Origin of the sequence: Brevundimonas sp. Leaf363 (assembly GCF_001424025.1) — a bacterium.
Lineage (GTDB): Bacteria > Pseudomonadota > Alphaproteobacteria > Caulobacterales > Caulobacteraceae > Brevundimonas.
The window spans coordinates 1-53864 of sequence record NZ_LMPZ01000002.1; the positions used below are offsets into that span (position 1 = coordinate 1).

At 68.9% G+C, this 53864-nt stretch carries 59 protein-coding genes; 29 read left to right on the forward strand and 30 right to left on the reverse strand.

The genetic code is table 11. The features are described 5' to 3' along the window. Window positions 1–435: 435 nt before the first annotated feature. The gene (locus ASG17_RS03095; RefSeq protein ID WP_056099056.1) at window positions 436–930 is read left to right on the forward strand and encodes a hypothetical protein; all 495 of its coding nucleotides are present in this window, start codon (window positions 436–438) and stop codon (window positions 928–930) included. A gap of 10 nt (window positions 931–940) precedes the next feature. On the opposite strand, the gene ASG17_RS03100 is transcribed toward ASG17_RS03095, so the two are convergent. Together ASG17_RS03100 and ASG17_RS03105 are read right to left on the reverse strand one after the other, a co-directional pair. After that, window positions 941–1120, reverse strand: coding sequence for a hypothetical protein (locus ASG17_RS03100; RefSeq protein ID WP_056099059.1), 180 nt, complete (start codon window positions 1118–1120; stop codon window positions 941–943). 164 nt (window positions 1121–1284) lie between these two features. Then, entirely contained in the window at window positions 1285–1959 is a 675-nt protein-coding gene (locus ASG17_RS03105) for an OmpA family protein (RefSeq protein ID WP_056099061.1), read from the reverse strand. Window positions 1960–2172: 213 nt separating this feature from the next. Here ASG17_RS03105 and ASG17_RS03110 point away from each other — a divergent pair, with 213 nt between their 5' ends. Beyond that, the gene (locus tag ASG17_RS03110; protein ID WP_156367808.1) at window positions 2173–3084 is read left to right on the forward strand and encodes an isopenicillin N synthase family oxygenase; all 912 of its coding nucleotides are present in this window, start codon (window positions 2173–2175) and stop codon (window positions 3082–3084) included. Between the two features lie 139 nt (window positions 3085–3223). Here ASG17_RS03110 and ASG17_RS03115 read toward each other — a convergent pair whose 3' ends face one another. From ASG17_RS03115 to ASG17_RS03160, 10 genes are all read right to left on the reverse strand, one after another. Continuing rightward, complete coding sequence (locus ASG17_RS03115) at window positions 3224–5122, reverse strand: pilus assembly protein TadG-related protein (protein ID WP_056099067.1); 1899 nt, start codon at window positions 5120–5122, stop codon at window positions 3224–3226. A gap of 127 nt (window positions 5123–5249) precedes the next feature. Then, window positions 5250–7115, reverse strand: coding sequence for a M2 family metallopeptidase (locus tag ASG17_RS03120; protein WP_056099070.1), 1866 nt, complete (start codon window positions 7113–7115; stop codon window positions 5250–5252). A 47-nt stretch (window positions 7116–7162) separates the two neighbouring features. Further along, entirely contained in the window at window positions 7163–7984 is an 822-nt protein-coding gene (locus ASG17_RS03125; protein ID WP_056099073.1) for a hypothetical protein, read from the reverse strand. Next, entirely contained in the window at window positions 7981–8691 is a 711-nt protein-coding gene (gene mtgA / locus ASG17_RS03130; RefSeq protein WP_056099075.1) for a monofunctional biosynthetic peptidoglycan transglycosylase, read from the reverse strand. The genes ASG17_RS03125 and mtgA overlap by 4 nt, the downstream gene beginning before the upstream one ends. A gap of 45 nt (window positions 8692–8736) precedes the next feature. Then, window positions 8737–9708 carry a WD40 repeat domain-containing protein gene (locus ASG17_RS03135; protein ID WP_056099077.1) on the reverse strand — a complete coding sequence of 324 codons (972 nt, stop codon included), beginning with the start codon at window positions 9706–9708 and terminating at the stop codon, window positions 8737–8739. Window positions 9709–9750: 42 nt separating this feature from the next. Beyond that, window positions 9751–10824 carry a GTP-binding protein gene (locus tag ASG17_RS03140; protein ID WP_056103001.1) on the reverse strand — a complete coding sequence of 358 codons (1074 nt, stop codon included), beginning with the start codon at window positions 10822–10824 and terminating at the stop codon, window positions 9751–9753. Between the two features lie 38 nt (window positions 10825–10862). Further along, entirely contained in the window at window positions 10863–11828 is a 966-nt protein-coding gene (locus tag ASG17_RS03145) for a cation diffusion facilitator family transporter (protein WP_056099080.1), read from the reverse strand. Window positions 11829–11837: 9 nt separating this feature from the next. After that, window positions 11838–12509 (reverse strand): hypothetical protein, encoded by a 672-nt coding sequence (locus ASG17_RS03150; protein WP_056099082.1) that lies wholly within the window; start codon window positions 12507–12509, stop codon window positions 11838–11840. Between the two features lie 23 nt (window positions 12510–12532). Continuing rightward, window positions 12533–14119 carry a hypothetical protein gene (locus tag ASG17_RS03155; protein WP_056099085.1) on the reverse strand — a complete coding sequence of 529 codons (1587 nt, stop codon included), beginning with the start codon at window positions 14117–14119 and terminating at the stop codon, window positions 12533–12535. A 29-nt stretch (window positions 14120–14148) separates the two neighbouring features. Further along, window positions 14149–15468 (reverse strand): cyclopropane-fatty-acyl-phospholipid synthase family protein, encoded by a 1320-nt coding sequence (locus tag ASG17_RS03160; protein ID WP_056099089.1) that lies wholly within the window; start codon window positions 15466–15468, stop codon window positions 14149–14151. A 207-nt stretch (window positions 15469–15675) separates the two neighbouring features. On the opposite strand from ASG17_RS03160, the gene rplU reads away from it, so the two are divergent. The 3 genes from rplU to ASG17_RS03175 all read left to right on the forward strand — a co-directional run bounded on the left by rplU (window position 15676) and on the right by ASG17_RS03175 (window position 17311). After that, a complete protein-coding gene (gene rplU, locus ASG17_RS03165) occupies window positions 15676–16248 on the forward strand; it encodes a 50S ribosomal protein L21 (RefSeq protein WP_056099092.1) in 573 nt (190 codons plus the stop codon). Between the two features lie 65 nt (window positions 16249–16313). Next, the gene (gene rpmA / locus ASG17_RS03170; protein ID WP_056099094.1) at window positions 16314–16604 is read left to right on the forward strand and encodes a 50S ribosomal protein L27; all 291 of its coding nucleotides are present in this window, start codon (window positions 16314–16316) and stop codon (window positions 16602–16604) included. Window positions 16605–16777: 173 nt separating this feature from the next. Further along, window positions 16778–17311 (forward strand): GNAT family N-acetyltransferase, encoded by a 534-nt coding sequence (locus tag ASG17_RS03175; protein WP_056099096.1) that lies wholly within the window; start codon window positions 16778–16780, stop codon window positions 17309–17311. Window positions 17312–17315: 4 nt separating this feature from the next. On the opposite strand, the gene ASG17_RS03180 is transcribed toward ASG17_RS03175, so the two are convergent. From ASG17_RS03180 to ASG17_RS03190, 3 genes are all read right to left on the reverse strand, one after another. Then, window positions 17316–17510 (reverse strand): hypothetical protein, encoded by a 195-nt coding sequence (locus tag ASG17_RS03180; RefSeq protein WP_056099099.1) that lies wholly within the window; start codon window positions 17508–17510, stop codon window positions 17316–17318. Window positions 17511–17635: 125 nt separating this feature from the next. Then, window positions 17636–18238, reverse strand: coding sequence for a BA14K family protein (locus ASG17_RS03185; RefSeq protein WP_056099101.1), 603 nt, complete (start codon window positions 18236–18238; stop codon window positions 17636–17638). A 49-nt stretch (window positions 18239–18287) separates the two neighbouring features. Next, window positions 18288–18797, reverse strand: coding sequence for a hypothetical protein (locus ASG17_RS03190; protein WP_056099104.1), 510 nt, complete (start codon window positions 18795–18797; stop codon window positions 18288–18290). A 116-nt stretch (window positions 18798–18913) separates the two neighbouring features. Between ASG17_RS03190 and ASG17_RS03195 the strand changes: the two genes are divergently transcribed. The 7 genes from ASG17_RS03195 to ASG17_RS03225 all read left to right on the forward strand — a co-directional run bounded on the left by ASG17_RS03195 (window position 18914) and on the right by ASG17_RS03225 (window position 28350). Then, entirely contained in the window at window positions 18914–20116 is a 1203-nt protein-coding gene (locus ASG17_RS03195) for a threonine ammonia-lyase (protein ID WP_056099107.1), read from the forward strand. Continuing rightward, window positions 20097–20624 (forward strand): FKBP-type peptidyl-prolyl cis-trans isomerase, encoded by a 528-nt coding sequence (locus ASG17_RS03200; RefSeq protein WP_056099108.1) that lies wholly within the window; start codon window positions 20097–20099, stop codon window positions 20622–20624. Before ASG17_RS03195 ends, ASG17_RS03200 begins: the two co-directional genes overlap by 20 nt. 57 nt (window positions 20625–20681) lie before the next feature. Beyond that, complete coding sequence (locus ASG17_RS03205; RefSeq protein ID WP_056099111.1) at window positions 20682–21152, forward strand: hypothetical protein; 471 nt, start codon at window positions 20682–20684, stop codon at window positions 21150–21152. A gap of 123 nt (window positions 21153–21275) precedes the next feature. Next, window positions 21276–22676: a dihydrolipoyl dehydrogenase gene (lpdA, locus tag ASG17_RS03210; RefSeq protein WP_056099114.1), complete on the forward strand. Its 1401-nt coding sequence runs from the start codon at window positions 21276–21278 to the stop codon at window positions 22674–22676. An 88-nt stretch (window positions 22677–22764) separates the two neighbouring features. Beyond that, window positions 22765–23523: an ImuA family protein gene (locus ASG17_RS03215; protein ID WP_056099117.1), complete on the forward strand. Its 759-nt coding sequence runs from the start codon at window positions 22765–22767 to the stop codon at window positions 23521–23523. Further along, on the forward strand, window positions 23435–24982 hold the full coding sequence (locus ASG17_RS03220; protein WP_082496089.1) for a DNA polymerase Y family protein: 1548 nt from the start codon (window positions 23435–23437) through the stop codon (window positions 24980–24982). Before ASG17_RS03215 ends, ASG17_RS03220 begins: the two co-directional genes overlap by 89 nt. Further along, window positions 24979–28350, forward strand: a complete 3372-nt coding sequence (locus ASG17_RS03225; RefSeq protein ID WP_056099119.1) for an error-prone DNA polymerase — start codon at window positions 24979–24981, stop codon at window positions 28348–28350. The genes ASG17_RS03220 and ASG17_RS03225 overlap by 4 nt, the downstream gene beginning before the upstream one ends. A 163-nt stretch (window positions 28351–28513) precedes the next feature. On the opposite strand, the gene ASG17_RS03230 is transcribed toward ASG17_RS03225, so the two are convergent. Next, a complete protein-coding gene (locus ASG17_RS03230; RefSeq protein WP_056099121.1) occupies window positions 28514–29044 on the reverse strand; it encodes a GcrA family cell cycle regulator in 531 nt (176 codons plus the stop codon). 176 nt (window positions 29045–29220) lie between these two features. Between ASG17_RS03230 and ASG17_RS03235 the strand changes: the two genes are divergently transcribed. Together ASG17_RS03235 and ASG17_RS03240 are read left to right on the forward strand one after the other, a co-directional pair. Then, the gene (locus ASG17_RS03235) at window positions 29221–30042 is read left to right on the forward strand and encodes an ABC transporter permease (protein ID WP_056099124.1); all 822 of its coding nucleotides are present in this window, start codon (window positions 29221–29223) and stop codon (window positions 30040–30042) included. A 38-nt stretch (window positions 30043–30080) separates the two neighbouring features. After that, window positions 30081–30974 (forward strand): M28 family metallopeptidase, encoded by an 894-nt coding sequence (locus ASG17_RS03240; RefSeq protein WP_056099127.1) that lies wholly within the window; start codon window positions 30081–30083, stop codon window positions 30972–30974. Here ASG17_RS03240 and ASG17_RS03245 read toward each other — a convergent pair. From ASG17_RS03245 to ASG17_RS03270, 6 genes are all read right to left on the reverse strand, one after another. After that, window positions 30971–31657: a hypothetical protein gene (locus ASG17_RS03245; protein WP_056099130.1), complete on the reverse strand. Its 687-nt coding sequence runs from the start codon at window positions 31655–31657 to the stop codon at window positions 30971–30973. The genes ASG17_RS03240 and ASG17_RS03245 overlap by 4 nt on opposite strands. 3 nt (window positions 31658–31660) lie before the next feature. Further along, entirely contained in the window at window positions 31661–31960 is a 300-nt protein-coding gene (locus tag ASG17_RS03250; RefSeq protein WP_056099134.1) for a hypothetical protein, read from the reverse strand. After that, a complete protein-coding gene (locus ASG17_RS03255; protein ID WP_056099137.1) occupies window positions 31911–32375 on the reverse strand; it encodes a hypothetical protein in 465 nt (154 codons plus the stop codon). Before ASG17_RS03255 ends, ASG17_RS03250 begins: the two co-directional genes overlap by 50 nt. A gap of 13 nt (window positions 32376–32388) precedes the next feature. After that, window positions 32389–32760, reverse strand: coding sequence for a hypothetical protein (locus ASG17_RS03260; protein WP_056099140.1), 372 nt, complete (start codon window positions 32758–32760; stop codon window positions 32389–32391). A gap of 29 nt (window positions 32761–32789) precedes the next feature. Then, window positions 32790–33263, reverse strand: a complete 474-nt coding sequence (locus ASG17_RS03265; RefSeq protein ID WP_056099143.1) for a helix-turn-helix transcriptional regulator — start codon at window positions 33261–33263, stop codon at window positions 32790–32792. A 74-nt stretch (window positions 33264–33337) separates the two neighbouring features. Further along, window positions 33338–35320, reverse strand: a complete 1983-nt coding sequence (locus tag ASG17_RS03270) for a hypothetical protein (RefSeq protein WP_082496090.1) — start codon at window positions 35318–35320, stop codon at window positions 33338–33340. A gap of 229 nt (window positions 35321–35549) precedes the next feature. Between ASG17_RS03270 and ASG17_RS03275 the strand changes: the two genes are divergently transcribed. Beyond that, entirely contained in the window at window positions 35550–36161 is a 612-nt protein-coding gene (locus ASG17_RS03275) for a DUF6655 family protein (protein ID WP_056099146.1), read from the forward strand. On the opposite strand, the gene ASG17_RS03280 is transcribed toward ASG17_RS03275, so the two are convergent. Together ASG17_RS03280 and ASG17_RS15630 are read right to left on the reverse strand one after the other, a co-directional pair. Next, window positions 36158–37459: an RsmB/NOP family class I SAM-dependent RNA methyltransferase gene (locus tag ASG17_RS03280; RefSeq protein ID WP_056099149.1), complete on the reverse strand. Its 1302-nt coding sequence runs from the start codon at window positions 37457–37459 to the stop codon at window positions 36158–36160. The two genes, ASG17_RS03275 and ASG17_RS03280, sit on opposite strands and share 4 nt — an antisense overlap. Beyond that, window positions 37456–39444, reverse strand: a complete 1989-nt coding sequence (locus tag ASG17_RS15630; protein ID WP_056099151.1) for a potassium transporter Kup — start codon at window positions 39442–39444, stop codon at window positions 37456–37458. The genes ASG17_RS03280 and ASG17_RS15630 overlap by 4 nt, the downstream gene beginning before the upstream one ends. Window positions 39445–39602: 158 nt before the next feature. On the opposite strand from ASG17_RS15630, the gene ASG17_RS03290 reads away from it, so the two are divergent. Together ASG17_RS03290 and ASG17_RS03295 are read left to right on the forward strand one after the other, a co-directional pair. Continuing rightward, complete coding sequence (locus ASG17_RS03290; RefSeq protein ID WP_056099154.1) at window positions 39603–40073, forward strand: Rrf2 family transcriptional regulator; 471 nt, start codon at window positions 39603–39605, stop codon at window positions 40071–40073. Then, a complete protein-coding gene (locus ASG17_RS03295; RefSeq protein ID WP_056099157.1) occupies window positions 40070–40873 on the forward strand; it encodes an SDR family oxidoreductase in 804 nt (267 codons plus the stop codon). The genes ASG17_RS03290 and ASG17_RS03295 overlap by 4 nt, the downstream gene beginning before the upstream one ends. 165 nt (window positions 40874–41038) lie before the next feature. Here the strand turns inward: ASG17_RS03295 and ASG17_RS03300 are convergent, their stop codons facing one another. After that, window positions 41039–41413, reverse strand: a complete 375-nt coding sequence (locus ASG17_RS03300) for a DUF1801 domain-containing protein (protein WP_200935021.1) — start codon at window positions 41411–41413, stop codon at window positions 41039–41041. 3 nt (window positions 41414–41416) lie between these two features. After that, on the reverse strand, window positions 41417–42115 hold the full coding sequence (locus ASG17_RS03305; protein ID WP_056099161.1) for a MarC family protein: 699 nt from the start codon (window positions 42113–42115) through the stop codon (window positions 41417–41419). A gap of 73 nt (window positions 42116–42188) precedes the next feature. Here ASG17_RS03305 and pyrF point away from each other — a divergent pair, with 73 nt between their 5' ends. Beyond that, a complete protein-coding gene (gene pyrF / locus ASG17_RS03310; protein ID WP_056103014.1) occupies window positions 42189–42896 on the forward strand; it encodes an orotidine-5'-phosphate decarboxylase in 708 nt (235 codons plus the stop codon). 3 nt (window positions 42897–42899) lie between these two features. Here pyrF and ASG17_RS03315 read toward each other — a convergent pair whose 3' ends face one another. From ASG17_RS03315 to ASG17_RS03325, 3 genes are all read right to left on the reverse strand, one after another. Next, entirely contained in the window at window positions 42900–43523 is a 624-nt protein-coding gene (locus tag ASG17_RS03315) for a hypothetical protein (RefSeq protein WP_056099163.1), read from the reverse strand. 78 nt (window positions 43524–43601) lie between these two features. Then, window positions 43602–44549 (reverse strand): hypothetical protein, encoded by a 948-nt coding sequence (locus tag ASG17_RS03320; RefSeq protein WP_056099166.1) that lies wholly within the window; start codon window positions 44547–44549, stop codon window positions 43602–43604. Between the two features lie 118 nt (window positions 44550–44667). Continuing rightward, entirely contained in the window at window positions 44668–44904 is a 237-nt protein-coding gene (locus tag ASG17_RS03325) for a DUF1674 domain-containing protein (protein WP_082496091.1), read from the reverse strand. Between the two features lie 87 nt (window positions 44905–44991). Here ASG17_RS03325 and htpX point away from each other — a divergent pair, with 87 nt between their 5' ends. The 7 genes from htpX to ASG17_RS03360 all read left to right on the forward strand — a co-directional run bounded on the left by htpX (window position 44992) and on the right by ASG17_RS03360 (window position 51059). After that, a complete protein-coding gene (htpX, locus tag ASG17_RS03330; RefSeq protein WP_056099172.1) occupies window positions 44992–45936 on the forward strand; it encodes a zinc metalloprotease HtpX in 945 nt (314 codons plus the stop codon). Window positions 45937–46134: 198 nt separating this feature from the next. After that, entirely contained in the window at window positions 46135–47259 is a 1125-nt protein-coding gene (locus ASG17_RS03335) for a glycosyl hydrolase 53 family protein (protein ID WP_082496092.1), read from the forward strand. A gap of 70 nt (window positions 47260–47329) precedes the next feature. Then, window positions 47330–48556: an argininosuccinate synthase gene (locus ASG17_RS03340; protein WP_056099175.1), complete on the forward strand. Its 1227-nt coding sequence runs from the start codon at window positions 47330–47332 to the stop codon at window positions 48554–48556. A gap of 71 nt (window positions 48557–48627) precedes the next feature. Then, window positions 48628–49089 carry a hypothetical protein gene (locus ASG17_RS03345; protein WP_056099178.1) on the forward strand — a complete coding sequence of 154 codons (462 nt, stop codon included), beginning with the start codon at window positions 48628–48630 and terminating at the stop codon, window positions 49087–49089. Window positions 49090–49174: 85 nt separating this feature from the next. After that, a complete protein-coding gene (locus ASG17_RS03350; protein WP_056099181.1) occupies window positions 49175–49681 on the forward strand; it encodes a hypothetical protein in 507 nt (168 codons plus the stop codon). Between the two features lie 95 nt (window positions 49682–49776). Next, window positions 49777–50436 carry a LysE family translocator gene (locus ASG17_RS03355; RefSeq protein ID WP_056099182.1) on the forward strand — a complete coding sequence of 220 codons (660 nt, stop codon included), beginning with the start codon at window positions 49777–49779 and terminating at the stop codon, window positions 50434–50436. A 65-nt stretch (window positions 50437–50501) separates the two neighbouring features. Next, the gene (locus ASG17_RS03360) at window positions 50502–51059 is read left to right on the forward strand and encodes a hypothetical protein (protein WP_056099185.1); all 558 of its coding nucleotides are present in this window, start codon (window positions 50502–50504) and stop codon (window positions 51057–51059) included. A gap of 59 nt (window positions 51060–51118) precedes the next feature. On the opposite strand, the gene ASG17_RS03365 is transcribed toward ASG17_RS03360, so the two are convergent. After that, window positions 51119–51859, reverse strand: coding sequence for a DUF6065 family protein (locus ASG17_RS03365; protein WP_056099186.1), 741 nt, complete (start codon window positions 51857–51859; stop codon window positions 51119–51121). 49 nt (window positions 51860–51908) lie between these two features. Here ASG17_RS03365 and ASG17_RS03370 point away from each other — a divergent pair, with 49 nt between their 5' ends. The 4 genes from ASG17_RS03370 (at window position 51909) to ASG17_RS03380 (ending at window position 53859) form a co-directional block, all read left to right on the forward strand. Next, window positions 51909–52445 (forward strand): prolyl-tRNA synthetase associated domain-containing protein, encoded by a 537-nt coding sequence (locus ASG17_RS03370; RefSeq protein WP_082496094.1) that lies wholly within the window; start codon window positions 51909–51911, stop codon window positions 52443–52445. A gap of 43 nt (window positions 52446–52488) precedes the next feature. After that, the gene (locus tag ASG17_RS15380) at window positions 52489–52842 is read left to right on the forward strand and encodes a hypothetical protein (protein WP_156367715.1); all 354 of its coding nucleotides are present in this window, start codon (window positions 52489–52491) and stop codon (window positions 52840–52842) included. Between the two features lie 150 nt (window positions 52843–52992). Then, a complete protein-coding gene (locus ASG17_RS03375) occupies window positions 52993–53292 on the forward strand; it encodes a hypothetical protein (RefSeq protein ID WP_156367716.1) in 300 nt (99 codons plus the stop codon). Between the two features lie 129 nt (window positions 53293–53421). Then, entirely contained in the window at window positions 53422–53859 is a 438-nt protein-coding gene (locus ASG17_RS03380; protein WP_156367717.1) for a hypothetical protein, read from the forward strand. Window positions 53860–53864: the final 5 nt, after the last annotated feature.

The window sequence follows — 53864 nt, forward strand, 5'->3', positions numbered from 1 at the left end:
AAACCCAGCTGGCCCGTGCGACCGCCGACGGCGTGCGCGAGCCGCTGAACCGTCGCGCCACCATCGACATCAACTTCTGATCCAGCCCGGCCGGGACACCCCCGGCCGGACCTTGGAAGCGTCGATGACGCCACGATAACGATCGCCGCCGCTCCGAAAGGGGCGGCGGCTTTTGTTTGCGAGAAGGGGCGCGAAGGACGAGGCGGAAGACCTTGCTTCGTCATCCTCGGACTTGATCCGAGGATCAGGCGCTGATCGCGCTGAACGCCGGATGGCCTATTGCGCGGCGTTTCAGCCTGCCGCTATTGCGCACCGGACAACCTGACCCTCGGATCAAGTCAAGGATGACGGTGGGGCAGGGGACGCGCTCGCACTTGCTTCGCCCCTTACCCCCCTCCGACCGCTCCTGACGCACCGCGCCGCTATGCCGGTCGTATGGGCGACCCCTACCGCATCCGATCCGACGACACTTGGGCCCGGGCGCGCGCGGACTATCTCGCCGGCGTGACGGCCGAGGAGGTGTGCGGCCGCTATGATCTGGGGCTTCGCGCCCTGCGCGCCCGCGCCCAGCGCGAACAGTGGCGGCGTGTCGATGCGTCCGACCCGGAACCGCTAGACGACGATCTGGCGATGGGGTCCAAGGCGCCCGCCCTGGCCGATATGGCCGATATCTGCATGCGCCGCGTCGCTCGGGCCATCGACCGCAACCGTTCGGCCGAAGCGATGCGCTGGCTGCGCGTCCACGTCGCGCTGAGCGCCCAGGCCCGCGCTCGACCGGGCGACACGCCCGCGCCGGCGATGGACGAAATGCACGATGTGCACTCAAAAAAACCTTGCAAGCCGTCGCCGTCGCCCTCGGCGCCCATAAACCGCTCGCAGCGGCGCCGCGCGGCCGCCCGCGGCCGCGTCACCGGCGCTCAGCCGCCCTAACGGGCCCGGATCAGCCCGCGGTATGGATCAGAATGGCGTCCTGCGCGGCTTCGGCCGGCGCGGCCTGGATCTGGCGCGGCTGCAGCGCATGCCCCGCGCCGATGACCACCGAGGCGGTCAGCACGGCCGAGATCACCGCCACGGCGGCCAGCTTCACGCCGTGCAGCAGTTCTTCGCGTTCGGATCCCATGGTCGCCCCCCGGCGCAGTCCAACGTCTCGAGGACCGAGATTCCCCTAACCATATTCGGCCGGGCGAGCACAAGTCACGGAACGGTGTCGCCCGCGAAAAGGGCCATGAAAAAGGGGCGGCGCCGCAGCGCCGCCCCTCGTTCAGACGTCGTCGGGCTTTTGGATCAGCCCTGGAACGGACGGATCGTGATCTCGACGCGGCGGTTCTGCGCCTTGCCTTCCGGCGTGGCGTTGCTGGCCAGCGGCTGGCTTTCGCCGCGGCCTTCGACGTACAGGCGCGCGGCCAGCACGTTGCGGCTGACCAGATAGCTGGCCACCGACGAGGCGCGGCGGCGCGACAGGTCGAGGTTGTACTCGTCCGTGCCGTCGCTGTCGGCGTGGCCCAGGATGTCGACGGTCGACTGGTCGTACTGGTTCAGCACGGCCGCGACGTCATCCAGCACGGCGTAGAAGCCCGGCGTCACGTCCGCGCGGTTCGAGCCGAAGGTCACGTCCGACGGCATGCGCAGCACCAGGACGTCGCCCTGACGGGCCACGCCGACGCCGGTGCCGCTGAGCTCCTGCTCCAGCAGGCGCTGCTGGCGGTCCATGTAGTTGCCGACGGCCGCGCCGCCCAGGGCGCCGATGCCGGCCCCGATCAGCGCGTTCTTTCGGCCCTGCTCGGAGTTGGAGGTGTTGGTCAGATAGCCCAGCACCGCGCCGCCCAGGGCGCCGGCGATGGCGCCCGTCGCGGTGTTGTTGCGGCGCGGGCCCGAGGAGTAGGGGTCGGTGGTGGTGCAGGCGCTGGCGCCCAGCATGGCGGCGATCGAAACGCCGGCGATGAGGATTTTGCTGCGCATGGTGTCTTCCTTCTGATGGTTCGGCTCTGTGCGGCCAGAACGTCGCCACAGCTTCACGGTTCCAAGCTGTACCTTGGGTGAACGAACGCCTCCGCCCTGCCGCTTTCCCGCGTTAGGCGCTATGCATCCGCACGCCACAGACAGACGGACGCCTTCGTGACCGACACCCTCGCCCCCGCCGCCGCGACCGACCGCGCCATCCAGCCGGTCTCCATGACCCTGCACGACCGCGATTTTCAGGCGTTCAGCGACGCCCTGGGCCAGTCGTTCGAGCGCTACGGCTTCGCCGTCGTCACCGACCACGGACTGGACGCGGACCTGATCGGCGCCGCCATCGATGACGCCAAGGCCTTCTTCGCCCTGCCCGAGGATGTGAAGCGCCAATACCACCAGCCGGGCACGGGCGGCGCGCGCGGCCTGACCCCCTTCGGCGTCGAGGCGGCCAAGGACGCGGCGACCGTCGATCTGAAGGAGTTCTGGCACGTCGGCCGCGAACTGCCGGAGGGCCACCCCTATCGCCGCTACATGCGCGACAACGTCTGGCCGACGGAGATCGAGGGCTTCCGGCGTCACGTCTACGGCATGTTCGACGCCATGGACCTGCTGGGTCGCCGCATCCTGTCGGCCATCGCCCGTCACCTGGGCCTTGCGGACGACTGGTTCGACGACAAGGTCCAGCTGGGCAACAGCGTCCTGCGCCTGCTGCACTATCCGCCGGTGTCGGCCGATGCGCCGGGCGTCCGCGCCGGGGCGCACGAGGACATCAACGTCATCACGCTGCTGCTCGGCGCCGAGGAGGCCGGGTTGCAGTTGCTGGAGCGCAGCGGCGAATGGCTGGACGTCGCGCCGCCGCCGGGGGCGCTGGTGGTCAACATCGGCGACATGCTGCAGCGGCTGACCAACCACGTCCTGCCGTCGACCACCCACCGCGTCGTCAACCCGCCGCCCGAGCGCCGGGGCTTCGCCCGCTACTCGACGCCCTTCTTCCTGCACTTCAACCCGGACTTCCTGATCGAGACCCTGCCGTCCACGGTCGATGCGGACCACCCGGACCGCTACGCCGACCAGGCGATCACGGCCGAGGACTTCCTGCTGCAAAGGCTGCGGGAGATCCGCCTGCTGTGATCTTTTCCTCCCCATGCAGTGGGGAGGGGGACCGCTTGCGGTGGAGGGGCGCCTCACACACCGCGCCTGAACAGCCCCTCCGTCTCGGCCTGACGGCCGGTCCACCTCCCCATCCGCATCCGCGAATGGGGAGGAGAGACTACTTCGATATCCGCAACCGCGTGATGTCCCGCCCGATCGCCTTGAACGCGTCGGTCAGGTCCGCGCCGCTGGCGGGCAGGAAGGCGTAGTCGGCGCTGGTGGCGCAGCTGGACATCAGGTTCGCCGCGTCTCCGCCGGCCGCGACCGAGAAGCCCACCGTATAGATGATGATCCCCTGCGCCTTGATGGCGTTGCACAGCGCCAGGGTCTGCGCGAACGGATTGCCGTTGGTCGCCGCGCAGTTGATGTGGTCGGAGGCCGAACCGGAGCCCGTCGCGGCGTCCGACGCGATGACGCCGCTGCAGTATGGCGTGTTGAACTCGCCGTCCGTCATGAAGACCACGGCCTTCATGATGTCGTCGTCGTTCAGGGCGCCGGCGCTGGACGAGGGCCACATGGCGTTGAAGCTGGGCGATATCGAATACCAACCCCAGGCCATGCCGATCTGACCGGCGGTCGATCCGCCCACGGTCATCCCGTCGATCAGATTGTGCAGGCTGGACCGACTGGCGCTCAGCGGCGCGAAGGCGCTGTCCGAGCCGGGGCAGCTGTTGCTGTTCCGATCAGACGGATCGGCCGGATAGTTGAAGCCGACCTTCGCGCTGGACGTATAGGTCGAGGTGTAGGCGTTCGAGCCGGTCCGCTCGCTGACGCAGGTGGAGTTCTGCAGCCATTGCAGCGACCCGTTGGCGTTGGTGAACACTCGCCACTCACAGCCGTACTGGCCACACCAGCTGAGGCCGCCCGAGGTATAGGTTCGGGCCCCGACCGTATCGATCAGGTAGGAGTTGGTCCCGACATAGGTCGTCGTGAAGCCGTTGCCGTTCAACTGGGTCATGCCCCCGACTCCGCTGAAGTAGGCCGACCCGCCTGAGCTGAGCAGGCCATGGGCGTTGGCGGTCACCGTCGGCTTGCAGTCCGTCCGCGCGCACTTGGCGCCGTAAGCCGCCGCCCCCGCAAAGTCGCCCCAGTAGCGACTGTCGATGTTGCCGGTGTTGGCCGCGTTCTTCAGGGTGAAGGTCTTGCTCGACGGCACCGATGCCACCGTCAGAACGACGCCGTTCAGGCCGTCGAACCCGCCCTGGACATCCCAGAACGCCACCTTGTCGCCGACCGCCAGCCCGTGATTGGTCGCGGAAGTGAGCCGGACCGGATTGGCCTTGGTCCCGGCCGTGATCCTGAAGGTCGAGCCGGTGTACCAGGTGATGTTCGAGATGCTGGTGGACTGCGTCGCCGTCCCCCGCGCCGTGTTGGCGTAGCTGCCCAGATTCACCCCCATCGAATAGGGAATGACCGACATCTTGGAATAGTAGGGGGTCTGCAGGTCCTGCACGACCATGTCGACCAGGTCGTTGGCCGCGCTCTTCAGCGAGGTGATCCGGTTGCCCGACATGGAGCCGGTGATGTCCAGCACCAGGGCGACTTCCAGGTTCTTGGACGACCGGTTGACCTCCGAATGGGCCCCGACCGGCACCTTGTCGTCCATGAACTTGCCGTAGGGCGGCAGGAAGATGTTGGCGACGATGGTCTTCACATCGACCTTGGAGTTGGCCACCACGATCTGGTCGTCGTTCAGGTGGAAGGTCGTCTGATCTTCCCGCAACGTGATGTCGGGATAGGCCTGCAGATTGGCCTTCAGCGCCGTCAGACCCACCGTCGTCAGCTCGGCGTCGGTCGTATAGCTGGACCGCGCGGCGGCCAGGGCGGCGGCGTCCAGGGCGTCCTGCAGGTTCACCTGAACCGTGGCGGCCCGGTGCAGATCGACCCCGCCCAGCGTCATCATCACCAGGCCGGGCAGGGCCAGGGCGAAGATCATCGCCACATTGCCGCGCTGGGCGTCGCGCAGCCGCCGACTGAAGCGCGTCATGCGCCCGCCCAGCTCTGCGATCCCGTTCATGAGGCCCATCGTCCGCCCGCACCGATCCTGCTCGGACCGACGGGTCCGCACACTGGGGCGGGACGATGCACCCTGGCCGGTTAAGGGATGCCCTAACGGCCAGGGTTAAGCGGGTGTTACGCGGGCCTCAGGCGCTCTGGCTGGTCCAGCCGCAGTCGTGGCCGCGGTTCTGGCGGATCAGCCAGCGGTTCAGCGGCGCGAAATAGTCCGCCACCGCCGAGGCGTCGTTTCCGCGCTCGCCGGTGAAGGCCTGCATGGCTTCCGGCCACGGGCGCGACTGGCCCATCTCCAGCATGGCGTTGAAGCGCCGGCCGACCTCCTCGTTGCCGTAGATCGAGCAGCGGTGCAGCGGCCCGGTCCAGCCCGCCTGCTTGCAGGCCGCGCGCTGGAACTGGAACTGATAGATCCGCGCCAGGAAGTAGCGGGTGTAGGGCACGCCCGCCGGCACGTGATATTTGGCGCCCGGATCAAAGGCGTCGGCCGGACGCGGTCCCGGCGGGACCAGACCCTGGTACTTCAGCATGTCGGCCGTCCAGGCGGCGTTGTACTGATCCGGCGCCGTCTTCCCGGAGAAGACGTCCCAGCGCCAGCGGTCGACCATCAGGCCGAACGGCAGGAAGGCGATCTTGTCCAGCGCCATCTTCAGCAGGAAGGGAATGTCCTCCTCCTCGCCCGGCACGGTCTCCAGCAGGCCGATCTGGTTCAGATAGGTGGGCGTCAGGGCCGACAGCCCCACGAAGTCGCCGATCGCCTCGTGGAAGCCGTCATTGGCCCCGTTCCGGAACAGGAAGGGCTGCTGCGAATAGGCGCGCTGGTAGAAGTTGTGCCCCAGCTCGTGGTGGACGGTGAAGAAGTCGTCCGCATCCACGTTGGTGCACATCTTGATGCGGATGTCGTCCACGTTGTCCACGTCCCAGGCCGAGGCGTGGCAGACCACTTCGCGGTCGCGCGGGCGGGTGATCTGGCTGCGTTCCCAGAAGGTTTCGGGCAGGGGCGCCAGGCCCAGCGAGGTGTAGAAGCCCTCGCCCGTCTTCACCATGCGCGTGGCGTCGTAGCCGGCCGTCTCCAGCAGCTGCGTCAGATCATAGCTGGACTGGCCGCCCTGCGCCGGGGCGACGACATCATAGATGTTGCCCCACTCCTGCGACCACATATTGCCCAGCAGGTCGGCGCGGATCGGGCCGTGGTCCGGCTGGACCGCGTCGCCGTATTTGGCGTTCAGCCGCGCCCGCACGTAGCAGTGCAGGTTCTCGTAGAAGGGCTTCACCTGGGTCCACAGCCGGTCGGTCTCGGCGGCGAAGGCGTCCGGGCTCATGTCGTAGCCGGCCCGCCACAGGGCGCCTGTGTCCGCGAAGCCCAGGTCGCGCGAGCCCTCGTTGGCGATCTCGACCATGCGGGCGTAGTCGGTGCGCATGGTCGGCGAGACGGTGCGCCAGCCTTCGTACAGCGCCTTGGTCTCGTTCGGGTCGCGGCTGGACGCAATCAGCTGCTCGGCGTCGGTCAGGGTGATCGGACGGCCCTGGAAGTCGAACTTGCCGGTCGAATAGGTCGAATCCATCCGGGTGTTGATCTGGGCCAACTCGTCGGCGGCGCCCGCCCGGCTGGGGGCCGGCAAGACGATGCCCAGCTTCAGCAGGTTCAGCTTGCGCCGGACGTCCGCGGGGACCTCGACGTCGTTGAAGCGGGCGGCCTCGTTGGCCAGCTGGACCTGTAGCTCGGTGGCCTCGGCGTTGACCTTCGCCTCCAGCCACATGGTGTCATAGGTGATGTAGGTGGCGCGCACCCACTGGACCCGGGCGGCGTATTCGCTGACCTCGGCCAGCTTGGCCTCCGTTGCGGCGATGAAGGCGGCGGCGCCTTCGGCGGTGGCGGGGTATTCGGTGGTCGCTGCGGCCGGCGCGGCCTGGACGGCGGCCTGGCTGTTCGAGGTGGTGAAGCCGGCGGCGAAGGCCAGGCTGCAGACCGCGACGGCGGTCATGAGGGTGCGCTTCATGAAAGTCTCCCAAGGATGCGGCAGGAGAAGACGGGCGGCGCTTGAGGTCAAGCTGAGCCGTCAGAGACGCCGGCGCGCTTCAGCCGAGCCAGCAGGGCGACGGCCTGCCGATCCACCGCATCGATCTGGGCCAGGTGGATGACGGCCCAGCCCATCTGCGATTCCAGGGTCGCCCGCAACTGCGGCGAGGCGGCGACGTCCCGGATCAGCACCGCCTCGTCAACGGGTGCGAAGGCTGACAGGCCGTGCGCCTCCCCGACCTGACGCACGCCGATGATCTGGGGTCGCAGCGCGTTATTCTGAGTGGAGCCGAGCCCGTTCAGCTCCAGTCGATAGGCCTGAAGCTGGCGCACCAGGCCGGTGTCCTGGATCAGGTCCAGCCGTCCGGCGCTGGTCAGGGCATCGAAGGCGGTGGTCGAAGGTGTGGGATAGTATCCCGTGACCACGGCCGACCAGAGGGCGCGGCGATCCGCGTCGTCCGGCGGTGCGGTAACCGGCACGGGCGTGCCCGGGCCGAGCGACAGGTTGTCGATGCGCGGTCCGTTCAGCGTCGTCAGGCGGCGCCCTGTCGCCTTGTCCAGCACATAGCCGGCGGCTGCGATGCGGCGCAGAGCATTCGCCCGACCCTCGGCCAGCTCTTCGCGGTCCTGCTTCAAGTCCGAGACGATGTCGCGCAGGATGCCGGCCTCCTGCCGACGGTCCGCCAGCTCATTGTTCCAGTTGGTCGCCTGCAGGCCGATGAACACCCCCAGGACCACGACCAGGAACTCCACGGCGACGGCGGCCCAGTCCTGGCGGCGCAAGGCCACGGCGACCCGCGTCAGGACATGGCGCGGACGCCGAAGTTCGGGCTCGGGAGTCTCCGTCACGACCGCGATCCAACCACGCAGGCGTCCAGGCCCTGGTTGCGCACCGTGCCCATCGCCGCCTGCACCCGGCTGGCGCGGCGGCGGACATAGGGGCCGGGATCGGCCGCCTGATAGCGCCTGGGGCTGGGCAGGATGGCCGCCAGCCGCGCCGCCTCGGCCGCCGTCAGATCGGCCGCGCCCTTGCCGAACCAGTGGTGCGCCGCCGCCTCGGCGCCGTAGACGCCGGGCGCCCATTCGGCCACGTTCAGATAGACCTCCATGATCCGCCGCTTGCCCCAGACCGTCTCGATCATGACGGTGTAGCCGGCCTCCAGACCCTTGCGGATCCAGTCGCGGCCCGGCCACAGGAAGACGTTCTTGGCGGTCTGCTGGCTGATGGTCGAGCCGCCCTTGACCTTTCGCCCCTCGGCGTTGCTCTCCAGCGCCTTGCGGATCGCCTTCATGTCGAACCCGCGGTGCTCGCAGAACCGCGCGTCCTCCGAGGCGATGACCGCATCCACCAGCCGGGGCGAGATGTCGTCCAGCGAGCGCCAGCGATAATCCAGCCCCGATCCGCCCACCGCGCGCCCCACCATCAGCAGCGTCGTCAGCGGGGGCGCGACCGCATGGGACAACACCCCGCCGATGGGCAGCAGGGCGAAGACCACGAAAGCGATCAGGATCGGTCGCCCCCAGCCCCGCGTCTTCTTCGGCGTCCCGTCGGTCATCCCACCATCAATGGCCAAGCTCGCGGCCGTTTCAAGACTAGGTGACTAGAGCGCGACGTCCGCCACCCCGGCCTCGCCGTCCTCGTCGGCCCAGGCGACGCGTTTCGCATCGGGGCTCAGCGCCAGGGCGGTGATCGCCGCGCCCTTCTCGGCGCGGATGAAGTTCAGCCCCTGACCGGCCGGATCGGCCACCCAGACGCGGCCGTCCTCCAGCCCGGCCGCCAGCCGTCCGTGCGGGACGCTGGAGGCCACGCGCGCGACAATGGAGCTCTCGTCATAGCCGATCTCGGTCGCCTCGCGGCCCATCGGGCCGTTCGACCCGATGAAGGGCCACAACACGGCGCCCTGCGCCCCCGCCGTGGCCAGCAGCGATCCCTTCGACAGGAAGGCCAGCGACTTCACCTTGCTGGGATAGCCGCCCATGCGCAGATCCTTGGCGTCCTTCATCCGCCAGCCGTGCAACTGGTTGTCCTGCATGGCCGTGACCACGAAGGCGCCGTCCGGCGACCAGATCACTCCGATGTGCGACCCGGCCCACTTCAGGAAAGTCGGCTTCTGCTGGGCGATCCGCGCGAACCACAGGGCCGCCCCGCCATACGTCGCGGCGGCGATGCGCCGGCCCTTGGGATCGAAGGCTACGGCCGAGACGGTGCGCTCGTGCGCGAAGTCGCGTCGGAAGCCGGCGTCCGCCGCGTCGATCACGCTGACGGTCTTGCCGTGCGAGAAGGCGATCAGCTTGCTGTCGGCCGAAGCGTCCAGGCTGTCGACCCACTGGCCGTTGGCCGAGGTGGCCAGCACGCCCGCCGCCTCCTTGCGATGCCAGATCACCCGCCCGTCGTCGCCGCCGGTGATCACACCCTCGCCGGAAGGGTGGGGCGCCGCGCACAGGATCGCCCCGTCGTGCGCCTCGGACCACGATCCGTCCTCGAACCGCACCGAGCCGTCACCCAGCGCGAACGCGGCCCCGTCCCGCTCGAACACGGCGGCCGTCACCTGAGCGTCGAAAGTCTTTTGCATGGGCGCGGGTGTAGTGGCCGTTCGGGTGGCGTCAATCGCCGCCTAGGCCGCACAGGCCTCGAACCCGGCCTTCAGGGCGGCTTCGTCCAGGTCGCGGCCGATGAAGACCGCGCGGCTCCAGCGGCGTTCCGCCTCGCCCCAGGGGCGTTGCAGGTCGCCCTCCAGGATCATGTGCACGGCCTGGAAGACCAGGCGGCGGTCTTCGCCCTTCAGGTCGATGATGCCCTTGGCGCGCAGGATGTTCTGGCCCTGCTCGGCCAGCAGGCGGTCCAGCCAGGCGGTGAATTTGTCGCCGTTGATCGGTCGGTCCAGCGACAAAGCCACGCCCTTGATGTCGTCCTGGTGGGCGTGACCGCGCGGGCCGTGGTCGTGGTCGTGGTGATGATCGTGCCCATGATCGTGATCGTGGTGATCGTGGCCGCAGTCGTCGCCGTGCACATGGCCCTCGGCGCCGTGGGGCGGGTTCACCCAGTCGGGGCGGACCTCCAGGATGCGGTCCAGGTCGAAGGCGTGCACGCCCAGCACCTGATCCAGCGGCACGTTCGACCGCTCGGCCCGCACGATGGGGGCCAGGGGGTTCAGCGCACGCAGTCGCGCCTCGACCGCGTCCAGCTCCTCCGCCGACGCCAGATCGACCTTGTTCAGGATGATGCGGTCGGCGAAGGCGACCTGCTCGCGCGCCTCCTTGGAGTCGTCCAGCCGCGCCATCACGTGCTTGGCGTCGACCAGGGCCGTCACGCTGTCCAGCTGGGTCTTGGCCTTGACCTCCTCGTCGACGAAGAAGGTCTGCGCCACCGGGCCGGGGTCGGCCAGGCCGGTCGTCTCCACGATGATGGCGTCGAAGGCGGGCTTGCCCGGACGCTGGCGCTTCATCAGCCCGGCGACCACGCGGATCAGGTCGCCGCGCACCGTGCAGCAGACGCAGCCGTTGTTCATTTCGAACACGTCCTCGTCGGCGCCGACCACCAGGTCGTTGTCGATGCCGATCTCGCCGAACTCGTTGACGATGACGGCGTAGCGCTTGCCGTGGTCCTCGGTGAGGATGCGGTTCAGCAAGGTGGTCTTGCCGGCGCCGAGGTAGCCGGTGAGGACGGTGACGGGGATTTTGTCGGTCATGGCGACCATCTAGGAGGCCCGGGCGTCCGGCGGAAGGCTCAGCAGCCGGGGCAATCGTCCAGAGGCCGCGTTTCCAGCTGCAGGGTGGTGTGGCCGATGCCGAAGCGCCGGCGGATCAGGCCTTGCGCCTCGACCAGCAGGGCCTCGGTGTCGCTGCGGTCATGAACCAGGTGGGCGGTCAGGGCCGTCTCGGTGGTGGACAGGCCCCAGACGTGCAGGTCGTGGACCGCGCTGACGCCCGGCACGGTCATGAGCCCGTCCTGGATTTCGGCGACCTGCATTCCCGCAGGCGCCGCGTCGAGCGCCAGGTTCACCGAATCCTTCAGCAGCCCCCAGGTCCCGATCAGGATCACGCCCACGATGGCGACCGAAACCAGCGGGTCCAGGATGCTCCACCCCGTCAGCCAGATCACGCCGCCGGCGATGACCACGCCGATCGAGACCGCAGCGTCCGCCATCATGTGCAGATAGGCCCCGCGCGCATTCAGGTCGTGCTGGTTCTTCATGAACAGCAGGGCCGTTCCCAGATTGATGACGAAGCCCAGGCCGGCGACGGCCATGACGACGCCCGACTGGACCGGCGCCGGCTCGAACACCCTCTGGCCGGCCTCCAGGGCGATGGCCCCGCAGGCGAAGATCAGCAGCAGAGCGTTGCCCAGCGCCGCCAGCACCGTCGCCTTGCCGAAGCCATAAGTCCGCCGCCCGCCCGCCGCGCCGTGCGCACCGCGCCGCGCCAGCCAGGCCGCGCCGCCGGCCATGGCCAGCCCCAGCACGTCGGACAGATTGTGGCCGGCATCGGCCATTAGGGCGGTGGAGTGGCTGAGGAAACCGGCCCCGAACTCGGCCGCCACGAAGGCCAGATTGACGATCAATCCGACGCCGTAGCGCCAGTCGCCGGTGTCGGTCGGCCCGTGATGGTGGCCGTGGGCATGGCCGTGGCCATGTCCATGCGCCGCATGGGAATGGTCGTGCCCATGATCGTGGGCGTGCGCGTCTTGGGCCATGGGCGGACCCTAGTGCTGGTGAGCCAGCACGAGAAGACCCAGAACGATCAGGGCCCCGCCCAGCACCGCCCCTTCATAGCGCGCCCACCGCTCCAGCCGCAGGATCGATGCGCCCGCGCGCGCCAGCAGCGACAACAGCGTCATGCCCAGGATGGTCCCGGCCGCGAAAATCAGGGTCAGCAGGGCGAGGACCGTCAGGCCTTCCTGGGCCGCCGACAGATAGATGGGCAGCAGCACCTCGCCCGGCGATACGGCCAGCATGGCCACCAGACCCAGGAAGGCGGCCCTGTTCGACACCTGCGGCTCGGTCAGTTCCATGCCCGGCGCTCCGGCGGGGCCGCCGGCCGGCAGGGGCCGCCGCATGGTCGCCCGCGCCAGATAGAAGGCGCCGAAGCCCAGCAGCAGCAGGCCGGACAGGTAGGGCAGGACCCCGCCCAGCAGCGGGTCCAGCGCCAGGCCGGCCGCGACCAGCAGGCCGCCGACCACCGCCGTCGTCGCCACATGGGCCGCGCCCGCCGCCGCTACGGCAGCCAGCATCCGCCCGGCGCTCCACTTCTGCGCGCGCGAGACCAGGACGAACGGCAGCCAGTGGGTCGGCAGGGCGGCGTGCAGGAAGGCGGCCGCGAAACCCGCCGCGAGCAGCGAAGCCAGAACGGGACGTGCGAGATCGACATCGGCCATCGCCGCCCGAATAGCGTGTTACTCTATAACAGTCTAGCGGATTCCGCCTGGATGGCCAGCGCCGGGGCGTCGGCGATCGCCCAGACCTCGGGCGTCTCCAGCGGGCGGTCGCACACGGCCTCCAGGATGCGGCCGTCCCGCGTCGCGTACCGCACGGTCAGGCCCTGCGCGCAGCGGGCCTGGACGGCGTCGAACATGGCGCGGCCGGCGGTCTGTGGGTTCTGGCCTTCGACCGTGTCGATGATCGGCTCCCCGGAGAGGGCGCCGCACTCCGCGCCGTCCAGCTTCAGAGCGCCCGGATCGTCGAAGAAGCCGTAGGATGAGCGGCAGTTGCGTCCGCCGACGTGAAACAGGGCCGCGCCCATGAAGTCCTTGTCCTGCGGCTGGTTCTCGATCGTCACGCCCAGCTCGGCCAGCCGCGCCTTGATCGTCGCCCATCGCGTGGCGCCGGGGCCGTCCAGCAGCCCTGCGACGGCGCTGTCGGGTTGCAGCAGGGCGCGGAAGTCACTGACGCCATAGCCGTCGGGCGATGTGCGGGCTGCGGTCAGCATCGCGCGCCACAGGGTGAAGACGTCGCCGGTCCCCGCCTTGCGCGCCTCAAGGTCGGCCAGCCACTGGATCAGCACGCCGCAGTCATAGGGGCCATTGCCGGACCGAAGCCGCGCCGGGTCCATGTCCCGCGCGCCCAGCACGCGGCGGCAGCCGTTGACGCGGCGGATAAGATTCGTCCGGGCGGTCGCCTCGCTCATTCCGCCGGTCGAGACCGAGCCGACGACCGCGGCGTATTCCGCTCCGCCTTCGTGCAGCCAGGGCACCTGATCGCCCTCGCGCAGGCCGATCCCGTGTCCGTTCCAGAGATGGAAGGCCTCGTGCCAGACGAACGGGCCGACCAGGTCGATCTCCTCGCGCCAGGTGTCGCCATGGAAGCGGACGGAGATCAGGCCGGTGTCCGTCACATCGCCTCGGAATCCGTAGGGGCCCGGACTATCGATGCTGCCGACCAGGGTCGGACGGAACGACAGGTCGAGCCCCAGCCGATCGTGATAGAACTCGAGCGCGCCGAAGAAGGTCTGACGCAGCGTCTGGGCCAGTTCGGGCGGTACGTTCGAACCGATCGCCAGGCTGGCCGCCCCGTCCTGCGTCACGTCCGCTGCGGGCCCCACATAGCTGTAGCCGTCGATCTGGCCGCTCTGGGGCAGGCTGTCTTCGCCCGGCGCCGTTTCGACCGACAGGACCGTGCGCGTTCCCTGGATCATCAGGCCCGGACCGTAGATCACACGGCCGTCTCCGGCCGTGCTCAGGCCCATGTAGACCCGGTCCACCTCGGCCGCGTCCGGCCGGATCTGCAGATCGAAGCTGTCGAAAGGCGCGTCGCCGGCGACGGCGCCGTCCGTCAGGGTCAGGCCCGGCGTCGTGACGGTCCAGAGGTCGCGGATCGTGTCGCGGTTCGCGAAGACGGCGCGCCGCACCGGCGCCGGCAGGCGGTAGTGCACCGTCACCCCGGCCGCGTCCCGCCTCGCCACGGCTTGAGCGGTGGGGACGTCCTGCGCCGAAGCTGCGGACAGGCCGCCGAGCACCAGCAGGCAGCCGACCATCAGAGACTTCAGCATACGCGTCTCCATTATCGACAAGCCTCGGCCTAGCGGTCGTATTCGCTGCGCGGGTTCAGCGGCAGGCGCGAGCGGCCCGAGCGGCGGCGCTGGGCCACCGTCTGGTAGTTCAGGGACACGCCGCGCTCGAAGCCCTTGGCGAACAGGGCGAAATACAGGGCCCACAGGCGCGTGCGCGCCTCGCCGACCAGGCCGTAGGCTTCCTCGCGGTTGTCCCACAGACGCTTGGCCCATTCGCGGATGGTCAGGTCGTAGTGGGCGCGCATGTTCTCGACGTCCATCACCTCGAAGCCGTAGCGGCCCAGGTTGTTGACGGTCATGCCGATGGTGTCGAGTTCGCCGCCCGGGAAGATGAAGCGGGTGATGACCTTGGTCGTGGCGTTCGGGCGCGCCGCGCCGTCCGCGTCGCCGCGCCTCACCGTCGCCTGGTGGAAGTACAGGCCGCCCGGCTTCAGCAGCCGGTGCATATGGCGGAAGTGGGCCTCGTGGTTGGCGAAGCCGACGTGCTCGAACATCTCCACCTGCGCCACGGCGTGATAGAGCCCCGACCCGGCGATCTCGCGGTAGTCGCGTAGTTCGAAAGTGACGCGGTCCGCCACGCCCATCGCTTCGGCGCGGGCCCGGGCCCAGTCCAGCTGGGCCTGCGACAGGGTGACCCCATGCACGTGCACGCCGTAGCGGGCGGCGGCCCAGCACGACAGGCCGCCCCAGCCGCTGCCGATGTCCAGCAGCTTCAGGCCGGGCTTCAGACGCAGCTTCCTGCAGATCCGGTCGAACTTGGCCCCCTGCGCCTCATCAAGGGTGGCGTCCGGCGAGGGGTGCCAGCCGCTGGAGTAGGCCATCGTCTCCCCCAGGAAGAGACGGTAGAAGTCGTTGCTGACGTCGTAGTGGAAGCTGATGAAGTCCTTGTCGCGCCGCTGCTTGCGGGCGTGCCCGACGCCGTCGACGCCGGACGCATCCCAGGCCGGCGGCTGGGTCGCCTCGCCATCGCCCCGCTTCAACAGGAAGGGGACGGCCAGCCGCAGCATCAGCCCCTTGTCCAGCCGCTTGGCCAGGTTCATCGCCTTGCCGTAGTCCCAGCGGTCCACGGCCTCCAGCGGACTGCCGCCCTCGACCCGCAGCTCGCCGGTCGCGATCAGTTCGAACAGCATCATCAGGCCGGGCTTGAGGATCAGCCGGCGGATGACGTCCGGCCGGGCCACCACCACCTGGATGTCGTCCCGCGCGTTCGGACCCAGCGGCAGAACCTCGCCGGTCCACAGCCGCAGCGACAGATCGGCCTGCAGCAGGTCTGCGAAATGCGACGCCATACGGCGGGCGGCGTCGATGCGGGGATCGGGCTTGGACATGGGACTGCGATCGCTCTTGGCATGACGCGGGCGGCGCGGCTAGACCGCCGTTATCACGCGATGCGGCGCCGTCCGGGTGTGGGTCCGGTGCGGAATCTGGGGCCTTTCGCGTTGACTCCGAGGCGCCTGTCCGTATATGTCGCCGCTCTTCGCCCGCGGGGGTCTCCCGGCGGGCGCATTCTTTTTTGCGTCGACTGAGGCTCAACCATGTACGCGGTGATCAAGACCGGCGGCAAGCAATACCGGGTTCAACCGGGTGACGTGATTGTCGTCGAGAAGCTGGACGGCGACGCCGGCGCCGAGCTGAAGTTCGACAGCGTCCTGATGCTGGGCGGCGACGCCGGCGTCACCCTGGGCGCCCCGCTGATCGACGGCGCGGCCGTCGCGGCGACCCTGATCGAGACCCGCAAGGGCGAGAAGATCAAGATCTTCAAGAAGACCCGTCGCCAGGGCTATCGCCGCACGACCGGTCACCGTCAGCACGAATCGGTCCTGCGCATCACCGGCATCGACGGCGCCGGCGAGAGCGCCAAGTGGGACGGTTCGGTCTCGCTGATGACCAAGGCCGAGATGAACCTGCGCGCCCGTGGCCTGGCCACGCGTGACGCCGCGTCCGATCTGGGTTCGACTTCCACGGTCGTGACCGATCACGACGGCGCTCATGTCGACGCTGTGGTGGTCGAAAGCTCGGCGCCCGTCGAAAAGGCTCCGGCCAAGAAGGCTCCGGCCAAGAAGGCCGCCGCCAAGACTGAAACCGCCGCCTCGTCCGACGAAGCGTAAGAACACAGACCGCGCTCAATCGGGCCGCAAGGCCGGTCGCGCGCTAAGGAAGCAGGAGCGCCCAGATGGCTCACAAGAAATCCGGTGGTTCGTCGCGTAACGGTCGCGACTCCGAGTCGAAACGCCTCGGCGTGAAGAAATACGGCGGCGAGCGCGTGCTGGCCGGCAACATCATCGTGCGCCAGCGCGGCACGACCTTCCATCCCGGCGACAACATCGGCATGGGCCGCGACCACACCCTGTTCGCCCTGACGCCGGGTGCCGTGCAGTTCACGCGCAAGGGCAATGGCCGCTGTTACGTGTCGATCCTTGCGGCGAATGATGACGCCGCTGCGGCCGCCGTCGCCGCCGAGTAACACGCCCGACATCGCCGGGTCGTGTTGCTCCTCCAGAGAAGCAGCCGATCGGGGTCCAAGGGAAGTATTCCGCGGGGAGCCTGGATCACCAGGCTCCCCGTTTTCGTTTCCCCGCCTCAAGCCGCCCGAGCCCTCCGAAGGAGGCGGCGTTCGAGACCTGAGGCGCCTATTCCATGTGCGTGATCGAACCCGCCCCCGTCGTCGAGACGCGGCGTCTGGCCCTGCGCAGCCCGCAGGCCCAGGACATCAGCCGTTTGGCCAGCATGGCCAACGACCCCGACATCGCCCGCATGACCCTGCGGATGCCGCACCCCTACCGATCGCAGGACGCCGAAAGCTTCGTGCTGAACGTGGCCGTCCAGGATCCCAGGCGTGCGCGCACCTTCCTGATCGACCATGAGGACCACGGCCCGGTCGGCGTCATCGGTCTGTTCGAGGACGGCGATGTCGCGCCGGAGGTGGGCTACTGGATCGGGCGCGACTACTGGGGCCGGGGCTTCGCCACCGAGGCGCTGGACGGCGCCCTGGTCTGGGCCAGTCGCAACTGGAAGCGCCGCGCCCTGGTGGCCGGCCACTTCAGCGACAACCCGGCTTCGGGCCGGGTGCTGGAAAAGGCGGGCTTTCTCTACACCGGCGAAGTCCGCACGGGCTTCAGCCGCGCGCGGGCGGCCGAGACGCAGACCCGCCGCATGGTGTGGCTGCCGTAGAGGCCTAGCCGCCGATGGCGGGCGCGACGAATACGACCACGGCGGTGATGGCCGCCGCCGTGGCCACCGCCGCACCGGCGGCGAAGGCGATGGCGGTGCGGGCCTTGCGACGACGCAGGCCGCCGGGCTTCAGCGCCCTGATGTAGACGAAGGGCCGGCGCTCGAAAGCCTCAGAGCCGGTGATGTTGTGCTGGGACATGAACGCGCTCCCCTGAACTGGATGGGTTCAGGGACGGGTGCGCGATGGCCAAAGGATGGCGAACGCGGATCACCCACGGCTTTGTGCGTTTTGCCGCACGCCCGGCCCCCAGGCGCCCGAACGGATCAGCCGCAGAAGATCAGCCGCCCGCTGTAGCCGCGGTAGAAGCCGCTGCCCGGATCGTAGGAGCGGAAACGAGCGCGGCAGTAGCCGATGCGGCCCGGATCGCGCGGGCCGTTGTAGGTCTGGCCGTAGCTATGGCCATAACCGCCGCCGCCGGCGCCGTAGACCAGATCCGGCCGGCCGTAGGCCCCGTAGTAGGCCTGTCCGGCCGGCTGATAGCCGTAGCCGTAGCCGCCGCCATAGCCGCGCCCGTGACCGTAGTAGCCGCTCTGGCCATAGCCGTAGTTGTGGCCGTAACCGCTGTTCCAGCGGCTGGACGCGCGCCGCTGATCACGCCAGCGCGCCCCGCAGTCCGTGCGGTTGGCGTCCCAGAAGGCGTCGCAGCGATAGTCGCCGGGAACGTCGGCCTGGCCGTTGTAACTGCGGTCGTAGCCCCAGCTGCGCCGCTGCGGCGCACGATAGCCGTAGCCCGAGTTGTAGCCGCCATAGGCCGAGTAGCCCTGGCCCGAGTACCCCTGGCCGTAATAGCCCTGCGCCTGGGCGGCGCCGGGCGTAACCAGCGGGACGGCGGCGAGGGCGAGGGCGGCGAAGAGCAGGCTGCGCATGGTTAATCTCCAGGGACGCGGCCAGACCCTCGCGGGCCGGGCGAGGGGTTTAGAGGGTCAGGTTGGCGATGCGGCCGCCGCGGGTCTGGACCCGCTGCATCAGGACGATGGGCTCCCCGCCCTGGGCGCGAACGGGGACGATGACGAACCAGCTGCCGTCGGGCAGGCCGGAGAAGCTGAAGGCGTTGCCCGCGCACGTCGCCGAGCGGACGAAGTTTCGGTAGTCGGCGTTGGGATCCGCCACGTCGCGGGCGCGCACCACGGCCACCGGCACGGCGGCGCGATCCGTCGATCCGTACAGGGTCTGGAACCGGGCGCGGGTGTAGGGCGTGTCCGGCGTCAGGCCGACCGACCCGATGCAGTCGAAGGCCTTGCCGTCGGCGCGGTAGGCGACGCGGCCTTGCACGGAGTTCTGGCCGCCCCGCGCGGACCAGGCGAAGTCCTCGGCGGCGAAGCGGGCGGGTCCCGGGCCCGACATCATCGGCCCCGGCGTGGTGGCGCAGGCGGCCAGGCCCAGCATCGACAGGGCGGCGGCTGCGGCGGTGAAACGGCGGATCATGGCGTGTCCTCCCGACGGACAGTTCCGGACATCACGCCTAACGCAACGGCCAAGGTCAAGGTTGCGGGCGAGCGGACCCGGCGCCACAAGGCGCGATCACCCAGTACGAGTGTTCCGTGACGGTCTCATACGACGACATCCGCGCGGCCCAGCGCCGCATCGCCGGCCAGGTGGATCGCACCCCGGTTCGCCATTCCCGCCGCCTGTCGCGCCTGACGGGGGCGGAGGTCTGGGTGAAATACGACAACCTGCACTTCACCGGCAGCTTCAAGGAGCGCGGCGCCTTGAACCGCCTGCTGTCCTTGACCGAGGACGAACGACGCCGCGGCGTCGTGGCGGCCTCGGCCGGCAATCACGCCCAGGCCCTGGCCTATCACGGCGGCCGCCTTGGCGTGCCGGTGACCATCGTCATGCCCGAGGGGACCCCCTTCACCAAGGTCGACGGCACCCGCAGCCACGGCGCGACCGTGGTCATCAAGGGCGCCGACTTCACCGGTTCGACCACCGAGGCGCACCGCTTCCGCGACGAGGAGGGGATGGTCTTCATCTCCGCTTTCGACGACGAGGGCATCGTCACCGGCCAAGGCGTCTGCGCGCTGGAGTTCCTGGAGGACGCGCCGGACCTCGACGCCCTCATCATCCCGATCGGCGGCGGCGGCCTGATCGCCGGCTGCGCCATCGCGGCCAAGGCGATCAAGCCGGACATCCGCATCTTCGGCGTCGAGACCGAGATGTATCCGTCCTTCGCCGCCCGGCGGCGGGGCGAGACGCCCAAGTGCGGCGGGGCCACCATCGCCGAGGGCATCGCCATCAAGGCGGTGGGCGACATCACCTTCGCCCTGGCCGATCCGCTGGTCGAAGACATCCTGGTCTGCGCCGAGGAGGATTTCGAAAAGGCGGTCTCGCTCTACGCCACGCTGGAGAAGACGGTGGCGGAGGGCGCCGGCGCCGGCGGTCTGGCCGCCCTGCTGCGCTATCCGGAGCGGTTCGCCGGGATGCGGGTCGGGCTGGTGCTGTGCGGCGGCAATATCGACGCGCGGATGCTGGCCGTGGTGCTGAACCGCGAGATGGTCCGCGAGCGGCGCCTGATCGTCTATCGCATCCTCGGCGACGATCGGCCGGGCATGCTGTCGGCCATGGCGGCCGTGATCGGCGGCCTGGGCGGCAACATCATCGACGTGGTCCACAACCGCCTGGCGCTGGACGTCCCGGCCAAGGGCGCCGAGTTCGACATCATGGTCGAAACGCGCGATAGCGCCCACGCCGACGAGATCGGCAAGGCTTTGAAGGACCAAGGCTATGCGCTTCGGATGGGTTAGCGTCGCGGTGGTCGCCGTTCTGGCGACGGCGGCCTGCAAGAAGACCGAAGCGCCCGCCGGCGACGGCGCCGAGCAGGCCGCGGCCGCGCGCTTCTTCCTGGAATCGAATGGTCGCGCCGAGGGCGTGACCACCCTGCCCAGCGGCCTGCAGTACAAGGTGGTCCAGTCCGGCCCGCCCGGCGGCGAGAGCCCCGACCGCAACGATCTGGTCCGCGTCGACTACGAGGGCGCGCTGACCGACGGCCGCGTGTTCGACAGCAGCTATCAGCGCGGCGCCCCGGCCGTCTTCACGCCCGAGACTGTCGTGCCCGGCTGGACCGAGGCCCTGCAGCACATGAAGGTCGGCGACGAGTGGGTGCTCTACGTGCCGCCGGCCCTGGGCTATGGCGAAGAGGGCGCGCCGCCGACCATCCCGGGCAATGCGGTGCTGGTGTTCAAGCTGAAGCTGCTGGATCTGGCCCGCGTGCCGGGCGGCGGTTCCGCCGGCGTAGGCTCGGCCAACGGCTAAGGGTCGCCGCGCTCGTCGACCGGTGATAGGCTGACCCGAACACTGGGACGGTTCATCATGAAAATCCTTCGGTTTCTGATCGTTATCCTGATCCTTGGCTATGCCGGCTGGCTGATCTGGCCGGTGGTGTCGCCCTTCCTGGAGGGCGCGGCCCCCAGCGTCGCCGCCAACCGCGCGGGCGCCGAGGTGACCACAGACGGCATTCCCACGGCCATCCTGTGGGTCGGGGCGGGCGCGCTCTACATCATCGCGGCGCTGCTGCTGGGCTCCGGCAATCCGCGCGCGGCCTTGGCCTATCTGCTGGGCTTCGCGGCCGATGCGGCGCTGCGCCTGGCGATCGACCGCGGCGGCGCCAGTGGCCCGGCGGACATCAACGCCCGCTCGGCCGACATGGCGGCCCCGATGACGACGGGCGGGGTCGATCCGACCTGGCTGATCCTGGGGGCGTTGGTCGTGGTCGGGGTGCTGGTCTTCGTCGCCAGCCGCCGCATCCGCCGCGTCCGTACGCCGGGGCGCCTGGCCGTCTGAACGACTGGCGGCGGACGTTTCGCCGCCCCATCTAGGCCTTGGCGGTTGACCCGGGCGGGTCGGGCGCTAGTTATCGCCGCGCCTCCCGCCTTCCCGCGCCCCTCAGAGACCCCGAGCAGACCCATGGCCGAAGCCCAATATGACGTCGTCATCATCGGAGGCGGCCCCGGCGGTTACAACGCCGCGATCCGCGCGGGCCAACTGGGGCTCAAGGTCGCCTGCGTCGAGATGCGCGCCACCCTGGGCGGCACCTGCCTGAACGTCGGCTGCATGCCGTCCAAGGCGTTGCTGCACGCTTCGGAACTGTTCGACGCCGCCAACAGCGAGTTCGCCAAGATCGGCATCGAGGTCTCGCCCAAGCTGAACCTGCCCCAGATGCACAAGGCCAAGGACGACAGCGTCACGGCCCTGACCAAGGGCATCGAGTTCCTGTTCAAGAAGAACAAGGCCGACTGGATCAAGGGCAAGGGCAAGATCGTCGGCAAGGGGCAGGTCGAAGTCACCGCCGCCGACGGCTCCAAGTCGGTTCTGGCCGCCAAGAACATCGTCATCGCCACCGGCTCCGAGCCGACCCCGCTGCCGGGCGTCGCGTTCGAGGAGGGCAAGGTGATCGATAGCACCGGCGCCCTCTTCCTGCCGGCGGTGCCCAAGAAGCTGATCGTCGTCGGCGCCGGCATCATCGGTCTGGAGCTGGGCTCGGTCTGGCGTCGCCTGGGCGCCGAGGTGACGGTGGTGGAGTTCCTGGACCGCATCACGCCCGGCATGGACACCGAGGTCGCCACCACCTTCCAGCGCGTCCTGACCAAACAGGGCATGAGCTTCAAGCTGGGCGCCAAGGTCACGGCCGCCAAGTCGGGCAAGGACGGCGTGGAACTGACGGTCGAACCGGCGGCCGGCGGCGCGGCCGAGACGATCAAGGGCGACGTGGTTCTGGTCGCCATCGGCCGCCGTCCGTACACGGACGGTCTGGGTCTGGACGTGCTGGGCGTGACGCCCGACAAGCGCGGCTTCATCGACCACGACCACTTCAAGGTGGCGGATGGCGTCTGGGTGATCGGCGACGTGACCCACGGCCCGATGCTGGCGCACAAGGCCGAGGAAGACGCCGTGGCCGTGATCGACACCATCGCCGGCAAGTACGGCCACGTCGACTACGCCCTGGTCCCCAGCGTGGTCTACACTTTCCCCGAAGTCGCCTGGGTCGGCCAGACCGAGGACCAGCTGAAGGCCGCCGGCGTCCAGTACAAGAAGGGCAAGTTCCCCTTCACCGCCAACAGCCGCGCCAAGATCAACCACGAGACCGACGGCTTCGTGAAGGTGCTGGCCGACGCGACGACGGACAAGGTGCTGGGCGTCCACATCGTCGGCCCGCAGGCCGGCGAGATGATCCACGAGGCCGCCATCACCATGAGCTTCGGCGGCGCCTCGGAAGACATCGCCCGCACCTGCCACGCCCACCCGACCCGCTCCGAAGCCGTCCGCCAGGCGGCTATGGATGTCGAAGGCTGGATGATGCAGGCCTGATCCCGGCGGCGCCCTCCCCAGAAAAGGAGAGGGCGCCTTTCGGACTCCGCTTGACTCTGACCCGCTGGAAGGCGGCATATGAGAACAAATGGAGAACAAAAAGTCAGACATGGAGGCTTTGCGGCGGCGCCTGGCGACGCTGGAAAGACGCGCGCCGTGGGACGCCGGCTTGCAGGGCCGCGCGGACGCCGCGTTCGATCCGACCCAGCTGGGATCGGGCGTTCTGCATGACCTCTATGCCGAGAGCGCGGCCGATGCGGCGGCGCTGAACGCCTTCGCCCTGGGATGCGCGGTGCGGGCCGCCAGGGGGAGGACCATCGTCTGGACGCTGCAGAGCATGGCCCTGCACGAAGGCGGCGATCCCTACGGCCCAGGGCTGAATGAACTGGGCGTCGATCCGGGCCAGGTGCTGCTGGTCAGGACCACGGATGAGACGGCCTTGCTGGGCGTGGGCGAGGAGGCGCTGGCCAGTCCCGCTGTCGGGGCGGTGGTGCTCAGCGCCTGGGGCGAGGCCAAGGCCTTTTCCCTGACCGCCAGCCGGCGCCTGTCGATGGCGGCGCGCGGCGGGGGAGGGACCGTCTTCATGGCCCGCGTCTCGGCCGAGCCGGCGACCAGCGCGGCAGAGACGCGCTGGAGCCTGCGCTCGGCTCCGTCCGATCCTCTGGAGGCCGATGCACCCGGCCGCCCTCGGATCGCCGCCACCCTGACCCGGCGTCGGGGCGGCGGCGCCCTTCAAACCTGGATCATGGAGTGGGACCGTGACGCGGGGTCTTTCATCCTCCCGCAGGCACCTGGCCGTCTGGTTCCCCTTCCTGCCCACCGACCGGCTGGCGCGCGCGCGGCCTGAGGCGTCGGGCGCCCCGGTCGTGCTGGTCGAGAAGCAGCGCGGCGCGCTGCGACTGGCGGCGGTCGATCCCGAGGCGCTGGCGCTGGGCCTGCAGACCGGCATGACCCTGGCGGACGCGCGGGCGCGTGCGCCGGGTGTCGAGGCCATGCCTTATGACGCGGCCGCCGATGCGGCGTGGCTGGGCCGCCTGGTGACGGCCTTCGGGCGGTTCTCGCCCATGGCGGCGCGGGACGAACCCCACGGGCTGATGCTGGACGTGACCGGCTGCGCCCACCTGTTCGGCGGCGAAGGCGGACTGGTCGAGGCGGCGCGCGCCCTGGCGGAGCGGGCCGGACTGCAGGCGCGACTGTCCCTGGCGCGCACGCCCCAGACCGCCCGCGCGCTCAGCCGTTTCGGGCGCGGCGGCATCGTGGCTGCAGGGGAGGATCGGGCGGTCGCACGCCGTCTGCCGGTCGCGGCGCTGGAGGCGCCGGGCACCGACACGGTCGCCCTGAAGCGGGCCGGGCTCAAGACGCTGGGCGATCTGGATGACCGGCCCCGCGCATCGCTGGCTGCGCGGTTCGGCGCGGACTTCGCCCAGCGGCTGGATCGCACGCTGGGCCTGACGGATGTCCGCATCACGCCGGCGCGGTCCCCGTCCCCTATTCGCGCGGACGGCGTCTTCTTCGAGCCCATCCAGGAGACCGAGGCCCTGCAGGGCGTCATCGCCGATCTGCTGACCGAGACGGAAGGCCTGCTGGAGGCGCGCGGCCTGGGCGCCCGGCTGTTCCTGCTGACCGTCTTCCGCATCGATGGCGAGCAGCGACGGATCGGCGTGGGGGTGCGCGAGGCGCTGCGGGACGCCCGCGTGATCGAACGGCTGTTGCGCGAGCGACTGGCGTCGCTGGCCACGCCCATCGATCCCGGCTTCGGCCTGGACCAGGTCCGTATCGAGGCGGCGCGGCTGCGGGTCATGGCGCCGGACCAATCGGCGTTCGAGGTCCTGGGCCGCCCGGCCGCAGCGCTCGATCCCCTGGTGGACCAGCTGTCCGCGCGCCTGGGCGCCGGCGCCGTGCTGACCCTGACGTCCGGTGCGTCACATCTGCCGGAGCAGGCCGGTCGGATGTCGTCGGCGACCCGGACCGAACCCGCAGTGGGATCGGATTGGCCGTCGCTGCTGCCCGGCGATCCGCCTTTGCGTCCGCTGCACCTGTTCGACCCGCCCCAGCCGGTCGAGGCGGTGGCTTTGGCGCCCGACAGCCCGCCCGCCCGCTTCACCTGGCGCCGCATCCAGCACCGCATCGTGCGCGCCGAGGGGCCCGAGCGGATCGAGGAGGAATGGTGGCTGCGGCCCAAGGCGCGCCTGCGCGACTATTACCGCGTCGAGGATGCGGAAGGCCGCCGCTTCTGGCTGTTCCGCGCCGGCCGGTTCGGAGACGAGCCCGGCCCGCGCTGGTACCTGCACGGCCTGTTTCCATGAGCGACTATGCGGACCTGGTCTGCGCCAGCAACTTCTCCTTCCTGCGCGGGGCGTCGCATGCGGAAGATCTGGTTCTGACCGCCATCCTGCGCGGTCACACCGGTCTGGGACTGGCCGACCGAAACACGGTCGCGGGCGTGGTGCGGGCCTGGAGCACGCTGAAGGCCATGCGGCTGGACGGCTGCTCGCCCTTGCAGAAGGTGCGGGAGGGCGGCGGCCCCGGCGAAATCGGCTTCGTCGAGAATCCGCTGCACGCCGGCGTCGATCCCGATCTGGTGAAGGCCCGCGCCCAGTGCTTCAAGCTGGCGACCGGCGCGCGGCTGGCCTTCAACGACGGCACGCCAGACATCGTCGCCTATGCCGAGACGCGGGCGGGGTGGGGGCGGCTCACGCGGTTGCTGACCCTTGGCAATCGGCGCGCCCAGAAGGGCGATTGCCAGATCGGCCTGGGCGATCTGCTGGCCGCGCCGGAGGATCTGCTGTTGATCGTCATGCCGGGACGGCGGCTGGACGGTCTGGAGCGGCTGCTGGACCGGTTGGCCGATGCGGCGCCCGCCGCCGCCTGGCTGGGCTGCGTCATGAGCCGGGCGGGCGACGACCGCCGGCACCTGATGCGGTTGCGGGCCCTGGCCGAGCGGACGCAGACGCCGCTTTTGGCCGTCAACGACGTGCTCTACCACGACCCGGGCCAGCGAGACCTTCAGGACGTCATGACCTGCATCCGCGAGGGCGTGACCATCCACACGGCGGGCCGGCGTCTGAACGCCAACGCCGAACGCTATTTGAAGCCGGCCGAGGAAATGGCGCGCCTGTTCCGCGATGCGCCGGACGCCATCGCGGCGACGCAGGACGTGCTGGCCCGCGTCGGCTTCGACCTGTCGGAACTCAGCTACCAGTATCCTGAAGAGCCCGTCCCGCCGGGTTGGGAGGCCCAGGCCTGGCTGGAGACCCTGACCCGCCGTCATGCCGAGCAGACCTATCCCGACGGGGTGCCTGAAAAGGTCCAGCGTCTGCTGGTCAAGGAGCTGGCCTTCATCGCCAGAAAGAGGTTCGCCCATTACTTCCTGACCATCTACGACATCGTCCGCGTCGCGCGGGACATGCGCATCCTGTGCCAGGGCCGGGGGTCGGCGGCGAACTCGGCGGTCTGCTACGTGCTGGGCGTCACCTGCGTCGACCCGGCCGAAAGCGACGTGCTGTTCGAACGCTTCCTGTCCGACGACCGGGACGAACCGCCGGACATCGACGTCGATTTCGAGCACGAGCGGCGCGAGGAGATCATCCAGCATCTTTATCAGCGCTATGGCCGCCAGCGCGCGGGCATCGCCGCGACGGTCATCCGATATCGCCCGCGCAGCGCCATCCGCGAGGTCGGCAAGGCGATGGGCCTGACCGAGGACGTCACCGCCCGGCTGGCGAGCGGGCAGTGGGGCAGCTACGGCGCCTCCATCCCCGACCGCGACATCCGCCAAGCGGGCATGTCGGTGGAGAACCCGGAAATCCGCCGCACGGTCGATCTGGCGACGCGGCTGCTGGGCTTCCCGCGCCACCTGTCACAGCACGTCGGCGGCTTCGTCCTGACGCAGGATCGGCTGGACGAAATGGTCCCGATCGGCAACGCCGCCATGCCGGACCGTACCTTCATCGAGTGGGACAAGGACGACATCGACGCCCTGCGCCTGATGAAGGTGGATGTGCTGGCGCTCGGCATGCTGACCTGCATCCGCAAGGCCTTCGACCTGATGGCTGGGCACGAGGCCGTGGAGCACGAACTGGCCAGCATCCCGAACGACGACGCGGGCGTCTACGACATGCTGTGCAAGGGGGATTCCATCGGCGTCTTCCAGGTCGAGAGCCGGGCCCAGATCAACATGCTGCCGCGCCTGAAGCCGCGCGTCTTCTATGACCTGGTGATCGAGGTGGCGATCGTGCGCCCGGGCCCGATCCAGGGCGACATGGTCCATCCCTATCTGCGGCGCCGGAACGGTCAGGAAGTGGTGGAGTACGCCTCGCCTCATCCCGATCATGGACCGAAGAACGAACTGGAGCTTGTGCTGAAGAAGACGCTGGGCGTGCCCCTGTTTCAGGAGCAGGCGATGAAGGTGGCCATGGTCGCCGCCAGATTCAACGACGCCGACGCCAACGGCCTGAGGAAGGCCATGGGCACCTTCCGGGGCGACGGCAATATCCACCTCTATGAAGACAAGATGGTCGGCCGCATGACCGCGCGCGGCTATCCGCCCGCCTTCGCCCAGCGCTGTTTCGACCAGATCAAGGGCTTCGGCTCCTACGGCTTTCCCGAGAGCCATGCGGCGTCATTCGCCAAGCTGGTCTACGTTTCCTCCTGGATCAAACACCACCACCCCGCCGCCTTCTGCTGCGCCCTGCTGAACAGCCAGCCGATGGGGTTCTATGCGCCGGCGCAGCTGGTGCGGGATGCCCAGGAGCATGGGGTGGAGGTGCGGCCGGTGGATGTGAGCTTCAGCGGCTGGGACAATGCGCTGGAGGCTGCGGCCGGCTCTACGGGCGGGGTGGCGGTGCGGCTGGGGTATCGCCAGATCGACGGGTTCAAGACCGAGTGGGCGCAGAAGCTGGCGGCCTGTCCGGTGCGGCCGGGGGATGATGTCGAGAGCCTGGCGCGGCGGGCGGGCTTGCGGGCGGCGGCGATGCGCAAGCTGGCGGATGCCGACGCCTTCCGGTCGCTGGGGCTGGACCGGCGTGAGGCGCTGTGGGCGATCCGGCGGTTGCCGGACGACGACGCCCTGCCGCTGTTCGCCGCCGCCGATGCGCGCGAGCTGGGGGCGGAGGAGGATGCGCGCCTGCCGGTCATGCCGTTGGGGGAGCATGTGGCGGCGGATTATCAGACCGTGCGGCTGAGCCTGAAGGCGCACCCCATGGCCATCCTGCGGCCGGTGTTCGAGGCCGAACGGGTGATCAGCTGCGCGGCGACGGAGGCGAAGCGCGGCGGCTCGGTGGTGCGCACGGCGGGCGTGGTCCTGGTGCGACAGCGACCCGGCGGCGGCAAAGCCATCTTCGTCACCCTGGAGGACGAGACCGGCGTGACCAACGTCGTGATGTTCGAGAAGACCTTCGAGGCCTTCCGGGGCGTGGTCATGTCGGCCCGGCTGATGGAGGTCGAAGGGGTGGTCGAGAAGAGCCCGGAGGGCGTCACCCACCTGATGGCGCGGCGCATCTTCGATCGGACCGACGAACTGGGCCGACTGTCGGAGGATCACCAGACGACGGTGGAGCTGTCACGCGCCGATGTCGGGGCGCATCCGCAGTACTCGCGCCACACCCGTCCGCAGGCCGGCGGGCGGCATCCACGTGACGTGCGGATCCTGCCGGGATCGCGGGATTTTCACTGATCGGACGGGCGAAGCGGGTCGGGGCTGCGTCAACCCGGATGAACCGCAGCCCCGCCCCCGAACCCGCGGCCCTGCGGCCGACGGGGCGGATGCGGCCCTGGCCCGGCGATCCGGGCTGGGGGCGTCTGAAAAACCGGCCCGGCGACGGGGCCGGCGTCTTCGATCAGATGTAGCGACGCAGCGAGCGGGCCAGTTCGGTCGCGCCGTCCTTGCCGCCGCGGCGGACCTGGGGCTGGTAGGCGACGCGGGCGTGTTCGACGCAGTAGACGCCTTCCGAGGCGCGGCGGCCGCAGAAGCTGAACTCACGCGACGAGGGGTCGCCGATCGGCCATTTGCACATGTGGGCGCCCAGGGTCATGACCGTGGCGGTGCCGGGCAGGTCGACGATCGGCGGCGCGGGCGGCGTCGGCGGAACGGGGCCGTTCGGACGCATGGCAACGGCTTCGATGCGGCGCGGGGCCGACGGCTGGGCCATCACCGGCTGGGCCGGGCGCGGACGGGCCGTGCGGAAGGTGGCGCGCGCCGGTTGAGAGGGCGCCGCACGGCCGCTGAGGCCCAGACGGTGCACCTTGCCGATCACGGCGTTGCGGGTCACGCCGCCGCCCAGGGCCTTGGCGATCTGGCTGGCCGATTGGCCCTCAAGCCACAGCTTCCTCAGCGCGCCGACGCGATCATCAGTCCAGCCTGCGGTCATCCCACCCTCCGATATCGATTCAATATCTTGGGTCGTCGAAATCTCGACCCACCACTAATCGTAAACGACCCCTTAACAGACGCAACATCTGGGAATCACCCTGTCCACAGAAACAAGATGTTGAATCGTCCACAGGCAGGCTTGCGATAAGGCCCGCGCCGCCGCATCTGCGGCCCATGACCCTGCTGACTGACCCGACGCCCCATGCCCTGCCGCAACCGCGGCGCTACGACGGGATCAACTGGGTTGGACTGAAGACCCTGTATTTGCGGGAGGTTCGCCGCTTCTGGAAGGTCGGGGCCCAGACGGTCGCCGCGCCTGTGGTGACGACCCTGCTCTATATGCTGGTCTTCGTGGTGGCGCTGAAGGGGTCGCGCCCGCCGCTGCACGGCACCCCCTTCGCCGAATTCGTGGCGCCGGGTCTGATCATGATGGCGATCATGAACAACGCCTTCGCCAACGCCTCGTCCAGCCTGATCCAGGCCAAGATCATGGGCACCTCGACCGACTTCCTGACCCCGCCGCTCAGCCCGCTGGAGCTGACCATCGGCTTCTCGTTGGGCGCCGCCACGCGCGGGCTGGTGGTCGGGACCGTCACGGCGATCTGCGTCCTGCCCTTCGCGCGGCTGGGCGTCGCCAACCTGTTCGCCATCGTCTGGTTCGGCCTGACCGCATCGCTGGTGATGGGGATGGCGGGCGTGCTGGCCGGCCTGTGGTCCGAGAAGTTCGACCACCTTTCGGCGGTCCAGAACTTCGTGGTCATGCCGATGACCTTCCTGTCGGGCGCCTTCTACCTGGTCGACCGACTGCCGGAGCCGTTTGCGACCATCAGCCACTTCAACCCGTTCTTCTACCTGATCGACGGCTTCCGCTCGGGCTTCATCGGCCATTCGGAGAGCCAGATCTGGATCGGCATGGCGATGACCGGAGTGCTGGTCCTGACCCTGGCCGTCGCGTGCTGGCTGGTGTTCCGCTCGGGCTGGCGGCTGAAGAGCTGACCGCCTAGGCTGGCTCTCGCTTTCGAGGGGAGCCATCCATGCGCCTGTTCCACATCGCCGCCGCGCTCGCGCCGCTGCTGATCGCCGCCCAGCCCGTGATGGCCCAGGATCTGGATCTGCGCGCCCAGGTCGCCGCCCTGATCCAGCCGACCAACGCGGCCCGCACCGAGGCGGTCGTCGCCCAGTTGCGCGCCGCCGGTTTCGAGCCCGCGATCGAGACCTTCGCCGGCGGTGGCGAGGGTTCGCCGATGGAGGGCCGCAACATCGTCGCCGCCTTCGGTCCCGAGACCGGCCCCGAAATCCTGCTGGTCGCCCACTATGACGCCGTCGTGCTGCAGGACGGGACGCTGTCGCAGGGCGTGGTCGACAACGGCGGCTCGGTCGTCGCCATGATCGAGGCGGCCAAGCGGCTGAAGGACCGGCCGTTGCGGCGCCGCGTCCGCATCCTCTTCACCGACCAGGAAGAGCTGGGGCTGGTCGGCGCGAAGGCCTGGCTGGCGGCCCACGGCAAGGAAGGCCTGGCGGCCGTCATCAACTCCGATGTCGCGGCTTACGGCGACACCATGATGTACGGGCTGAACAACGGGGCGCAGTCGGCCGGCGTGGTGCGCTCGCTGCGCATGACGTGCGCGGCGCAGGCCCTGCAATGCGTCGGCTACCCGATGTATCCGCCCAGCGACGACCGCGTGTTCTCGGCGGCCGGCGTTCCGACCGTCTCGGTCGGCTTCCAGGATGAGATCGGCGCGCACCAGATGTGGCTGCTGGTCAACACGCCGGACCACGGCGGCTTTACGCCGGAGACCATGCCCAAGGTCTTCCGAGTCATCCATTCGCCCGCCGATCGGATCGAGGAAGCCGCCCCGGCCGCGCTCGCTCGCATGGCCGATGTCTATGCCGCCCTGGTCGAACAGGTCGACCGCGACCTGCCCTAGTTCGTCGCCGGTTCGCTCCAGCGGGCCAGTTCGGCCAGATAGGTCGGATCCTCGAACTTGCGCGGGCCCTTGGCGGTCCAGACCGCGCTGTCGGGGCTGAAGGTCCAGTCCATCCAGCCGGGATCCTGTCCGAAGTCGTGGATCGCGACGCGCCCGGCCAGAGCGTCCACCGTCTGCGCCAGCGCCAGTTGATCGACGTACCAGTCCCAAGTCGTCGCCGCGCCCAGCCGCCGGGCCAGGGCGTCGAAGAAGATCTCTCCGCCGGGGCCCATCAGCGCCAGGCCCGCCATCACCCGGCTGTGCTCGACCGCCTCGGGCGCGCGCCCGGTCGTGTCGCGCAGAAACAGGCCCACCGGAACGTGTGGCGGGTCCAGCCGTCGCCGCACGATGGAGTCGGCGTCCAGGATCACCAGTCGGTCGTGGGGCTGGGGCTGGGACCGATAGACCAGCGGCGCGCGCATGAAGCGGCAGGCGGCGTACCAGGCGCGGTTCACCGGCGCGCCGGCTTCCTCCGAATAGGTTACGGCCGGGTGGTCGACCCGGTGCGTGTCCGGCGCCGGATTGATCAGGTGCAGATGAACGCGATTGCCGGACGTGATCGCCGAAAGAATGAAGGCGCGTCCGAACTGGTCGTGGAAGGCCCCGTCACACGCCGCGAACAGCAGGACGCCGGAGCGGGCCACGGCCTAGCGCTCGATCAGCGACAGGCCGTCGGTTGCGACCCGCGTCGGCGAGCGGGCGATCCAGAAGCGCAGGGCGGCCAGGGCCTTGCTCTCTGACCGGTCGGTGCGGCCGCCGGAATCCATGTTGTAGAGCACCACGTCGCACATGGCGGCGGCGTGCTGGGGATCGACCACGGTGGTGCGCAGGATCACCTGTTCGCACCCCTCCATGAGCTCGGCTTGGTCGTCGTCGAGGTCGGGCTTGAAGGCCAGACTACGCCATGTCTCGATGGCCTCCTGGATCTGGGCGGGTGTCTTGAACAAGGCGCATCTCCTGCGCGAGGCGCCGGGAAAGCCAGGCTTCCAGGGCGCCGATGAAAAGAAAGGCCGTGAAGGCCAGCCACAGGGCGCGCCTGAGGCCGACCCCCGACCAGGTGTGGATGCCCGGCGTGATCCAGGGCCATGCATGGCTGACGACGGTCAGCAGCTGCGACGCCGCCGCGAAGATCAGCCACCAGCGCTCGCCACGCTCGGCCAGGGCCCAGAGGATCAGGAACAGCGCGGTGTTGGTCAGGGCCACGCCGGCCCGCCAGCCTCCGATCTGGAGGGGCGAGGCCAGCGTCTCGACCAGAACCGAGGCCACGATCGCCGCAACGGCCCACCGGTCGACCGGCCGACCGATCGCCGCCAGGACGATCAGTGGGACGGCGCCGAGACCGTAAACGACGAGATACTCCATGGCTCCGTGGGGCTTAGCCGATGACGCGGGGTTTTTCCGGCACGTTCTCGCCGGGCTTTTCATAGCCGCACGACGGGGCTTCGATCCCGATGCGGCCCGCCATCCGCTCCATGCGCGCATGCATGCCGACCACCTGGCCGCGCAGGGCGACCGCGGTGGGGATGACCTGCGCCAGATCCTCCAGCACTCCCTGGCCCAGGCCGGCGGCGATGCGGGCGTCCAGTCGGCCGCCGGTCAGGGTCTGGCCGATGGAGCTGGCGCGGATGATGGCCTCGTCGATGAGGCGTTCAAGCTGGTTGACGTCTTCGGCCAGGACGGCGCCGACGGCGGCCAGACGCGACTGGGCGCCGGCGCTGTATTCGAGGGGATGCAGGGATTTGGACAAGGGCAGGAACCTCCAATGGCGAGACACGCTCACCGGTAGGCCGCCTCCATCAGGTACAGCCCCGCCCCGAGCACCACCAGGATCACCGCCAGCAGCAGCGCGCTTAGCAGGATCAGGGTTAGTTTCGGCCCCCGCCAGGCGGCGGGGGTGCGCCAGCGTCCCATGCTGGCGTAGAGCCCGAGAAGGCCTCCGCCGGTCCGCCGGTAGCTGTCCCCGGCGAACGAACGGCCGTCGGTGACCGCTCCGATCTGCGGGGCGGCGCCGGGGTGGGGAATGGGTAATGGTTGACCTGAGTAGTCGCTACTCATGTTCGGCTGGTACTCGACGCCCAGCACGCGCGCGGCGGCGCGGCGGTCCGAAACGCCCAGCTTGCGATAGGCGGCGGCCAGATGGTTGGCGACGGTTCGCGGCGACAGGTTCAGCTCAACCGCGATCTCCTTGTCCTGAAGTCCGCGCGCGGCCATCCGCAGGCAAGCCTCTTGCGCGGGCGTCAGTTTCTCCATCCGCTTGCAACCCCTCCCTGAACGCAACCGTACGCTTGGTTAACTCAGGTAAGGTTCAGCACGAAGAGGGAAAATCAGCCTTCGGCCAGAACGATCAACCGATCTTCGGGCAGAAACTCCTGCGCCTGGCTCTTCGAGGGATTGACCACAACGCCGCCCATGTTGCGGGCGTCGGCGCCGTCTTCCTCTCGCCGGCGGCGGTAGCCGATGGCGGTCTCGCCGCGGCGGCGGGCCGCTTCCATCAGGGTATAGCCGCTGACCGGCCGGCCCAGGTCCACATAGTCCCCGATGGGACGCATGTAGATTTCCGAGCCCTCTTCATCCAGCAGGTCGCCGAAGATGTCGGACAGGTATTCGTTCTCCGAGGCCTGGGCCAGCATCAGGCTGATCAGCTTGTTCGACACCACGAAGTCGTCGGCGCGGGTCACTTCGGCCAGCTCGCGGTTGCGGATGTCGATCATTTCCGAGACCACGCTGACGCGCTGGCCCTCGCGCTCTGACAGCTTGCGCAGGTGCAGCAGAGTGATGAGCGTCCGCGTGTCGGCCGACTGGGCCTCTATCGTGTCCGAGTATCCCAGAACCATGACGCTGTCATAGCCCAGCGGGTTCAGCGCATCGATCGAGGCGGCGTGGCTGGTGTCGATGATCCGGGTCTCGACCTTCAGGTTCTTCGACCCCAGCGGCAGGGCCGCGATCTCGTCCAGCAGACCGGGCGTGTCGGCGGCGACCGTCAGCAGGGAGCCGGCCTTCACATACTTCGACAGCTCCGAGGCGATGATCGGTCCGCGTCGGTTCCAGCCCAGGATCAGCACCCGTTCGGCCGCACGGCGCGCCGCCTTGGGCTTGCGGATCTGCGTCGGATCGACCGCGTCCTCGGGCGGGGTCGTCATGCGTATGGCGGCGTCGTCCTCGGCGATGATGATGGCGCGCGCGTCCTCGGGGATGACCGTGTCCATCGGCGGATTCATCCGCGTCTGGCCGTCGGCGAACCGCAGCCCGATCAGGGCCGAGTCCTCATAGGCCGTCAGCGCCTCGCCGTAGGTCGTTCCCGCCAGTCCCTCCAGCTCGGTCGTGTAGATTTCGCAGCCGTCGAAATCGAGCAGTTCGGAATAGACGGCCGACAGGCCGGCCTGGCGGCTGGACTGCACCACGATACGGCTGATCAGGTCGTCGGCCAGCACCAGCTGCACCTCGTCGCCGCCCACGATGCGGGCCACCTCGGCGTTCTTGGCGTCGCGCAGCTCGGCGGCGATGCGATAGCGGTCGTCGCGGCGCTTGGGATCGTTGGTCAGGGCCAGGACCGTTTTGATGACCTGGCTGTCGGGATCGTCCGCGCCGTCCGGCGACACCACGACGATGGAGCGGCAGGCTTGCGGATTGACCAGCGACAGGTCGAACAGATCGGTCGGATCGCCCGAGCGGCAGATGATGCGCGTCTTGCCGGTCGGGCCGACCTTGTCGGCGATCTCGTCCTCCATCTCCACCTTGTCCTTGTCGGCCATGATGACGATGCGCGGCCGCTTGCGGCTGGCGTTGGCGATGGTCAGTTCGGAGATGATGTCGAAGATTGACGCCGACCAGTTCAGGATGACGGTGTGGTCGCTCTCCAGCACGCGCGAGCGACCCTTGCGCAGTTCGTCCAGCTTGGTGTCGATGCCGGTGGCGATGATGCCGATCAGCGCCGAGAAGACCAGGATGCCGGCCAGGGTCACGACCAGGGTGATCCCCCGGAACGCCCACCCGTCGTCCCCGCCCATGGCGCCAGCGTCCATGGTCCGCATCAACGACTGCCAGGCCGCCTCAATGACGTCGAAGCCGCCGTCCGGTCCGATGCGGGTGACGGTCAGCAGGATGGCGGCGACGACGATGACGATCAGCGAGATCAGCGCCAGCCAGCCCATCAGGGCGATCGGCCCGGCCGCCATCGACTTGTCGAATGCATAGCGAAGCCGCTCGGACAGGGTGACGTCGTACCCCCGGCTCTTGGTCACGCCCAGCTTGGCCGGCGCGCCCTTGCCGGCGGCGCGCGCCGCCGTCTGACGGATGATCGAACCCATGCCTGTCCCCCTTCCGATGCGCCCCCGCGCATCGGCGCGATCGGATCGCCGCGCCCGCCCTTGCATACGCCGACTGCCGGGCTTGGGAAGAGGGGGCCGTCGAAACGCGGTGTTAGGCGTTGCGCGTCCACAATGTGCACGGTGTCGTAATTTCGGCCATCTGGCGTGTGATCTTGCCATTCGCCGCCCGCCGCCTGGCGATGGGCGACCTCCAGGGGATAAGCGTTCGATGCTTCGACTGATCGTATCCGGAATGGCGGTCGCCGCTCTGGCCGGCTGCGCCTCAACGACCGAGAGCTACACATCGCGGACGGCGACGGAGCAGCTGCTGATCGCCCGCGCGGCCGATCGAGCCGTCGAGGGCCTGACGCTGCCGGTGCCGCCGGGGTCGCGGGTGTTCGTGGACCAGACCTATTTCCAGGGCGACGGCTCGGCCTACGCCATCAGCGCCATTCGCGGCGCGCTGTCGGACGCCGGCTATCTGCTGTCGCCGGACAAGGCGACGGCCGACGCGGTGTTCGAACTGCGGATCGGGGCCTTGTCGCTGGAACAGATGCGCCGCGTCGTCGGCCTGCCGCCCATGGCGGTGCCGATCAACGAGAACCTGAACGTGGTCTCCCTGCCGGAGCTGTCGATCTATAGCCGCCGTGACCGGGTCGGCATCGCCGAGTTCTCCGGCTTCCTCTACGACGGCCGCACGGGCGCACCGCTCGGCGCCATCGCGCCGCTGATCGGCGACTACCGCATCCGCAGCCATAAACTGCTGATGATGCTCAGCTGGGGCCAGCAGCAGGCCATGCCGGGCGAGCGCGACCCGGGCGACAGCTGGAAAGAATTCTAGGCGATCCGCTCGAAGGCGGCGATGAAAAAGCCGTCCAGGCCCCCTTTGTCCGCCCACATCGACGGCAGGATGCGCAGCCAGCCTTCGGGCGTCAGCGCCTCGGCCGGCGCGCCGACGGCGGCCGGATCGGCGGGGATCACGCGGAAGGCGGCGTTGCGGCGGGCGAAGGCGATGGCCTGGGTCTCGCCCTCCTCGCGCTCCAGCGAACAGACGCAATAGACCAGCCGGCCGCCGGGCTTCACCCGCTGGGCCGCCGCGTCCAGCAGGCGGTGCTGCACGTCGGCCAGTTTGGCGACGTCGGCGGGCTTCACCGCGCGCAGCGCCTCGGGGTTGCGGCGATAGGTGCCGGTGGCGGTGCAGGGCGCATCCAGCAGGACGGCGTCGAAGGTGCGGTCGTCCTCCCAGTCCTCGGCCGGGACGGCGATGACCTCGACCTCGGCGCCGATGCGTCTGGCGTTCTCGGTCAGGCGGCGCAGGCGGGGGGCGGATCGATCCAGCGCGACCACCGACGCGCCGGCGGCGGCCAATTGCATCGTCTTGCCGCCGGGCGCGGCGCACAGGTCCAGCGCGCTTTGGCCGGGCTGGATGTCCAGCAGGCGGGCGGGCACGGCGGCCGCCGCGTCCTGCACCCACCAGTCGCCGTCCGCATAGCCATGCCAGGTCGTCAGGTCGCCGCGTTTGCCGGTGCGGACGCCGCCGCCCGGCAGGACGACGCCGTCCAGCGCCATGGCCAGAGCGGCGGCGTCCACGCCGGGCTTGAGGCTGAGGTCGGTCGCCGGCTCCTGCCGCGTGGCCTCGGCCAGACCCGTCAGGGCCGCCTCACCGTAAGCGGCGCGCCACCGGGCGGCCAGCCAGTCGGGCAGGTTGGCGACGGGCGAGGTCTTGCCCGGTCCCTCACGTTCGATGCTGCGCAGGACGGCGTTGACCAGCGCCTTGAACGGGCGGGTCTTCTGATCGCGCTCGGCCAGTTTGACCGCCGTCGACACCGCCGCGAAGGCGGGCGTGCCCAGCACCAGCGTCTGGGCCAGCGACACCCGCAGCAGGGTCGTCACCTCCGGCCCCGGACGACGCTGCATCCGCTTGGACAGGATGGCGTCGATCTCGCCCAGCCGGCGCAGGGCGGCCATGGCCACGGCGCGGGCGAAGGCCCGGTCGGCGGGCGCCAGGGTCGAGACCGGCGGGCGCGTCATCGCCTCGTCCAGCCCCTGACGCTTCTCCAGCGCGGCGTTCAGCAGGACGCCGGCCGCGACCCGCGCCTCGATGCCCGCATCGGCGGGGGTCTCGACCGGATCGGTCAAACCGCGACCTGTGTGCCCAGCTCGACCACACGGCCGGGCGGGATGTGGAAGAAGTCGGTCGGGTTGGCGGCGTTGCGCATCAGGAAAATGTAGAGCTTGTCCTGCCACAGCGGCATGCCCTGGCTGGCCGATGGCACGACCGAGCGCCGGCCCAGGAAGAAGCTGGTCGACATGATGTCGAACTTCACCCCCTGCTTGCGGCACTGGCTGAGCGCCCGCGGGATCACGGGATTCTCCATGAAGCCGTAGGAGACGGTGATTTTCTTGAAGTCGTCGCTGATGGGCTCGATCCTGACGCGCTGACCCTCGGGCACGCGCGGCCGTTCGCTGGTGCGCACGGTCAGGATGACGTTCTTCTCGTGCAGGACCTTGTTGTGCTTGAGATTGTGCATCAGGGCGACCGGGGCGACATCGGGGTCGCTGGTCAGGAAGATGGCCGTGCCCGGCACGCGGTGCGGCGGGCGGGCGTGCAGCATTTCGATCAGGTCGCTGAGCGGCAGGCTGTCTTTCTTGGCCTTGTCGCTGAGGATCTGGCTGCCTCGCGTCCAGGTCCACATGATGACGATCAGGATGGCGCCCAGCACCAGCGGCAGCCAGGCGCCGTCGGGGATCTTCAGCAGGTTCGACGTCAGGAAGACGCTGTCGATGAAGCCGAACGGAATGAGCGCCGCCAGCGTCGCCCACAGCGGCCACTTCCATTTCCGCCGGATGACCGAGAAGCTCATCAGGGTGTTGATCAGCATGACGCCGGTGACCGCGACGCCGTAGGCCGCCGTCAGGTTATGCGAGCTCTGGAAGACGACCAGCAGCAAGAGGACGCCCACCATCAGGAAGGTGTTCACCGCCGGCACAAAGATCTGTCCGGCCTGGGTCTCGGACGTGAAGCGGATGTCGATGCGGGGCAGCAGGCCCAGCTGAACCGCCTGCTGCGTCACCGAGAAGGCGCCGGTGATCACCGCCTGCGAGGCGATGACGGTGGCGACGGTCGCCAGCAGCAGCATCGGCCAGTAGGCGATCTCGGGCACCATGCTCCAGAACGGGTTCTCGGAGGCCGCCGGGTTGTCCAGGATCATCGCGCCCTGGCCCAGATAGTTCAGCGTCAGGCAGGGCAGGACGAAGCACAGCCAGCCGGCGCGGATCGGCTTTTTGCCGAAATGCCCCATGTCGGCGTACAGCGCCTCTGCGCCCGTGACGGCCAGGAAGACGCTGCCCAGGATGATGAAGCCCAGCAGGCCGTCCTCGATCAGCAGCTGGACGCCGTAGTGGGGCGACAGGGCGCGCAGGATCGACGGGTCGTCGCCGATGTGCAGCAGGCCCAGGGCGCCCAGACACAGGAACCAGACGGCGGTGATGGGGCCGAAGAACTTGGCCAGGCCGGCGGTGCCGCGCGACTGGACCAGGAACAGGCCGATGAGGATGGCGGCCGAGACCGGCACGATGAAGGGGTCCAGCGATCCGCCCACGCCCGGCGCGTCCTTGACGCCCTCGATGGCGGACAGGACCGAGATGGCGGGCGTGATGATGCCGTCGCCGTAGAACAGGGCGGCGCCGCAGACGCCCAGGATGAAGATCCAGGCGCTGCGCCGGCCGATCGCGTGCTGGGCCAGGGCCATCAGGGCCAGGGTGCCGCCCTCGCCCTTGTTGTCCGCGCGCATGAGGAAGATGACGTATTTGAACGTCACCACGATCATCAGGGCCCAGAAGGCCAGCGAGACGACGCCGACCACGGCCAGGTCGCCGCCCACGCCCGAACGGGCATGGTCGATGGCTTCGCGCAGGGCGTAGAGCGGGCTGGTGCCGATGTCGCCGAAGACGACGCCGATGGCGCCGAGGGTCAGGGCCCAGAACGGACCCTTGGCGTGCCCGCCGGGACCGTGCGCGGCGTGCGCGTCGGCCGCGGGCTTGTGCGGGGCTTCAGCGGACCCGGACGCCGGCGCCAGCGAGGCGGGGGGAGCGCCGTCGCCGAGGGGAGTTTCCCCAGTCATGCGTATCCTCCGGGCGCCGCGAAGGCGGGCCCATCAAAGCGGCGAGCGCTTACGCCTATTCCGGTAGCGGTTCAATCGCGCCACCTGGGATTCCGCTTCACTCCGGTTGCAGATTTGGGAAATGACCCGATCCGCACTATCTAGGCAGGCGAAACGCCATGTCAGACAGCCAACGCTTCCCCGTCGCCGCCCACACCCTGGCCTATCTGGCCCACAAGGGCGCCTATGCGCCCGCGCAGGCGGCGGCCAGCGCCGTGTTGGCGGCCTCCATTCCGACCAATCCGGTGGTGGTGCGGCGGGTGACGGCCCTGCTGGCCAAGGCGGGTCTGATCGCCACCCGTCCAGGCGCGGCGGGCGGCTCCTGGCTGCTGCGAAAGCCAGAGACGATCCGGCTGGACGAGGTGCTGCGCGCGGTGAACGGCTGCGCCAACCTGGGCTCCACGCCGATGGGCGCCGCGGGCTGCCCCGTCAGCGAACACATTCCTCGCCAGGTGGCCAAGGCCCTGACGGCGGTGGACGAGGCGGCGAACGCCTGCCTGTCCAAGATCACCATCGCCGACCTGCTGGCCGACAACCCCGCCGCGTTGCAGGGCTACGAGCCGCACAAGTCCTGCCCCGTCGCGGCGTGACGGAACGAAGGACGGCGCTGGTCACCGGCGCCTCGGCCGGTCTTGGGGCGGCGCTGGCGCGCGCCTATGCGAAGAACGGCTGGGACCTGATCCTGACCGCGCGGCGCGAGGACCGGCTGGCCGAGATCGCAAGCGCCCTGGCGGTCGAGTTCGACATCACGGCCGCCATCATCCCCGAAGACCTGTCCGATCCCGCCGCGCCCTTGCGTCTGGTGCGCGAGATCGAGGGGCGGGGCCTCGTCGTCGACGCCCTGATCAACAACGCCGGCTACTCGCTGACGCAAGGCTTCCTTGAGCTGTCGCCCGCCGATCACGCCGCCATGATCCAGGTCATGCTGTCGGCGCCGATCGAGCTGAGCCGGCGCCTGGCCCCGGCCATGACCGAGCGCGGCTTCGGCCGGATCATGAACGTGGCGTCCCTGGCCGGCCTGATGCCGGCGACCGGCGGCGACACCCTGTACGGCCCGATCAAGAGCTTCCTGATCAAGGCGTCGAACGGCCTGCATCTGGAGCTGAAGGACCGGGGCGTCCACGTCAGCGCCCTGTGCCCCGGCTACACCCTGACCGAGTTTCACGACGCCAACGGCTCGCGCGCGCAGGTGTCGGGGGCATACCCCGGTTGGATGTGGATGGACGCCGACCGCGTCGCCGAGATCGGCTATCATGGGCTGGAGGACAACCGGCCGGTGGTGGTGCCGGGCGCCGCCAACAAGGCGCTGGCGTTCCTGGCCAAGCACCTGCCGGACGGCATGGCGCTGAAGATGGTCGGCGGCCACGCGAAAAGGCTGGACCGGCTTTAGTCGCGCAGGCCTCCCAAGGCCGTCATCCTCGGACTTGATCCGAGGATCAGGCGCCGATCGTGCTGACGTCGGATGGCCCAAGCGACAGCGTCTCAGCCTGCCGTGATAGCCCACCGGATAGCCTGATCCTCGGATCAAGTCCGAGGATGACGGGCTTGGGTGGGCTTAACGCGTGGCCGCCAGCCAGCGCTCGCACAGGTCGCCGAACGGCCCCTCCACAGCCTCCAGCGCCGCCGCGTCTTTGAACACCAGCACCCCGCGATCCGGCGCCGCCCAGCGGGCCAGTCTGTCGGGGTCGGTGAACGCGAACCCCGCCGCGTCCTTCGCCTTCGCGCCCCGGTGCAGCACCACCCGCACCGCGCCCGACCGCTCCAGCCCCAAAGTGATGCGGTCGTCGCCCTCGACGCAGAAGCTGGGCGCGTTCCACTTGATGTGTTCGGTCACGTCCGGCGCGGCGGCCAGGGCGATGTCGCGCAGACGCCGCGTCAGCGGTCGGATCGCCTCGGGCCAGGTCTCGATGAAGGCCTCGACCCCGGACAAGCCCTAGTGCCCAGCCGCCGGGTAGGGCGTCGTCACCGAGCCGGCGAACATGCCGGGCAGGGCTTCGGACAAACCCATCAGGATGAACTGGATCGCAAGGGCGCACAGGATCAGGCCCAGCACCCGCACCACGATGGCCAGGCCCACCTCGCCCAGCATGCGGCTGAGCGGTCCGGTCAGCGCGAAGCAGACGAATGACACAAGCGCCGCCGCGGCGACGGCCACCAGCGAGGCGACCGTGCCGCTGGCGCCCAGCTTCTCGGCCTCGCCGGCCTGGATGATGATGGCCGAGATGGCGCCGGGCCCGATCATCAGGGGGATGGCGAAGGGCACCACCAGTCGCTGGAACCGCCGCCGGGCGTAGCCGCGCACGTCCTTGGCGTCATGAATCGCGTCCTTGTCCGCGAAGGTGGCCAGGAAGTCCTCGCGCGCCATGTCCAGGCCGAGCAGCAGCAGCAGCACGCCGCCTGCGATGCGGAAGGCCGCCAGCGAGATGCCGAAGAACTGCAGCAGGCCCAGGCCGGTGAAGAAGAAGAAGGCCAGGAAGACCGCCGCGAACAGGCAGATCAGGGCCGACACGGAAATACGCTGGCGCAGGGACGCGCCCGCCGTGGCCGCCGCGAAGATGGGAATGTTGCCCAGGGGGTCCAGCAGCGCGAACAGCGTCACGAACAGGTTGACGCCCAGATCGACCGCGTTCATGCCGCCCCAGCCTCGCAAATCAAAGGAACGGCCTGCTTAGCCGTTTGACAGGAGTCCGTCGATGTCCTCGCCGCTGCTCGCCGACCCGCGCCTGATCGTCGGTCTGGATCTGCCCTCGGTGGAGGCGGCTCGCGAGATGGTCGACCGCATCGGCAATGTGGTGACCTTCTACAAGATCGGCCTGACCCTGCTGGCGCGACCCGGCGGCGTCGCCTTCGCCCATGAGCTGCGGGCGCGCGGCAAGGAGGTGTTCCAGGACTGGAAGCTGCACGACATCGGCGCCCAGGTCGAAGGCGCGGCGCGGGCGGTGGCCGAGGGCGGCTGCGACCTGCTGACCGTCCATGCCGAGCCGCAGGTCATGACCGGCGCGGTGAAGGGGCGGGGCTCCAGCGATACGAAAATCCTGGGCGTCACCGTCCTGACCAGTCTGTCGGACGGCGATCTGGTCGATCTGGGGTACGGATTCACGGCGCGCGATCTGGTGCTGAAACGCGTGCGGCAGGCGCTGGAATGCGGCGTCGACGGCATCGTCTCCAGCCCCCTCGAGGCCGCCGCCGCCCGCGCCCTGGCCGATGAGGCAGGACGGCCCGACTTCCTGATCGTGACGCCGGGCGTGCGTCCATCCGGCGCGGATCTGGGCGACCAGCAGCGGGTGGCGACGCCGGCGGCGGCGCTGCAGGCCGGCGCCTCGCATCTGGTGGTCGCCCGCCCCGTCATCGGCGACGAAAAGCCCCAGATGGCGGCGGCCCGCATCGCCGCCGAGATGTCGGCGATCCACTAGGGCCTAGCGGTCGTCCAGGATGTCGTAGCAGCCGCAGCTGCGGTTGTAGTCGCCGTACCGGGTGCGGTCGCCATAGCCGTGATACCGGGCGCTGGGCGGGCGGTCGTCATTATAGCCATAGACGTCGCGATAGCCCTGGCGTGCGCTGTAGCCATAGCGGCCGCCGCGATCGTAGCCGCGATACGGCGCCTGATAGGCGTACGGATTTCCGTACCGGTTGTAGCCGCTATAGCCGGTGTAGCCGCCGTAGCTGTAGCCGGAATATCCGCCGCCGGCCGCGTAACCGCGCGTGGCGAAACCGGCCACGGCCTCGGGGCCGCGCGAATAGTTCGGCTGGCCCCAGGATCCCTGATAGTCGGGATAGGGGGGCGGCCCGTATTGCGGTTCGCCCCGGCCGTAGCCGCCGTAGGCCTGTCCGCCGTGGCTCTGGTCGTAACCCTGTCCGCCGTAGCCTTGGCCGCCGTAGCTCTGACCGTAGCCTTGGCCCCCGTAGCTCTGTCCGCCGTAACTCTGGCCGTAACCGCTCGAGTATCCGGCGGAATAGCCGGAGCCATAGCCCTGGGCCGCCGCCGGGGCGGCGATGGCGGCCAGAGCCGCCGCCGCGATGATGATCGACAGTCGCCGCATGGCGCACTCCCTTCCCTGAACGGAATGGTTAATGCGTAGCGTGGCCGTTTCGTTCTGTCTTCACCTTATGCGCGGGGCTCAGCCGCGCTCGCCGGGCTCCTGGCGATAGGGAACGGCCGATCCGGGCGGCGGCAGGTCGCCATAGTAGCCCTGGTCGTTGCGGGCCGGAACGTAGTCCGGGATGTAGGGCTGGGCGTCCGGATACGGATAGCCCTGGCCCTGATCGCCGCCCTGGTCGGGATAGACGTAGACGCTCTCGGGTTGGACATAGACCTCTTCGCTGGAGGCTTCGTAGCTCGAGTAGGACGAGCCCCCACGGACCGCGCTGCTGGAATAGCCGCCCTGGTAGCCGTAGCCCCCGCCCTGGTAACCGCCGCCCTGGTAACCGCTGTCGTAGCCGTAGCCGCCGCCTTGCGGGTAGCCGCCCGAGTATCCGTCCTGATAGCCGTAACCGCCGCCGTGGCTCTCGGACCCGCGGCAGTCGCAGGGCGGCGGAGGCGGGGGAGCGGGCGGCCGGCACCCGCGATAGCAGGTGTCGGTGGTGCGGTAGTCGCGGCCGAAGCCCCAGACGCGATAGCCGTAGGGCCGGCTGATCGGGGCCGGGCCGCGCGTCTCGGCGTAGATGGGACCGCTATAGCCGCCGCCGTAACCGTCGTAGTCCCCATACGAAAAGCCGCCGCCGGCGCCGATGATGGTTCCGCCATAGCCGCCGCGACCCTGGAAGGCGCCGGTCGAATAGGCCCGCGCACCGCCATAGGCGCTGGCGTAGGCGCGCGCCGAGGCATTCACGTTGACGTTGATGTTGGTGTTTCCGCCATAGTGACCGCCGCCGTGCGGAGGCTGGGGGCGAGGCGGCTGGGGCGGGTGTCCGTCGCCGCCATGTCCGCCGCCGCCATGTCCGCCGCCGCCATGTCCGCCGCCACATGAGCTGCAGCCGCCGCCGCCGTGACCACCGCCGCTTCCGCCGGCAAGCGCGGGGCTGGCGGCCGCGAGGGCCAGAAGGGCGGCCAGGATCGGCAGGCGCATGGTCAGTCTCCGGATTCGGAGGCGCACCCTATGGACCCCGGACGGCGCCCGCAGTCGTTCGCATCCCTGTGGGGCGTCTTAACCCTGTCCTTCGCCTGTCAGGGGGTTAGCTTGGCCGTCAGAAATCGACCGCCAGGCCCTTCTTCTCCCAGTCGCCGTAGCGCGTCGGTTCAGGCCCGCGCGGGCCGCCGTCTTCGGGCGGCAGATCGGCCGGCTGGGCCTGGCTGCGACGTTCGGCCGCCTCCAGCAGGGCCCGGCGCGCGACCTCGCTGAGCGGGCGATCGTCCCGTGCGTGCGGGACATCGGCGTTCAGGGCGGGGGTCTCTGCGGTCTCGGGGGTGGGATGTTCGGTCACAGGGCGGATGCCTTGAGGCAGGGGGCGGGGAGCGCCAGTTTAGGCGTCCAGAGGCGCGGGGTCACCCGCCTTCAAACGATCGGGCCGATGAACCACCTGAAGACCTTCTCCCTGCTGGCCGCCCTGACCGCCCTGTTCGGCGGTCTCGGCTACCTGATCGGCGGCGCCGGCGGCATGCTGATCGCGCTTCTGATCGCCGGCGGGATGAACCTGTTCAGCTACTGGAACGCCGACAAGATCGTGCTGAAGATGTACCGCGCCCAGCCAGTGGACGAGGCGCATCCCAACGCCGTGGTCCGCAACTATGTCGCCGATGTGCGCCAGATGGCGGCCGACGCGGGCCTGCCCCAGCCGGTCGTGGCGATCATCCCGCAGGATCAGCCGAACGCCTTCGCCACCGGCCGCAATCCGGCCAACGCCGCCGTCTGCGCCACCACGGGCCTGCTGGACATGCTGACCCGTGACGAGGTTCGCGGCGTGATGGCGCACGAACTGGCGCATGTGAAGAACCGTGACACCCTGACCATGACGGTCACCGCCACCATCGCCGGCGCCATCGCCGCCCTGGCCAACTTCGCTCTGTTCTTCGGCGGCGGGGGCAGTGACGAGGAAGAGCGGCCGGGCGGAATCGTCGGCGCGCTGGCCCTGATGATCCTGGCGCCGATGGCCGCCGGTCTGGTGCAGATGGCCATCAGCCGCGCCCGCGAATACGAGGCCGACCGCGTCGGCGCCGAGATCGCCGGCGACCCGCAGGCCCTAGCCTCGGCGCTGGAGAAGATCGAGGCCTATGCGCGCGGGATTCAGAATCCGACGGCGGAGCGCAATCCCGCGTCCGGCCAGCTGTTCATCATCAACCCGCTGGCGGGAAAGGGCGCGGACAATCTGTTCTCGACCCATCCGGCGACGGCGAACCGCGTGCGGGCGCTGCTGGAACGCGTCGGCGGCGCTGTGCGGCGTCCGGCCACCGCCTGGAGCGCGCCATCCGCCAGCACCGGTGTTCCGGTGACACCAAGCCCGGGGCCTTGGAGCTGACATCACAGATTGGCCGCCCTCTCCCGGAGGGAGAGGGCTTAAGGCTCCAAGAGCGAAGCGATTGGCCAAGCCGAAAGGGTGAGGGGTGCGCCCTGTCCTGTTAGGCCCCACCCCTCACCCTTTCGCGCAAAGACTGATCGCTACGCTCTCAGGCGCTCAAGTCCTCTCCCTCTGGGAGAGGGATGCTATGGTGACATCATGACCCGCACCCTCAGCCTGACTCTCGCCGCCGTCCTCGCCGCTTCGACGGCGCATGCCGAGACCCCACGCTTCTACTTCGGCGCCGACCTGTCCTACGTGAATGAGATGGAGGACTGCGGCGCGGTTTACCGCTCGGACGGCGAGGCGCAGGACCCATACCGCCTGTTCGCCAGCCTGGGCACGAACCTGGTCCGCGTCCGCATCTGGAATGACGCCAAGTGGACGCCCTACAGCGACCTGGACGACGTCAAGGAAACCATCCGCCGGTCGAAGGAGGCGGGCATGCAGGTGCTGCTGGACTTCCACTATTCGGACGACTGGGCCGACGGGGACAAGCAGATCGTGCCGGAGGCCTGGCGGCCGATCCGGGATGATGTCCCGGCGCTGTCGGCGGCGCTCTATGACTATACCCGCAGCGTGCTGGACGCTCTGGCGGCAGAGGGGCTGGACCCGGACATGGTCCAGGTCGGCAACGAGACCAATCCAGATCTGATGGGCGAGCTGGACTGGAAGACGGCGCGCCCGGGCATCGACTGGCAGCGCAACGCCGCGCTGTTCAACGCTGGGATCAAGGCGGTGCGCGATGCGGGCGCGGCTTCCGGCCATCCGGCGCGCGTCATGCTGCACATCGCCCAGCCCGAGAACGTCGAGCCCTGGTTCGCGGCCGCCAAGGCGCATGGCGTCACCGACTACGACCTGATCGGCGTCAGCTACTATCGCAAGTGGTCGACGAAGACCCCGGCCGAGCTCTACGACACGATCCGCCGCCTGCGCGGCGCCTATACGGCCGACGTTGTGGTGGTCGAAACCGCCTACCCCTTCACCGCCGAGGGCGAGGATGCCTCGCCGAACCTGCTGGGGACCGACAGCCTGCTGGACGGCTACCCGGCGACCGAGGCGGGCCAGCTGAAATACATGACCGACCTGACCCAGGGCGTCATCGACGCGGGCGGCACGGGCGTCGTCTATTGGGAGCCGGCGTGGGTCTCGACCCGCTGCTCCACCCGCTGGGGCGTGGGCTCCAACTGGGAGAACGCGACCTTCTTCGACTGGACGCGCGGCAACGAACCGACGCTGGCGGCCAGGTGGGCTCAGCAGAGCTATCGCTTCCCGCCACAATAGCGCCCTTGCATAAGAGGGCGTCCGGCCTTTTAAGCGCAGCCCTCTCCTCGACGCCGCCCGGACGCCAGCCATGCCCCAAGACAAGAAGATCAAGAAGGTCGTGCTCGCCTATTCGGGCGGGCTGGACACCTCGATCATCCTGAAGTGGCTACAGACCGAATATCAGGCCGAGGTCGTCACCTTCACCGCCGACCTGGGCCAGGGCGAGGAGCTGGGCCCGGCGCGCGAGAAGGCCCTGAAGCTGGGCATCAAGCCCGAGAACATCTTCATCGACGACCTGCGCGAGGAGTTCGTGCGCGACTTCGTCTTCCCGATGTTCCGCGCCAACACCGTCTATGAGGGCCAGTATCTGCTGGGAACCTCGATCGCCCGGCCGCTGATCGCCAAGCGCCAGATCGAGATCGCCCGCATGGTCGGCGCCGACGCCGTCTGTCACGGCGCGACCGGCAAGGGCAACGACCAGGTCCGGTTCGAGGTCGGCTACTACGCCCTGAACCCCGACATCCACGTCATCGCCCCGTGGCGCGAGTGGGAATACCGGTCGCGCGAGGCCCTGATCGACTTCGCCGAGAAGAACCAGATCCCGGTCTCCAAGGACAAGCGCGGCGAGAGCCCGTTCAGCGTCGACGCCAACCTGTTGCACTCGTCCAGCGAGGGCAAGGTGCTTGAGGATCCGGCGGTCGAGGCCCCCGAATACGTCCATATGCGCACCATCGCGCCCGAGGATGCGCCGGACACGCCGCACATCTTCACCCTCAGCTTCGAGCGGGGCGACGCGGTCGCGATCGACGGCGTGGCGATGTCGCCCGCCACCCTCCTGACCGAGCTGAACCGACTGGGTCACGACAACGGCGTGGGCCGTCTGGACCTGGTCGAGAACCGCTTCGTCGGCATGAAGTCGCGCGGTGTCTATGAGACGCCGGGCGGCACGATCCTGCTGGCCGCGCACCGGGGCATCGAGAGCATCACCCTGGATCGCGGCGCCATGCACCTGAAGGACGAGCTGATGCCGAAATATGCATCGCTCATCTACAACGGCTTCTGGTTCGCGCCGGAGCGCGAGATGCTGCAGGCCGCCATCGACCATTCACAGGCCAAGGTCTCCGGCGAGGTGCGGGTGAAGCTCTACAAGGGCAATGTCACCATCATCGGCCGCACCAGCCCGCACAGCCTCTACGATCAGGACCTGGTCACCTTCGAAGAGGGCGTCCAGGCCTATGACCACCGTGACGCCGCCGGCTTCATCAAGCTGAACGCGCTGCGCCTGCGTGTCCTGGCGCGGCGGGACCAGCGCTAGCCTTCGTTTCGACAGCCTTGTTTTAGCCCGGCCCGCCGATCACGGTGGCCGGGTCTTCATCGGGAGTTCCCATGCGTATCGCCTCTTCCCTGGCCGTGGCCGCCGCCCTGTTCGTCGCCGCGCCCGTCATGGCCCAGACCCCGCCGCCCGCCGCCGCCGAGGCGCCGATCTCGCCGGAAGAGGCCGCGCTGAACGTTAAGGCGCAGGCCTTTTCGGCCCGCATGCAGCAACTCGGGACCGAACTGGAGGCCGCTATCACGACCGGCGCCGGCGATCAGACCAAGACCATGGCTGACGTGGACGTCGTGCTGGGCCGCTATCGGCCCGAGGTGAATACCTTCGCCGATGACGTCGCGACGTTCCTGAACGGCGAGTCCGCCAAGTCGACCGATCCGGAAGAGAAGGCCGGTCTGGCCCAGGCCGCGACCAGCGCCAGCGCCTCGATCCGGGGCATCCCCGATCAGGCTCGCGCCGGCATCCTGGAGCGCCTGACCAATCCGCCGGCCCCGGCGGCTCCGGCCGCGCCCCAGTAGCCTCGCCGCCAAGCCTTACCGCGATTTCACTTGTGGCCGGACGGCGTTCGGCGGACCTTTCGGGCGTCCGCCGAAGGAGCCCGCCATGATCCGCGCCATCTCTCTTTCCGCCCTGCTGGCGGTCCTGCCCGTATCCACCGCCTTCGCCGCCGATGAGCCCGAGAGCGCCGCCGAGGCCGCGTTCGAGGCCCAGGCCGCCGCCTTCGAGGCCAGGATGGAGGCGGTCGAGCGACAGGCCGACGCCATTCAGGCCGACGACAGCCTGAGCGAGGAAGAACAGGGCGCCCGCATCTCGGCCCTGATGGCCGCGCACCAGGGCGAGATCACCGCCTTCGCCGGCGCCGCCGCCGCCTTCGCCGCCGACGCCACCGCCGCCGCCATGGCCGATGTGGACGTGGCCGCCATCGTCGCGGAAGCCATGGATAGCCCCGAGGTCCAGCAAGCCATCGCCGGGGGTGTCGGCATCGCCGCCAACAGCGCCTGGACCCATCCCGACGCCGACCAGATGGTCACCTACCAGCTGATGGCCCAGCATGCGCTCGACGAGGCCGGCATGGCGGCCGACGACGCCGAAGCGGCGGATCCGCATTAGGCGCTGATCCGCCAGCTCATCCTGGCTCCCGTCGGGATTAGCGGTTTTGGGAAGCACGAGCTTGACGCTGGCTCGTCGCCGACCGAAGCGGGCCCATGCCCGTCGATCCGCATCTCTATCTGACCTTCCTGGCCGTCATGTCCGTGATGGCCGTCACGCCCGGCCCGGCCAATCTGTTCGCCATCGCGGCGGGCGTTGAGCGTGGGCGGCGCAAGGCGCTGCTGGGCGTGCTGGGGATGAACCTGGCGACCCTGGTCTGGTTCTGCGCGGCGGCCCTGGGACTGGGCGCGCTGGTGTCGGCCTTCCCCGGCGTGTTCCGCATCGTCGCGGTGCTGGGCGCCGCCTACGTGGCGTGGCTGGGGCTCAAGGCCTTTCACAGCGCGCTGAAGCCGGCGGCCCGGGCGCCCGCCGTCATCGCGACCGACCCGGCGCCGTCGGTGCGCGGCGCGCGCACCGCGCTGATGGACGGCTTCATGGTTCAGATCGCCAATCCCAAGGCGGTCCTGTTCTTCACAGCCGTCCTGCCGCCCTTCATCGACGTCGCGCGGCCGGTCGCGCCGCAACTGGGCCTGTTCGCCGTGGCCATGATCGGCTTGGACGCCCTGTCGATGAGCGCCTATGCGCTGAGCGGCGCCGCATTGGCCAGGCGGATGACAGAGCCGCGTTTTCGGCGCATCTTCGGGGTCTTCACCGGCGTACTTCTCTTATCGGCCGCTGTGATGATTGTTTTGCGAATTGAGTGGGTTCCGACGTGATGGAACCCGCCTTGTTCATCCGCGGTTCAGCTTGGGACGCGTCGTCTGGCGCAAAGGAGTCTTCGATGACAAAGACATGGATCCGGCCGGCCCTGCTGGCCACGGCGGCCGCGCTGGCCCTGGCCGCCTGCGCCACCCCGACCCCCTATCAGCCCGCCGGCTACAACGGCCAGCGCGGCGGCTATGCCGAGCAGCGGCTGGAAGCCGACCGCTTCCGCGTCACCTTCGCCGGCAACTCGGCCACCTCGCGCGAGCAGGTCGAGACCAGCCTGTTGCTGCGCGCCGCAGAGATCACCGTCGAGAACGGCGCCGACTGGTTCATGACCGCCAGCCGCGCCACCGACCGTGACGTCCGCTACCTGGGCGGCGTCAGCCCGTGGGCCCGGCGCGGCGGCCTTTACGGCGGCTACTGGGGTCCGTCGTGGCGCTACTACAGCCGCGGCTACTGGAGCCCCTGGGGCGATCCGTTCGGCGACGACTTCGACGTCCGCGCCGTCGATCGCTACGAGGCCAACGCCGAGATCGTGCTGGGACGCGGGCCCAAGCCGGCCAACGATCCCAACGCCTTCGATGCGCGCGAGGTCATCGCCAACCTGGGCGGCCGCGTCGCCCGGCCTATGTAAGGCCTTCGTCTCATTGAGCGAAGCGTGAGAGGGCGGGCCGTGGGCCCGCCCTTGTCACATCAGGCCAGCCTCGGCGTCTGCAGCCGGCGCTTGTTGGCGTGGGTCTCGGGCGCCGTGCCCAACTCCTCGGGCAGCTCGCCCTTGAAGTAGAAGCGCTGCCACGCCTCCTTGGCCGCATCGGGATCGCCCGAGGCCAGGCGTTTGTTGAAGTCGGTGCGCTGGCGATTCCAGGCCTCGAACTGGCCATGCATCACCGGGTTGGATTCCAGCGAGCGGATGATGGGGGTGACCTCCTCCATCTTGCGATGCTCGACCAGGGTGATGAAGCAGAAGGGTTCGCCCTTCTCGAAGCGGATCTTGCCCGGCCGGGTGAAGACCCAGTTCATGGTGAAGGGGAAGGGCAGCCAGTCGGTCTCGATCAGGCCGACCAGCGGCTGGATGCCGTCCTTCAGATGGTTGGGCGAGCCCGAGCACAGCATCCCCCAGCCCGGCGGCGAGCGGAACAGATACTGCGGGTGCATGGTCAGGACGCCGCGCGAGAAGTGCGAGGTCACCACATGCTTGATGTCCGGCTGCGGCCGGTCCGGCGTGATGACGATGTCTTCCTGACGCGGGCCGCCGTTCCACTCGGCCTGGAAGCCGAAGGGGCACAGGATCTCCCACCCGGTGGTGTTGGCCATGTTCAGCGGCAGGCAGCGATAGGGATGCCGGCTGGCGAAGGCGTCCATCCAGTTGCGCGACTGGCTGCCGGGACGCAGGTCCGGCGGCCGGGCGGTCATGGGATAGCATTCCAGTTCCAAGGCGACGCTCCGAACGCTAACGAGGGAGCCACTCTCCTAGCGGTCCCCGATGACGCCCGACAAGACGCCCGATTCTGATCCGGCTCCCCCCTTCGACCGCGACGCCCTGCTGGACTGGCTGGCCGAGCGGGGGATCGATCAGGTCACCACCGACCACCCGGCCGTCTTCCGCGTCGAGGACGGCCACGACATGAAGGTCGGGATCGAGGGGCTGCACACCAAGAACCTGTTCCTCAAGGACAAGAAGCAGCAGCTGTGGCTGGTCTCGGCCGCCCAGGACACGGTCATCGACCTGAAGCGCCTGCCCGCCGTCATTGGCTCGGACCGGCTGTCGTTCGGCAACGAGGGGCTGATGTGGGAGACGCTGGGCGTGCGGCCAGGATCGGTGACGGCGCTGGGGCTGGTGAATGACGTCGACCGGCGCGTGCATTTCGTCATCGACCGGCGGCTGTGGGAGGCGGATCAGGTCAACTTCCACCCACTGGTGAATACGGCCACCACGACGCTGATGCGGGAGGCGCTGCGAGCGGTAATGGCGGCTCTGGGGCGCGAGGCCGTGGTGGTGGATTTTGAGGCGCTGGAATAAAGGCTAGCGTCTCCTTTCGACCCGTTGCGGACATCGCAGCATCGTGGGACTGACGCTGATGCATGTGGTTGTGGCTTTCTCCCCAAACTATGGGACAGCAGATGCCCCCGAACTCGGCAACGCCTTCTGGCTGGTCGAGTCGCCGGCCAATCGCGCCATCGCTGAACAGAAGTGGAAAGCCAAATCGACCGATCCGAACAGTGCGATATTGAAGTCTGGCGACGCACCGGACGTCGAAGGCATGTTCGCGACTGTGGACCTTCACCATCCAAACTGGTCTCGCGTTGATTTCATCGGCGCGTCGCTCACCAACGGCCTAGAATATCTTTTCCGAGACGCGGGCTTCCAGATTGCGGAGTTGCCTTCCGGCTTCGCTCTCACCCGCCAAGTCCTCTAACCACCCTTCGGCGAAGGTCTGTTCCCGACCCACCCCAGACTTTCGCAGTTGCAGCTTGCCGTATGCGCGGCCTGACCACATCATCATGCGATGACAGCGTCGTTCCTCGCTAGGTTGCGCGTCCCCGTCTTAGCAGGGACGGGCTACGCCATGATTTTTCTGGGTTTGGTGGTGCCGTATTGCTGGGGCGGCGAGATTCCCTTGAGGCTTGCGAACATCGGAATCTGGTTCAACCCAATAACCTACTTTGCCGCCTACCTGATTTCATTCGGATCTGCGCCCACGAGTTGGCAGGCTGTCGCCCTCGGAACCCTCGCTAGCTTCATCTTGGCGTTTTTTATCTGCACCCTGTGCATGGTGTTGGGTCGGGTCTCAAAGTTGCTTCTGGCCATCCCGCTGGCCCTGTTCCTTTGGTATTCGATCGCCATGTCGCCTATCGCTTTAGGCTGATAGCCACCCTCAGGCGACGGTCCGCTCCTGACCCATTGCGGACATCGCGGTTTTTGCACACCACCCACCGATGAGGAATGAAGAGTCCCGGAGACAGCTGGGTCGTTTCAAATGGTCAGGAGGGATGAGGTGGACCAGATGCTGATGCCGAACAGGAAAAACGCCTGCATTTCGATTATGATTTGCCTCGTTTTTGTATTCGGAGGCGTGGCCTGCGCTATTTTGCTTTTCGATAAAGGCACCCTGGGCGCGTGGATGCAGTTGGTCGTCTTAGCCGTAGGGACAGTCTATTTCGGCATTGAGGCGGCCAAGCTTGTTTCATTGATGCTGACAGGCTTTCCGGTATTGAGACTGGATGGCGACGCATTTGTTCTTAACTGGCCGGTCCGCAAGACAATTCGCATATCATACGTGCAGTCGCTCCGGCTTGAGCCCAGTCATATCGCGTCGCCGGAAGCTTTGATTTTCTCACTGGCGTCTGGAAAGCAGATTTCGGTGCTTTCATGGATATTCAGGCATCATCCCAAGGTCGTTCTGGACATTCTATCACAGCGTCTGGAGAAATGACTGCT

What these genes read in the sequence shown, in the direction of transcription:
- ASG17_RS03095 (WP_056099056.1), top strand. Translation starts at nt 436, where the DNA reads ATGGGCGACCCCTACCGCATCCGATCCGACGACACTTGGGCCCGGGCG.
- ASG17_RS03100 (WP_056099059.1), bottom strand. Translation starts at nt 1,120, where the DNA reads ATGGGATCCGAACGCGAAGAACTGCTGCACGGCGTGAAGCTGGCCGCC.
- ASG17_RS03105 (WP_056099061.1), bottom strand. Translation starts at nt 1,959, where the DNA reads ATGCGCAGCAAAATCCTCATCGCCGGCGTTTCGATCGCCGCCATGCTG.
- ASG17_RS03110 (WP_156367808.1), top strand. Translation starts at nt 2,173, where the DNA reads ATGACCCTGCACGACCGCGATTTTCAGGCGTTCAGCGACGCCCTGGGC.
- ASG17_RS03115 (WP_056099067.1), bottom strand. Translation starts at nt 5,122, where the DNA reads ATGAACGGGATCGCAGAGCTGGGCGGGCGCATGACGCGCTTCAGTCGG.
- ASG17_RS03120 (WP_056099070.1), bottom strand. Translation starts at nt 7,115, where the DNA reads ATGAAGCGCACCCTCATGACCGCCGTCGCGGTCTGCAGCCTGGCCTTC.
- mtgA (WP_056099075.1), bottom strand. Translation starts at nt 8,691, where the DNA reads ATGACCGACGGGACGCCGAAGAAGACGCGGGGCTGGGGGCGACCGATC.
- ASG17_RS03135 (WP_056099077.1), bottom strand. Translation starts at nt 9,708, where the DNA reads ATGCAAAAGACTTTCGACGCTCAGGTGACGGCCGCCGTGTTCGAGCGG.
- ASG17_RS03140 (WP_056103001.1), bottom strand. Translation starts at nt 10,824, where the DNA reads ATGACCGACAAAATCCCCGTCACCGTCCTCACCGGCTACCTCGGCGCC.
- ASG17_RS03145 (WP_056099080.1), bottom strand. Translation starts at nt 11,828, where the DNA reads ATGGCCCAAGACGCGCACGCCCACGATCATGGGCACGACCATTCCCAT.
- ASG17_RS03150 (WP_056099082.1), bottom strand. Translation starts at nt 12,509, where the DNA reads ATGGCCGATGTCGATCTCGCACGTCCCGTTCTGGCTTCGCTGCTCGCG.
- ASG17_RS03155 (WP_056099085.1), bottom strand. Translation starts at nt 14,119, where the DNA reads ATGCTGAAGTCTCTGATGGTCGGCTGCCTGCTGGTGCTCGGCGGCCTG.
- ASG17_RS03160 (WP_056099089.1), bottom strand. Translation starts at nt 15,468, where the DNA reads ATGTCCAAGCCCGATCCCCGCATCGACGCCGCCCGCCGTATGGCGTCG.
- rplU (WP_056099092.1), top strand. Translation starts at nt 15,676, where the DNA reads ATGTACGCGGTGATCAAGACCGGCGGCAAGCAATACCGGGTTCAACCG.
- rpmA (WP_056099094.1), top strand. Translation starts at nt 16,314, where the DNA reads ATGGCTCACAAGAAATCCGGTGGTTCGTCGCGTAACGGTCGCGACTCC.
- ASG17_RS03175 (WP_056099096.1), top strand. Translation starts at nt 16,778, where the DNA reads ATGTGCGTGATCGAACCCGCCCCCGTCGTCGAGACGCGGCGTCTGGCC.
- ASG17_RS03180 (WP_056099099.1), bottom strand. Translation starts at nt 17,510, where the DNA reads ATGTCCCAGCACAACATCACCGGCTCTGAGGCTTTCGAGCGCCGGCCC.
- ASG17_RS03185 (WP_056099101.1), bottom strand. Translation starts at nt 18,238, where the DNA reads ATGCGCAGCCTGCTCTTCGCCGCCCTCGCCCTCGCCGCCGTCCCGCTG.
- ASG17_RS03190 (WP_056099104.1), bottom strand. Translation starts at nt 18,797, where the DNA reads ATGATCCGCCGTTTCACCGCCGCAGCCGCCGCCCTGTCGATGCTGGGC.
- ASG17_RS03200 (WP_056099108.1), top strand. Translation starts at nt 20,097, where the DNA reads ATGCGCTTCGGATGGGTTAGCGTCGCGGTGGTCGCCGTTCTGGCGACG.
- ASG17_RS03205 (WP_056099111.1), top strand. Translation starts at nt 20,682, where the DNA reads ATGAAAATCCTTCGGTTTCTGATCGTTATCCTGATCCTTGGCTATGCC.
- lpdA (WP_056099114.1), top strand. Translation starts at nt 21,276, where the DNA reads ATGGCCGAAGCCCAATATGACGTCGTCATCATCGGAGGCGGCCCCGGC.
- ASG17_RS03215 (WP_056099117.1), top strand. Translation starts at nt 22,765, where the DNA reads ATGGAGAACAAAAAGTCAGACATGGAGGCTTTGCGGCGGCGCCTGGCG.
- ASG17_RS03225 (WP_056099119.1), top strand. Translation starts at nt 24,979, where the DNA reads ATGAGCGACTATGCGGACCTGGTCTGCGCCAGCAACTTCTCCTTCCTG.
- ASG17_RS03230 (WP_056099121.1), bottom strand. Translation starts at nt 29,044, where the DNA reads ATGACCGCAGGCTGGACTGATGATCGCGTCGGCGCGCTGAGGAAGCTG.
- ASG17_RS03235 (WP_056099124.1), top strand. Translation starts at nt 29,221, where the DNA reads ATGACCCTGCTGACTGACCCGACGCCCCATGCCCTGCCGCAACCGCGG.
- ASG17_RS03240 (WP_056099127.1), top strand. Translation starts at nt 30,081, where the DNA reads ATGCGCCTGTTCCACATCGCCGCCGCGCTCGCGCCGCTGCTGATCGCC.
- ASG17_RS03255 (WP_056099137.1), bottom strand. Translation starts at nt 32,375, where the DNA reads ATGGAGTATCTCGTCGTTTACGGTCTCGGCGCCGTCCCACTGATCGTC.
- ASG17_RS03265 (WP_056099143.1), bottom strand. Translation starts at nt 33,263, where the DNA reads ATGGAGAAACTGACGCCCGCGCAAGAGGCTTGCCTGCGGATGGCCGCG.
- ASG17_RS03270 (WP_082496090.1), bottom strand. Translation starts at nt 35,320, where the DNA reads ATGGGTTCGATCATCCGTCAGACGGCGGCGCGCGCCGCCGGCAAGGGC.
- ASG17_RS03275 (WP_056099146.1), top strand. Translation starts at nt 35,550, where the DNA reads ATGCTTCGACTGATCGTATCCGGAATGGCGGTCGCCGCTCTGGCCGGC.
- ASG17_RS15630 (WP_056099151.1), bottom strand. Translation starts at nt 39,444, where the DNA reads ATGACTGGGGAAACTCCCCTCGGCGACGGCGCTCCCCCCGCCTCGCTG.
- ASG17_RS03290 (WP_056099154.1), top strand. Translation starts at nt 39,603, where the DNA reads ATGTCAGACAGCCAACGCTTCCCCGTCGCCGCCCACACCCTGGCCTAT.
- ASG17_RS03305 (WP_056099161.1), bottom strand. Translation starts at nt 42,115, where the DNA reads ATGAACGCGGTCGATCTGGGCGTCAACCTGTTCGTGACGCTGTTCGCG.
- ASG17_RS03315 (WP_056099163.1), bottom strand. Translation starts at nt 43,523, where the DNA reads ATGCGGCGACTGTCGATCATCATCGCGGCGGCGGCTCTGGCCGCCATC.
- ASG17_RS03320 (WP_056099166.1), bottom strand. Translation starts at nt 44,549, where the DNA reads ATGCGCCTGCCGATCCTGGCCGCCCTTCTGGCCCTCGCGGCCGCCAGC.
- htpX (WP_056099172.1), top strand. Translation starts at nt 44,992, where the DNA reads ATGAACCACCTGAAGACCTTCTCCCTGCTGGCCGCCCTGACCGCCCTG.
- ASG17_RS03335 (WP_082496092.1), top strand. Translation starts at nt 46,135, where the DNA reads ATGACCCGCACCCTCAGCCTGACTCTCGCCGCCGTCCTCGCCGCTTCG.
- ASG17_RS03340 (WP_056099175.1), top strand. Translation starts at nt 47,330, where the DNA reads ATGCCCCAAGACAAGAAGATCAAGAAGGTCGTGCTCGCCTATTCGGGC.
- ASG17_RS03345 (WP_056099178.1), top strand. Translation starts at nt 48,628, where the DNA reads ATGCGTATCGCCTCTTCCCTGGCCGTGGCCGCCGCCCTGTTCGTCGCC.
- ASG17_RS03350 (WP_056099181.1), top strand. Translation starts at nt 49,175, where the DNA reads ATGATCCGCGCCATCTCTCTTTCCGCCCTGCTGGCGGTCCTGCCCGTA.
- ASG17_RS03355 (WP_056099182.1), top strand. Translation starts at nt 49,777, where the DNA reads ATGCCCGTCGATCCGCATCTCTATCTGACCTTCCTGGCCGTCATGTCC.
- ASG17_RS03360 (WP_056099185.1), top strand. Translation starts at nt 50,502, where the DNA reads ATGACAAAGACATGGATCCGGCCGGCCCTGCTGGCCACGGCGGCCGCG.
- ASG17_RS03370 (WP_082496094.1), top strand. Translation starts at nt 51,909, where the DNA reads ATGACGCCCGACAAGACGCCCGATTCTGATCCGGCTCCCCCCTTCGAC.
- ASG17_RS03375 (WP_156367716.1), top strand. Translation starts at nt 52,993, where the DNA reads ATGATTTTTCTGGGTTTGGTGGTGCCGTATTGCTGGGGCGGCGAGATT.